General features: G+C 68.0%; 48 protein-coding genes and 2 tRNA genes (1 of these 50 only partly in view). 32 read left to right on the forward strand and 18 right to left on the reverse strand.

Translation table 11 applies throughout. The annotated features are described in order from the left end of the window. On the reverse strand, positions 1–727 hold the 5' portion of the coding sequence (locus tag HWX62_RS13065) for a porin (protein WP_175928952.1). The gene continues 320 nt to the left of window position 1, outside the view; the window shows 727 of its 1,047 coding nt (coding positions 1–727); it begins with the start codon at positions 725–727; its stop codon lies off the left edge, out of view. 302 nt (positions 728–1,029) lie between these two features. Here HWX62_RS13065 and HWX62_RS13070 point away from each other — a divergent pair, with 302 nt between their 5' ends. Both HWX62_RS13070 and HWX62_RS13075 read left to right on the forward strand, forming a co-directional pair. Then, a complete protein-coding gene (locus HWX62_RS13070; protein ID WP_175928953.1) occupies positions 1,030–2,172 on the forward strand; it encodes a helix-turn-helix transcriptional regulator in 1,143 nt (380 codons plus the stop codon). A gap of 109 nt (positions 2,173–2,281) precedes the next feature. Next, on the forward strand, positions 2,282–3,280 hold the full coding sequence (locus HWX62_RS13075; RefSeq protein ID WP_175928955.1) for a 2-dehydropantoate 2-reductase: 999 nt from the start codon (positions 2,282–2,284) through the stop codon (positions 3,278–3,280). A gap of 133 nt (positions 3,281–3,413) precedes the next feature. Here HWX62_RS13075 and HWX62_RS13080 read toward each other — a convergent pair whose 3' ends face one another. Both HWX62_RS13080 and HWX62_RS13085 read right to left on the reverse strand, forming a co-directional pair. After that, complete coding sequence (locus HWX62_RS13080) at positions 3,414–3,863, reverse strand: MarR family transcriptional regulator (protein WP_129512350.1); 450 nt, start codon at positions 3,861–3,863, stop codon at positions 3,414–3,416. A gap of 62 nt (positions 3,864–3,925) precedes the next feature. Then, positions 3,926–5,071, reverse strand: a complete 1,146-nt coding sequence (locus HWX62_RS13085; RefSeq protein WP_175928957.1) for a glycerate kinase — start codon at positions 5,069–5,071, stop codon at positions 3,926–3,928. A 390-nt stretch (positions 5,072–5,461) separates the two neighbouring features. Here HWX62_RS13085 and tig point away from each other — a divergent pair, with 390 nt between their 5' ends. From tig to HWX62_RS13120, 7 genes are all read left to right on the forward strand, one after another. Continuing rightward, positions 5,462–6,808 carry a trigger factor gene (tig, locus tag HWX62_RS13090; protein WP_059585179.1) on the forward strand — a complete coding sequence of 449 codons (1,347 nt, stop codon included), beginning with the start codon at positions 5,462–5,464 and terminating at the stop codon, positions 6,806–6,808. Between the two features lie 140 nt (positions 6,809–6,948). Continuing rightward, complete coding sequence (gene clpP / locus HWX62_RS13095; RefSeq protein WP_006496351.1) at positions 6,949–7,602, forward strand: ATP-dependent Clp endopeptidase proteolytic subunit ClpP; 654 nt, start codon at positions 6,949–6,951, stop codon at positions 7,600–7,602. 163 nt (positions 7,603–7,765) lie between these two features. After that, the gene (clpX, locus tag HWX62_RS13100) at positions 7,766–9,037 is read left to right on the forward strand and encodes an ATP-dependent Clp protease ATP-binding subunit ClpX (RefSeq protein WP_006489345.1); all 1,272 of its coding nucleotides are present in this window, start codon (positions 7,766–7,768) and stop codon (positions 9,035–9,037) included. Positions 9,038–9,234: 197 nt separating this feature from the next. Beyond that, positions 9,235–11,658, forward strand: a complete 2,424-nt coding sequence (gene lon / locus HWX62_RS13105) for an endopeptidase La (protein ID WP_050013282.1) — start codon at positions 9,235–9,237, stop codon at positions 11,656–11,658. 209 nt (positions 11,659–11,867) lie between these two features. Then, positions 11,868–11,943, forward strand: a tRNA-Val gene (locus tag HWX62_RS13110). Between the two features lie 23 nt (positions 11,944–11,966). Then, positions 11,967–12,043: transfer RNA gene (locus HWX62_RS13115), tRNA-Asp, on the forward strand. Between the two features lie 349 nt (positions 12,044–12,392). Continuing rightward, positions 12,393–14,327 (forward strand): SurA N-terminal domain-containing protein, encoded by a 1,935-nt coding sequence (locus tag HWX62_RS13120; RefSeq protein ID WP_175928959.1) that lies wholly within the window; start codon positions 12,393–12,395, stop codon positions 14,325–14,327. Between the two features lie 77 nt (positions 14,328–14,404). Here HWX62_RS13120 and HWX62_RS13125 read toward each other — a convergent pair whose 3' ends face one another. Further along, on the reverse strand, positions 14,405–15,073 hold the full coding sequence (locus HWX62_RS13125) for an arylesterase (protein WP_175928960.1): 669 nt from the start codon (positions 15,071–15,073) through the stop codon (positions 14,405–14,407). On the opposite strand from HWX62_RS13125, the gene HWX62_RS13130 reads away from it, so the two are divergent. After that, complete coding sequence (locus HWX62_RS13130; RefSeq protein ID WP_175928961.1) at positions 15,072–15,785, forward strand: ABC transporter ATP-binding protein; 714 nt, start codon at positions 15,072–15,074, stop codon at positions 15,783–15,785. The two genes, HWX62_RS13125 and HWX62_RS13130, sit on opposite strands and share 2 nt — an antisense overlap. 72 nt (positions 15,786–15,857) lie before the next feature. Here the strand turns inward: HWX62_RS13130 and pgi are convergent, their stop codons facing one another. The 3 genes from pgi to HWX62_RS13145 form a co-directional block, all read right to left on the reverse strand. Continuing rightward, the gene (gene pgi, locus HWX62_RS13135) at positions 15,858–17,480 is read right to left on the reverse strand and encodes a glucose-6-phosphate isomerase (RefSeq protein WP_175928962.1); all 1,623 of its coding nucleotides are present in this window, start codon (positions 17,478–17,480) and stop codon (positions 15,858–15,860) included. A gap of 111 nt (positions 17,481–17,591) precedes the next feature. Beyond that, positions 17,592–19,139, reverse strand: a complete 1,548-nt coding sequence (locus HWX62_RS13140; protein WP_175928963.1) for an NAD(P)H-hydrate dehydratase — start codon at positions 19,137–19,139, stop codon at positions 17,592–17,594. Positions 19,140–19,191: 52 nt separating this feature from the next. Then, positions 19,192–20,493: an FAD-dependent oxidoreductase gene (locus HWX62_RS13145; protein WP_175928964.1), complete on the reverse strand. Its 1,302-nt coding sequence runs from the start codon at positions 20,491–20,493 to the stop codon at positions 19,192–19,194. Between the two features lie 326 nt (positions 20,494–20,819). Here HWX62_RS13145 and purL point away from each other — a divergent pair, with 326 nt between their 5' ends. Together purL and HWX62_RS13155 are read left to right on the forward strand one after the other, a co-directional pair. After that, positions 20,820–24,884, forward strand: a complete 4,065-nt coding sequence (gene purL / locus HWX62_RS13150) for a phosphoribosylformylglycinamidine synthase (protein ID WP_175928965.1) — start codon at positions 20,820–20,822, stop codon at positions 24,882–24,884. A 5-nt stretch (positions 24,885–24,889) separates the two neighbouring features. Further along, positions 24,890–25,435, forward strand: a complete 546-nt coding sequence (locus HWX62_RS13155) for an N-acetyltransferase (protein WP_175929284.1) — start codon at positions 24,890–24,892, stop codon at positions 25,433–25,435. 171 nt (positions 25,436–25,606) lie between these two features. Here the strand turns inward: HWX62_RS13155 and HWX62_RS13160 are convergent, their stop codons facing one another. The 5 genes from HWX62_RS13160 to HWX62_RS13180 form a co-directional block, all read right to left on the reverse strand. Continuing rightward, positions 25,607–26,389 (reverse strand): peptidylprolyl isomerase, encoded by a 783-nt coding sequence (locus HWX62_RS13160; protein ID WP_175928966.1) that lies wholly within the window; start codon positions 26,387–26,389, stop codon positions 25,607–25,609. A gap of 18 nt (positions 26,390–26,407) precedes the next feature. Then, positions 26,408–26,716: a BolA family protein gene (locus HWX62_RS13165; protein ID WP_034207535.1), complete on the reverse strand. Its 309-nt coding sequence runs from the start codon at positions 26,714–26,716 to the stop codon at positions 26,408–26,410. Between the two features lies 1 nt (position 26,717). Continuing rightward, positions 26,718–27,248 (reverse strand): septation protein A, encoded by a 531-nt coding sequence (locus HWX62_RS13170; protein WP_006483893.1) that lies wholly within the window; start codon positions 27,246–27,248, stop codon positions 26,718–26,720. 126 nt (positions 27,249–27,374) lie between these two features. Then, the gene (gene msrB / locus HWX62_RS13175) at positions 27,375–27,806 is read right to left on the reverse strand and encodes a peptide-methionine (R)-S-oxide reductase MsrB (protein WP_059585191.1); all 432 of its coding nucleotides are present in this window, start codon (positions 27,804–27,806) and stop codon (positions 27,375–27,377) included. 43 nt (positions 27,807–27,849) lie between these two features. Then, entirely contained in the window at positions 27,850–29,418 is a 1,569-nt protein-coding gene (locus HWX62_RS13180) for a protein adenylyltransferase SelO (RefSeq protein WP_175928967.1), read from the reverse strand. Between the two features lie 150 nt (positions 29,419–29,568). Between HWX62_RS13180 and HWX62_RS13185 the strand changes: the two genes are divergently transcribed. From HWX62_RS13185 to HWX62_RS13205, 5 genes are all read left to right on the forward strand, one after another. After that, positions 29,569–31,212 (forward strand): 3-(methylthio)propionyl-CoA ligase, encoded by a 1,644-nt coding sequence (locus HWX62_RS13185; RefSeq protein WP_175928969.1) that lies wholly within the window; start codon positions 29,569–29,571, stop codon positions 31,210–31,212. A 188-nt stretch (positions 31,213–31,400) separates the two neighbouring features. Beyond that, the gene (locus HWX62_RS13190) at positions 31,401–33,485 is read left to right on the forward strand and encodes a 3-hydroxyacyl-CoA dehydrogenase NAD-binding domain-containing protein (RefSeq protein ID WP_175928970.1); all 2,085 of its coding nucleotides are present in this window, start codon (positions 31,401–31,403) and stop codon (positions 33,483–33,485) included. Positions 33,486–33,528: 43 nt separating this feature from the next. Next, positions 33,529–34,161 (forward strand): bifunctional nicotinamidase/pyrazinamidase, encoded by a 633-nt coding sequence (gene pncA, locus HWX62_RS13195; RefSeq protein ID WP_006483895.1) that lies wholly within the window; start codon positions 33,529–33,531, stop codon positions 34,159–34,161. A gap of 41 nt (positions 34,162–34,202) precedes the next feature. Then, on the forward strand, positions 34,203–35,381 hold the full coding sequence (locus tag HWX62_RS13200; RefSeq protein WP_175928972.1) for an acetyl-CoA C-acyltransferase: 1,179 nt from the start codon (positions 34,203–34,205) through the stop codon (positions 35,379–35,381). Positions 35,382–35,643: 262 nt separating this feature from the next. Further along, entirely contained in the window at positions 35,644–37,044 is a 1,401-nt protein-coding gene (locus tag HWX62_RS13205; RefSeq protein WP_175928973.1) for a sensor domain-containing diguanylate cyclase, read from the forward strand. 97 nt (positions 37,045–37,141) lie between these two features. On the opposite strand, the gene HWX62_RS13210 is transcribed toward HWX62_RS13205, so the two are convergent. Then, complete coding sequence (locus tag HWX62_RS13210; protein WP_175928975.1) at positions 37,142–39,283, reverse strand: hypothetical protein; 2,142 nt, start codon at positions 39,281–39,283, stop codon at positions 37,142–37,144. Between the two features lie 753 nt (positions 39,284–40,036). On the opposite strand from HWX62_RS13210, the gene HWX62_RS13215 reads away from it, so the two are divergent. The 5 genes from HWX62_RS13215 to HWX62_RS13235 all read left to right on the forward strand — a co-directional run bounded on the left by HWX62_RS13215 (position 40,037) and on the right by HWX62_RS13235 (position 43,304). Then, on the forward strand, positions 40,037–40,651 hold the full coding sequence (locus tag HWX62_RS13215) for a hypothetical protein (protein ID WP_175928976.1): 615 nt from the start codon (positions 40,037–40,039) through the stop codon (positions 40,649–40,651). Positions 40,652–40,899: 248 nt separating this feature from the next. After that, complete coding sequence (locus HWX62_RS13220) at positions 40,900–41,214, forward strand: Dabb family protein (RefSeq protein WP_175928978.1); 315 nt, start codon at positions 40,900–40,902, stop codon at positions 41,212–41,214. After that, positions 41,211–41,690 carry a PaaI family thioesterase gene (locus HWX62_RS13225; protein ID WP_006483907.1) on the forward strand — a complete coding sequence of 160 codons (480 nt, stop codon included), beginning with the start codon at positions 41,211–41,213 and terminating at the stop codon, positions 41,688–41,690. Before HWX62_RS13220 ends, HWX62_RS13225 begins: the two co-directional genes overlap by 4 nt. Before the next feature lie 167 nt (positions 41,691–41,857). Further along, positions 41,858–42,817 (forward strand): alpha/beta hydrolase, encoded by a 960-nt coding sequence (locus tag HWX62_RS13230; RefSeq protein ID WP_175928980.1) that lies wholly within the window; start codon positions 41,858–41,860, stop codon positions 42,815–42,817. A 40-nt stretch (positions 42,818–42,857) separates the two neighbouring features. After that, a complete protein-coding gene (locus HWX62_RS13235; RefSeq protein WP_175928982.1) occupies positions 42,858–43,304 on the forward strand; it encodes a GNAT family N-acetyltransferase in 447 nt (148 codons plus the stop codon). Positions 43,305–43,320: 16 nt separating this feature from the next. Here HWX62_RS13235 and HWX62_RS13240 read toward each other — a convergent pair whose 3' ends face one another. Continuing rightward, entirely contained in the window at positions 43,321–44,166 is an 846-nt protein-coding gene (locus HWX62_RS13240) for an NRDE family protein (RefSeq protein WP_175928984.1), read from the reverse strand. Positions 44,167–44,242: 76 nt separating this feature from the next. After that, positions 44,243–45,277: a folate-binding protein YgfZ gene (locus HWX62_RS13245; RefSeq protein WP_175928985.1), complete on the reverse strand. Its 1,035-nt coding sequence runs from the start codon at positions 45,275–45,277 to the stop codon at positions 44,243–44,245. A 77-nt stretch (positions 45,278–45,354) separates the two neighbouring features. Between HWX62_RS13245 and mltG the strand changes: the two genes are divergently transcribed. The 9 genes from mltG to HWX62_RS13290 all read left to right on the forward strand — a co-directional run bounded on the left by mltG (position 45,355) and on the right by HWX62_RS13290 (position 54,019). After that, positions 45,355–46,374 (forward strand): endolytic transglycosylase MltG, encoded by a 1,020-nt coding sequence (gene mltG, locus HWX62_RS13250; RefSeq protein ID WP_175928986.1) that lies wholly within the window; start codon positions 45,355–45,357, stop codon positions 46,372–46,374. Next, positions 46,374–46,994 (forward strand): dTMP kinase, encoded by a 621-nt coding sequence (tmk, locus tag HWX62_RS13255; protein WP_175928987.1) that lies wholly within the window; start codon positions 46,374–46,376, stop codon positions 46,992–46,994. Before mltG ends, tmk begins: the two co-directional genes overlap by 1 nt. 19 nt (positions 46,995–47,013) lie before the next feature. Next, complete coding sequence (locus tag HWX62_RS13260; protein ID WP_175928988.1) at positions 47,014–48,042, forward strand: DNA polymerase III subunit delta'; 1,029 nt, start codon at positions 47,014–47,016, stop codon at positions 48,040–48,042. A gap of 141 nt (positions 48,043–48,183) precedes the next feature. Beyond that, positions 48,184–48,963: a TatD family hydrolase gene (locus HWX62_RS13265; protein ID WP_175928989.1), complete on the forward strand. Its 780-nt coding sequence runs from the start codon at positions 48,184–48,186 to the stop codon at positions 48,961–48,963. A gap of 43 nt (positions 48,964–49,006) precedes the next feature. After that, positions 49,007–49,717 (forward strand): ankyrin repeat domain-containing protein, encoded by a 711-nt coding sequence (locus HWX62_RS13270; RefSeq protein ID WP_175928990.1) that lies wholly within the window; start codon positions 49,007–49,009, stop codon positions 49,715–49,717. 121 nt (positions 49,718–49,838) lie between these two features. Continuing rightward, positions 49,839–50,195, forward strand: coding sequence for a Rap1a/Tai family immunity protein (locus tag HWX62_RS13275; RefSeq protein WP_011549636.1), 357 nt, complete (start codon positions 49,839–49,841; stop codon positions 50,193–50,195). Positions 50,196–50,283: 88 nt separating this feature from the next. Then, positions 50,284–51,456 carry a mechanosensitive ion channel domain-containing protein gene (locus HWX62_RS13280; protein ID WP_175928991.1) on the forward strand — a complete coding sequence of 391 codons (1,173 nt, stop codon included), beginning with the start codon at positions 50,284–50,286 and terminating at the stop codon, positions 51,454–51,456. Positions 51,457–51,499: 43 nt separating this feature from the next. After that, positions 51,500–52,675 (forward strand): AAA family ATPase, encoded by a 1,176-nt coding sequence (locus HWX62_RS13285; RefSeq protein WP_175928992.1) that lies wholly within the window; start codon positions 51,500–51,502, stop codon positions 52,673–52,675. Between the two features lie 279 nt (positions 52,676–52,954). Beyond that, positions 52,955–54,019, forward strand: coding sequence for a glycosyltransferase family 4 protein (locus HWX62_RS13290; protein ID WP_175928993.1), 1,065 nt, complete (start codon positions 52,955–52,957; stop codon positions 54,017–54,019). Between the two features lie 105 nt (positions 54,020–54,124). Here the strand turns inward: HWX62_RS13290 and HWX62_RS13295 are convergent, their stop codons facing one another. The 3 genes from HWX62_RS13295 to HWX62_RS13305 form a co-directional block, all read right to left on the reverse strand. Further along, a complete protein-coding gene (locus HWX62_RS13295) occupies positions 54,125–54,712 on the reverse strand; it encodes a YSC84-related protein (protein WP_175928994.1) in 588 nt (195 codons plus the stop codon). 248 nt (positions 54,713–54,960) lie between these two features. Continuing rightward, complete coding sequence (locus tag HWX62_RS13300; protein WP_175928995.1) at positions 54,961–55,410, reverse strand: hypothetical protein; 450 nt, start codon at positions 55,408–55,410, stop codon at positions 54,961–54,963. 277 nt (positions 55,411–55,687) lie between these two features. Further along, complete coding sequence (locus HWX62_RS13305) at positions 55,688–55,978, reverse strand: PsiF family protein (protein WP_175928996.1); 291 nt, start codon at positions 55,976–55,978, stop codon at positions 55,688–55,690. A gap of 272 nt (positions 55,979–56,250) precedes the next feature. On the opposite strand from HWX62_RS13305, the gene HWX62_RS13310 reads away from it, so the two are divergent. Continuing rightward, positions 56,251–57,273 (forward strand): asparaginase, encoded by a 1,023-nt coding sequence (locus tag HWX62_RS13310; RefSeq protein ID WP_175928998.1) that lies wholly within the window; start codon positions 56,251–56,253, stop codon positions 57,271–57,273. The last annotated feature ends 32 nt before the right edge of the window (positions 57,274–57,305 follow it).

Genomic DNA, 57,305 nt, shown 5'->3' on the forward strand with positions numbered 1-57,305 from the left:
CGTAGACGGTGAGCGGCAGCGTCGCGAACGCATAGCGTGCGGCGAGCGTGCCGAGTTCGCGGCGCCGCGCGGACGCGTCGTCGGCCGCCGATGCGTCGCCGTGCGCCTGGTGCAGCACCGCGCTGACCGACAGGCCGTTGCTCGTGTACTGGCCACCGAGTTCGAGCACGCGTCCCGCGCGCGTGTTGCCGGCGACGCCGGAAGTCGCGGCGAGCGCCTCGACGTCGAAGCCGGCGAACGTCGGCGACTGGTATTTCACCGAGTGGTCGATGAAGTTCGCGTTCATCGGCACGAGCACGCCCTGGCCGCTGTACGACCCGTACCAGAGCGGGTCGTAGAACAGCGTCTTGTCGAACAGCACGCTGAACTGGCGGCCGAGCGTGACGGTGCCGACCGGCCCCGCGATGCCCACGTATGCGCCGCGGAAGAATGCGTAGCCGGGCACGGTCGCGGTGCCGTCGTTGAGGTTGAGGCCCTGTTCGAGCTTGAACAGCGCACGCCAGCCGCCGCCGAGATCCTCGTGGCCCTTGATGCCGAACTGCGAAGGCAGGATGCCGTAGTTCTGCAACCGCACGGCCGAACGATGCCCGTCGGCGTGCGTCAGGTATTGCACGCCGGCGTCGAGCGCGCCGTACAGCGTGAGGGCGGACTGCGCGTGCGCGGCGGCGCCGCACGCGGCAAGTGTCGCGGCGGCCGCGGCCGTGCGGATGAAGCGGGGTGTCGTCACGTGGGGCTCTCCATACCGTGCTGCATCGGTTTGTCGTTGGTGTTGTCGCGACGCAGTGTCCGCAGCGGGAAAACCGTCGAACAGTCGTCCAGATGAACGGTGCGGAAAACCCGCGGTGCACGGTGAGAACGCCGTGCGACGCCGACGTGCGCCGTGCTGCGCGGCAGCAACGTGCGGCGTACCGTTCAAATGGATGGGGCGGGCGCCCGTTCCGGCACCGTGGCCCGCCAAAAAAGCCGCTCGCTATAATCGGCCGGTGTCGTTGCGAACATCGGCAGCCCGAGCGGGCAGGGGAGCGTAAGGTGAGGATCACGACGGATATCGGGCAGGATCTCGACGCGCTGCGCGACGTGCCGGCCGCCATCGTGCTCGACGAATTCGCGTGGCCGCCGCTGCCGTCCAGGCGCGACGATTTCGACGGCGTCGCGCGCGGCGACGCAGCGCAGCGCGAACTCGGGCTGATGCTGCTCGACCTGTACGCGGTGGCCGCGCAGTCCGGCATCGGCGAATTCGAATGCCGGTTCTTCTCGCTGCTGCAGGCGCTCGTTCCGTTCGATGCCGCGTGGACGGGTGTCGCGACCCATCTGCCGACCGGCCCGGTGATGCACAACAGCTTCCTGTACCGCTTGCCGCATGCGTTCTTCCCCGACTGGAAGCGCGTGCGCGATTGCGATCCGCTCGCGCATCGCACGCTGCACGGCGCGCGCGGCCGCGCGGTGCGGCTGACGGTCGTCGAACCGGGGCTCGATGCGCGGTTTCGCGACTGGTGCGTGAAGTACGGGCTCGCGCAACTGATGTGCGTGTGCACGCTCGATCGCCGTTTCGGCCTGACGACGTTCATGTCGATCTACCGCCAGGGCCTGAATCGACCGTTCAGCGACGACGACGCACGACGTTTCGAGGAAGTGATTCCCCACCTGGCCGCCGCGCTGACGATCAATCGCGCCGCGCAACTCACGCGCGAACGCGCCGACACGGTCGCGCCGGCCGCGCGTGCGCTGTGCGACAGCTTCGGCGTGCTGCATCATGCCGATCACGGTTTCGACGACGTGCTGCGCACCGAATGGCCGGACTGGGCCGGCGCGCGCGTGCCGGCGCCGCTCGTCGCGCATCTGCGGCGCCAGCCGGGCCAGCCGTTCGTCGGCGACGCGCTGCGCATCCAGTGCGTGCCGATCGCGGGGCTGTTCCAGATCGAGGCGCGCCCGCGCTCGCTGCTCGACCGGCTGAGCCCGCGCGAGCTCGCGGCGATCCGCTATTACGGCGCCGGACGTTCGCACAAGGAGGTCGCGCAGCAGATGGCGATCTCGCCGACGACCGTGCGTCACTACCTGCGCTGCGCGTACCGCAAGCTCGGCATGCACGACAAGAGCCAGATCGCCGGCGTGCTGGGCGCGACGGGCGGCGCAACCGACGACGCGGAGGAGGCGGGCGGCATGCCGCGCTGAGGCGCATGGACGAACGGGTGCCACGCGGCGCGCACTGCGATGGTCGAATGGTTGTGTCCGCAACCATTGAGCGTTATGCTCGTCAACTCCCAGGAGACGGAATCCCATCATGAACGACACGAATTCAGGGTCGGTGCGCGCGGCGGTGGTCGGGGTCGGCGCGATCGGCGGATTGCTCGCGGCCGCGTTGTCGAGAGCCGGCATGACCGTGAGCGCATACGCACGCGGCGCGACGCTCGATGCGCTGAATACGCACGGCGTGCGCGTGATCGACGAGGCGGGCGCAACCTCGTCGGTGCCGGTGCGGGCAAGCGACGATGCGGCCGCACTCGGTGTGCAGGACTACGTGGTGATCGCGCTGAAGGCGCAGGCGCTGCCGGCGCTGGCCGCGCGCCTCGCGCCGCTGGTCGGGCCGGATACCGTGATCGTCGCGGCGATGAACGGGCTGCCGTGGTGGTTCACGCACGGGCTCGAAGGGCCGATCGACGGCGTGCCGCTCGATGCGGTCGACCCGGGCGGCGCGGTGTCGGCCGCGTTGCCGCCCGCGCAGGCGATCGGCTGCGTCGTGCACCTGTCGTCGAGTACCGACGCGCCGGGCGTCGTGCGTCGCGGGCGCGGCAACCGGCTGATCGTCGGCACGCCCGATCCGCGGCTCGACGTCGCCACGGCGCGGTTCGCCGCGGCGCTTGCGGCCGGCGGTTTCGACGTCGAGTCGACGCCCGCGATCCGGACCGAGATCTGGACGAAGCTGTGGGGCAACATGAACATGAATCCGCTGAGCGCGCTGACCGGGTCGACGGCCGAGCAGTTGCTCGACGATCCGTTCACGCAGGATCTCGCGTTGCGGATGATGGAAGAGGCGGCCGCGATCGGCGCGAAGCTCGGACTATCCACGGGCATGAGCGGCCCCGAGCGGATCGCGGTCACGCGCAAGCTCGGGGCGTTCAAGACGTCGATGCTGCAGGATTTCGAAGCGGGGCGCCCGCTCGAGGTCGGGCCGATTCTCGGTGTGTTTCCGGAACTCGGCCGCAAACTCGGTGTGCCGACCCCGTACTGCGACGCGGTGCTCGGTTTGTTGCGTCAGCGCGCCGCGAACAGCGGGTTGTAGCGCTTGTGCGGCCGCATGATGCAAACGGGCCGCCCGGATCGCGCGCGACGCGACCCGGGCGGCCTGTCTGATTCGTCGGATCAATGCAGCCTGCCGCCCTTGCCATCCGGCGAAGCCGGGGCCGGCGCGCGGCTCAGTCGTCGCGCTCCGTTGCGTGCGCGACGACCTTGTCGAGCAGCCGCTCGAACGTCTGCCGTTCGCTGTCGGACAGGCACGCGAGCAAGCCGTCGTTCCACTTGCGCACGATCGGCATGATCTTGCGATGCAGCGCGCGGCCGTCTGCGGTCAGTGCGATCAGCACGATCCGGCCGTCCTCGTCGCTCGCGCTGCGCTCGAGCAGCCCCTGGCGCAGCAGCGCTTCGGCCGCGCGGCTCGCCTGGCTCTTGTCGAGATTGGTGTGGCGCGCGAGGTCCATGATCGAGAACGGGCCGAACGCGCCGACGGCGGCGATCACGCGCGCCTCGGGCAGCGAGATGTCGAGCTTGTGCCGGTACACCTCGCCGATCCCGCGGTCGGAGCGCTTCGTAAGCGCATGGAGGCGATAGGTCAGAAACTGATCGAGCCCGGCTTGACGGCCTTTCATGTCGAATCCTGAAGAAAAAGGGCGGGCCCGATTGTTCCTGTATCGCGCGCTCGGGTCAACGGTCAGTGTGCACCGTACTTCAGGCGTGTCAACTGTTCCGCTTCGTTCGCGAGCAGATTGGCCGCATCGCGGATCGCGACGTCGAGCGTGATCGGCCCGGGCGCCGGCGAAAAACAGCCGGAGAAATGCTCGGACAGGCGCGGCAGCGCGGCCGGGTCGACCGCGCCGGACAGCAGCGACGCGCTCACGCCGGCGGCCCGCGCGTGCCGGCACGCGACGAACGGCGCCTTGCCGTGCAGCGTCTGCACGTCGGAGCGGCCTTCGCCGGTGATCAGCCAGTCGGCGCCGGCCAGGGCGGCGTCGAGCCCGACCTGGCGCGCGACCACCTCGGCACCGGCCTCGAACCGTGCACCGAGCATGTGCAGCGCGAAACCGAGGCCGCCCGCGGCGCCCGCGCCCGGCAGGTCGCGGCCGTGACGGTCGAGCGCGGCTTCGAGCAGGTCGGCGAATCGGGCGAGGGCGGCATCGAGGGTCGCAACCTGCGCGGCCGTCACGCCTTTTTGCGGACCGAACACGGCGGTGGCGCCATGCGCGCCCGTCAGCGGGTTGTCGACGTCGGACATGCCGACGAATTCCGTTTCCTTCAGGCGCGGATCGAGCGCCGACACGTCGATGCGCGCGATGTCGGCGAGCCGCGACGGCACGGGCTCGAGCGGCTGGCCGTCGGCGTCGAAGCACTGCAGGCCGAGGCCCGCGAGCAGCCCGGCGCCCGCGTCGTTGGTGCTGCTGCCGCCGAGCGCGACGAAGAAGCGGCGCACGCCCTCGTCGAGCAGCGTGCGGATCGCCTCGCCCATCCCGCGCGTGCTGCGCGCGTCGACCGGCACGCTCATGCCGACCGGGTCGGTAATCCCGACGATCTCGGCCGTCTCGACGATCGCGGTACGCGCATCGATCACGCCGACCGCCGCGTCTCGCGGTGCGAGCGACGCGCCGGCCACCCGCAGCGTGCGCCGCGTGCCGCCGCCCGCCAGCATCGCGTCGAGCGTGCCTTCGCCGCCGTCGGCCATCGGGCAGCAGCGCACGACGGCGTCGGGCCGCGCGCGGCGAATGCCGGTGGCGATCGCGTCCGCGACCTGCTCGGCGGAAAGCGAGCCTTTGAACGAATCGGGCGCGATGACGACGACAGGCGCGGACGGGTGGTGCGGCATGGTGTCTCCGGAGGGTGTGATTGGTGTGAAGAATGCATGGTTGGCCACGGGGGTGGCTCACACGCTATCGGAGCTTACAGGATGGCGGGCGCGGGGTGGATACGTGGCTCGGCATAGCGGCGATCCGTGTGCATGGCCGTGCAACGGGCCGTCGATGGGGCGGGGACACACGCGTGTCGTGCCGATCTGGCGGTACGAGGAAAATTGTTTGCTAGAATAGTCGATTCTTCCGGCCAAAGCCGTGCTCCGAGCCGCTTGCGCTAGCCATCCGGCGCGTGCAGGGATGGCGTGGCGCCCCGGCGCGGCGTGTGAGTGTGCGCACCTCACGCTGCAGGCAGGCACGGCAAGGAAAACCCGATTCGCTCGAATAATTTTAGGACGATTGAAGCCATGGCTAACGTTGTTGAGAACCTCGGCAAGCTTGAACGCCGTGTGACGATTTCCCTGCCGAAAGACACCGTGCAGAAGGAAATCGATGCCCGCATCCAGAAACTCGCGAAGAACGTGCGCATGCCGGGTTTCCGCCCGGGCAAGGTGCCGCTGAAGATGGTCGCGCAACAGTACGCGGGTCAGGTCGAGGCGGAAGTGCTGAGCGACAAGATCGGCCAGGAATTCTTCACGATCAGCCGCGCGGAAAACCTGCGCGTCGCCGGCCAGCCGAGCTTCGAGCCGAAGCAGGAACAGGCTGAAGACGCATACGCGTTCGACGCGACGTTCGAGGTCTACCCGGAAGTGAAGATCGGCGATCTGGCGACGGCTGAAGTCGAGCGCTCGACGACGACGATCGGCGACGCCGAAATCGACCGCACGCTGGACATCCTGCGCAAGCAGCGCGTGCACTACCACGCACGCGGCGAAGCCGGCGAGCACGGCGACGGCGGCGCGGACACCGCAGCGAAGAACGGCGACCGCGTGACGGTCGACTTCGTCGGCAAGATCGACGACGTCGCGTTCCAGGGCGGCACGGCCGAAGATTTCCCGTTCGTGCTCGGCGAAGGCCGCATGCTGCCGGAATTCGAAACGGCGGCGCTCGGCCTGAAGGTCGGCGAACAGCGTACGTTCGACCTCAAGTTCCCGGATGACTACCACGGCAAGGACGTCGCCGGCAAGACGGCGCAGTTCACGGTCACGATGAAGAAGATCGAGTGGCCGCACCTGCCGGAAATCGACGCGGAATTCGCGAAGTCGCTCGGCATCGAAGACGGCGACCTCACGAAGATGCGTGCCGAGATCAAGGAAAACCTCGAGCGCGAAGCGAAGCGTCGCACGCAGTCGATCGTCAAGAACCAGGTGATGGACGCGCTGCTGAAGATTTCCGAGCTCGACGTGCCGAAGGCGCTGATCGAGCAGGACCAGCAGCGTCTCGTCGAAATGGCGCGCCAGGATCTGGCGCAGCGCGGCGTGCCGAACGCGAAGGATGCACCGATCCCGGCCGAGATGTTCGCCGAGCAGGCAGAGCGTCGCGTGAAGCTGGGCCTCGTGCTGGCCGAGCTGGTGAAGGCGAACGGCCTCGAAGCGAAGCCGGAGCAGATCCGCGCGGAAGTCGACGAGTTCGCGAAGAGCTACGAAGACCCGAAGGAAGTGGTCCGCTGGTATTATTCCAACCAGCAGCGCCTCGCCGAGATGGAAGCGTTCGTCGTTGAGAGCAACGTCGTCGACTTCGTGCTGGGCAAGGCAAAGGTGACGGACAAGGAAGTGAGCTTCGAGGCACTCGCGAGCGCATCGGCGCAAGCGTAAGTGTCGCTCTAGCGGCGTGCCGGCTGTCGGAGCGACGGCCCGCACGCCGTTTTTACGTCAAGCGCACGGTTGCCATTAATATGGCGATTGAGCGGGCGGCTTCCTTCCGTTCAATTTTCCATTCGAACAAGGTTCATTGAATGATCACTCGCGCTGAATTGCTGGACATGCTTGCTTCGAACGCGCCGCAGGGTTTCGAGGCGCAAGCGCTGGGGCTGGTGCCGATCGTCGTCGAAACGAGCGGCCGCGGCGAGCGTTCGTACGACATCTATTCGCGTCTCCTGAAGGAGCGCCTGGTGTTCATGGTCGGCGAAGTGAACGACCAGACCGCCAACCTCGTGGTCGCGCAATTGCTGTTCCTCGAGAGCGAGAATCCCGACAAGGACATCAGCCTCTACATCAACAGCCCGGGCGGCTCGGTGTCGGCCGGGATGGCGATCTACGACACGATGCAGTTCATCAAGCCGGACGTGTCGACCCTGTGCATGGGCCTCGCGGCCAGCATGGGTGCGTTCCTGCTCGCGTCGGGTGCGAAGGGCAAGCGCTTCGCGCTGCCGAATTCGCGCGTGATGATTCACCAGCCGCTGGGCGGCGCGCGCGGCCAGGCCTCCGACATCGAGATCCAGGCGCGCGAGATCCTCTACCTGAAGGAACGGTTGAACAACCTGCTCGCGCAGCATACGGGCCAGGACGTCGAGCGCATCGCGCGCGACACCGACCGTGATAACTTCATGTCGAGCGAGGACGCGAAGGCGTACGGGCTGATCGATCAGGTGCTGCTGAAGCGCCCGTGAGCTTAAACGGGGTGCCGCCCCGATTCGCCCGGCGCCCCGCCACGTCCCGAGTGCCCTGAGCATCTGCGGCAAGCGCATCCAGCCGGCTCCGGTCGCGCCCTAGGCGCGGCGTTCGGAGCAATCGGCGTATCATGTCATTTACCTGTCCGGAGGCTCTACATTCATGGCGGACAAAAAAGGTTCGAACAGCGAGAAGCTGTTGTATTGCTCGTTTTGCGGGAAGAGCCAGCATGAGGTGAAAAAACTCATCGCGGGCCCGTCGGTGTTCATCTGCGATGAATGTATCGACCTCTGCAACGAAATCATTCGCGACGAGGCGGCTGCCGCCGGCGTCGAGGCCAGCCTGTCCCGGTCGGATCTGCCGAGCCCGCAGGAAATTCGCGACATCCTCGATCAGTACGTGATCGGCCAGGAGCGCGCGAAGAAAATCCTCGCGGTGGCCGTGTACAACCACTACAAGCGCCTGAAGCATCTCGACAAGAAGGACGACGTCGAGCTGTCGAAGAGCAACATCCTGCTGATCGGCCCGACGGGCTCCGGCAAGACGCTGCTCGCGCAGACGCTCGCACGGTTGCTCAACGTGCCGTTCGTGATCGCCGACGCGACGACGCTGACCGAAGCCGGCTACGTCGGCGAGGACGTCGAGAACATCATCCAGAAGCTGTTGCAGAACTGCAACTACGAGGTCGACAAGGCCCAGCGCGGGATCGTCTACATCGACGAAATCGACAAGATCAGCCGCAAGTCGGACAACCCGTCGATCACGCGCGACGTGTCGGGCGAGGGCGTCCAGCAGGCGCTGCTGAAGCTCGTCGAGGGCACGATGGCGTCGGTGCCGCCGCAGGGCGGCCGCAAGCACCCGAACCAGGATTTCATCCAGGTCGACACGACCAACATCCTGTTCATCTGCGGCGGCGCGTTCGACGGTCTCGAAAAGGTGATCACCGATCGTACCGAGAAAACCGGTATCGGCTTCGGCGCGACGGTCAAGAGCAAGCAGGAGCGCGACGCGGGCGAGGTGCTGCGCGAAACGGAACCGGAAGACCTGATCAAATTCGGTCTGATCCCCGAATTGATCGGCCGGCTGCCGGTGGTCGCGACGCTCGGCAAGCTCGACGAAGCCGCGCTGATGAAGATCCTGGTCGAGCCGAAGAATGCGCTCGTCAAGCAGTATCACAAGCTGTTCGCGATGGAGCGCGTCGAGCTGGAAATCCGGCCGGGCGCGCTGCAGGCAGTCGCCCGCAAGGCGATCCGCCGCAAGACCGGCGCGCGCGGTTTGCGTTCGATCATCGAACAGGCGTTGCTCGACGTGATGTACGAGCTGCCGACGATGAAAGGGGTCAGCAAGGTCATCATCGACGAGAACGTCATCGATGGGGACGGCAAGCCCTTGCTGATCTACGAGGACACGCCGAAGGTGGCGGGTTCGAACTGACCGGCTTGCCGACGATGTTCAGCGAAAAAGGCCGTTCATGAGTCCGTGGGCGGCTTTTTTTCGTTTATCTTGTGGGTAACTCTGACTCGACACGCGGTGGTTACTTTCTTACCGAATATTTCCCGCACTTGAAGGCTTGCAATTCGTTGTGGCGGCCTCAATTACCGAACAATTGATTCCACTCATGGGGAAATGAAATGTCAGGCACCCAACTTCTCCCGCCGGAACGCATCACGCTCCCGCTGCTGCCGCTGCGGGACGTCGTCGTTTTCCCGCACATGGTCATTCCGCTCTTCGTGGGCCGGCCGAAATCGATCAAGGCCCTCGAAGCAGCGATGGAAGGCGGCAAGCACATCATGCTCGTCGCCCAGAAAACCGCGGCCAAGGACGAACCGACCGAAAAGGACATGTACGAGGTCGGTTGTATCGCCAACATCCTGCAGATGCTGAAGCTGCCGGACGGCACCGTGAAGGTGCTCGTCGAGGGCCTGCAGCGCGCGAAGGCGTTGTCGATCGAAGAGCAGGAGACGCAATTCTCCTGCGAAGTGATGCCGCTCGAGCCCGATCACGCAGACAGCGCCGAAACCGAAGCGCTGCGTCGCGCGATCGTGTCGCAGTTCGACCAGTACGTGAAGCTGAACAAGAAGATCCCGCCGGAGATCCTCACGTCGCTGTCGGGCATCGACGAAGCGGGCCGCCTCGCCGACATGATCGCCGAGCGCCTGCCGCTGAAGCTCGACCAGAAGCAGCACATCCTCGAGATGTTCCCGGTCATCGAGCGCCTCGAGCACCTGCTCGCGCAACTCGAAGCCGAGATCGACATCCTGCAGGTCGAAAAGCGCATCCGCGGGCGCGTGAAGCGCCAGATGGAAAAGAGCCAGCGCGAGTACTACCTGAACGAGCAGGTCAAGGCGATCCAGAAGGAACTCGGCGAAGGCGAGGAAGGCGCGGATCTCGAGGAACTCGAGAAGCGCATCAACGCCGCGCGCATGCCGAAGGAAGCCAAGAAGAAGGCCGACGCCGAACTGAAGAAGCTGAAGCTGATGTCGCCGATGTCGGCGGAAGCGACCGTCGTGCGCAACTACATCGACACGCTGATCGGCCTGCCGTGGCGCAAGAAGAGCAAGGTCAACAACGATCTGTCGAACGCCGAGCAGGTGCTCGACGAGGATCACTTCGGCCTCGAGAAGGTCAAGGAACGGATCCTCGAGTACCTCGCGGTGCAACAGCGCGTGGACAAGGTCAAGGCGCCGATCCTGTGCCTCGTCGGGCCTCCGGGCGTCGGCAAGACCTCGCTCGGCCAGTCGATCGCCCGTGCGACGAACCGCAAGTTCGTCCGGATGGCGCTCGGCGGCGTGCGTGACGAAGCCGAGATCCGCGGTCACCGCCGGACGTATATCGGTTCGATGCCGGGCAAGATCCTGCAAAGTCTCGCGAAGGTCGGCGTGCGCAATCCGCTCTTCCTGCTCGACGAAGTCGACAAGATGGGCATGGATTTCCGCGGCGATCCGTCGTCGGCGCTGCTCGAAGTGCTCGATCCGGAACAGAACCACACGTTCGCCGACCACTACATCGAAGTCGACTTCGATCTGTCGGACGTGATGTTCGTCGCGACGTCGAACTCGCTGAACATCCCGCCGCCGCTGCTCGACCGGATGGAAGTGATCCGTCTGTCGGGCTACACGGAAGACGAGAAGGTCAGCATCGCCCAGCGTTACCTGCTGCCGAAGCAGAAGAAGAACAACGGGCTGAAGGAAGGCGAGATCGAGGTCACCGAGCAGGCGATCCGCGACATCATCCGCTACTACACGCGCGAAGCCGGTGTGCGTTCGCTCGAGCGGGAAGTGTCGAAGATCTGCCGCAAGGTCGTGAAGATGCTGCTGCTGAAGAAGGCATCGGGCGCGATCAAGGTCGATGGCGAAAACCTCGACACGTTCCTCGGCGTGCGCAAGTACGACTTCGGCCTCGCCGCGAAGGAAAACCAGGTCGGTCAGGTGACGGGCCTCGCGTGGACGGAAGTCGGCGGCGACCTGCTGACGATCGAAGCCGCGGTGATGCCGGGCAAGGGCAACGTGATCCGCACGGGTTCGCTCGGCGACGTGATGAAGGAGTCGGTCGAGGCCGCACGTTCGGTCGTGCGCTCGCGTTCGCGGCGTCTCGGTATCAAGGACGAAGCGTTCGAGAAGCAGGACATCCACATCCACGTGCCGGAAGGCGCGACGCCGAAGGACGGTCCGTCCGCCGGCGGTGCGATGACGACCGCGCTGGTGTCGGTGCTGACGGGTATTCCCGTGCGGGCCGACGTCGCGATGACGGGCGAAATCACGTTGCGTGGCGAAGTGCTGCCGATCGGCGGGCTGAAGGAGAAGCTGCTGGCGGCGCACCGCGGCGGCATCAAGCTCGTGCTGATCCCGGAAGAGAACGTGAAGGATCTCGCGGACATTCCGGACAACGTGAAGAACGCGATCGAGATCGTGCCGGTCCGCTGGATCGACAAGGTGCTGGAGCTCGCGCTCGAGCGTTCGCCGACGCCGCTGCCGCCGGAAGAAGAGGCGAAGGCTGCGGCGCCGGTCGGCGAGGCGGCGAAGGATGCCGGTTCGACGGAAGTCGTCAAGCACTGAGAACCTGAACGCCGTCGTTGCTGACGGTTGTTCACGAAAACCCGCGGCGGTGTCCGCGGGTTTTTTTATGCGCATCGGAATCGTGCGTGCCCGCGCGTGAAAAAAAATTCGCGTGCGGGCTTGGCAAAATGATCGGGGATGAATTAAACTTGCGGGCTCGCTGATTGTTGATGCGGAAACGCAGATCGCAGTCGGAACGAATCGGAAACGGGTGCTTAGCTCAGCTGGTAGAGCGGCGCCCTTACAAGGCGTAGGTCGGGGGTTCGAACCCCTCAGCACCCACCAGTTTCACGATTCAGCCAGACCAAGGAGCGGTAGTTCAGTCGGTTAGAATACCGGCCTGTCACGCCGGGGGTCGCGGGTTCGAGTCCCGTCCGCTCCGCCAAACAAACAACAATGCCCGCCTTGTGCGGGCATTGTTGTTTGTGCATCCGGCTTGCGTCCGCTTGCGGGCGCGTGACCGCGGAGTGGAGGAAGCCGCCTGCGCGGCTTCCGGCGGGACTCGAAGGGTTGCGCGTGCACGCGCAACCGCGGCCTGCAGGATGTGGGCGAGTCCCGTCCGCTCCGCCAAACAAACAACAATGCCCGCCTTGTGCGGGCATTGTTGTTTGTGCATCCGGTTTGCGCCCGCTTGCGGGTGCGTGACCGCGGAGCGGAGGAAGCCGCCTGCGTTTTATCCCGTCCCACCCCGTATGTTGTAATATCGGACGTTTTGTCCAATTTTCCCGTCACGCATGCTCGATTTCTTCCGTAATCACCAGCGCCTGATGATGGCGCTCCTGCTCCTGATCGTGTTGCCGGGGCTGGGTTTCGTCGGGATCCAAGGCTTCCGCGGCTTCTTCGACGACAGTGCGAACGTCGCGGCAGTCAACGGGCACAAGATCACGCGGGTCGAATTCGACGGCGCGTTCCGCCAGCAGATCGACCAGGCGCGCCAGGCGCTCGGCGGCCAGTTCGACATCAAGATGTTCGATACGCCCGAGCATCGCAAGCAGGTGCTCGACGGCCTGATCCAGCAACGTGTGCTGGCCGACGAGACGCAACGCCTGCACCTGACTGCCTCCGACAACGCCGTGCGCGACGCGCTGATGAGCGACCCGATGATCGCGTCGCTGAAGAAGCCCGACGGGACGATCGACGTCGAGCGCTATGCGCAACTGCTGTCGTTCCAGGGGATGACGCCCGAGCAGTACCAGGAGCGCGTGCGTTACAGCCTCGCGTTGCAGCAGATTCCGGCGAGCATCGTGTCGAGCGCATTCACGCCGAAGAGCCTTGCGCAACGCCTGTCCGAACTCGCCGCGCAGCAGCGTGAAGTGCAGGCGCTCGTGCTGAAGACGAGCGACTTCGCGGCGAAGGTCCAGCCGACCGACGCGCAGCTCACCGCGTACTACGACGCGCACAAGCAGAGCTTCGCGACGCCGGAAACCGCGACGATCCAGTACCTCGTCTATTCGCCGGCGGCCGCGGCCGCGAGCGCGCAGCCGACCGAGGCGGACATCAAGAAGTTCTACGACGACAACCCGACGCACTTCCGCACCGAAGCGCAGGTGCGCGTGAGCCACATCTTCATCGCCGCGCCGGGCAGCGCCAGCGCGGCCGACAAGGCGGCGGCAAAGGCGAAGGCCGAGCAACTGCTCGCCGACGTGAAGACCCATCCGGATCAATTCGCGCAGATCGCGCAGAAGGATTCGCAGGACGCGCCGTCGGCGGCGAAGGGCGGCGACCTCGGCTTCATCACGCGCGGCTCGACCGCGGGCGGCAAGGCGTTCGACGATGCCGCGTTCTCGCTGAAGCAGGGCGACGTCAGCGGCATCGTGCAGTCGGATCTCGGTTTCCACATCCTGAAGGCGACCGAAGTGAAGCCGGCGGTCGTCAAGCCGTTCGCGGAAGTGAAGGACCAGATCGCGGCCGACCTGAAGCAGCAGTACGCGTCGAAGGCGTTCTCGGACAACGCGGAAGGGTTCACGTCGACCGTCTACGAAAAGGCGAAGACGCTGCAGCCGGCCGCGGACAAGTACAAGCTGACGATCCAGACGGCCACCGTCACGCCGACGCCGAATCCGCAACTGCCGCCGACGAGCCCGTTGAACAATCCGAAGTTCCTGGCCGCCGTGTTCGCGAACGACGCGGTGAAGAACCAGAACAACACGCAGGCGATCGACGTCGGCAACAACACGCTGATCTCGGCGCGCGTGACCGACTACAAGCCGGCTGCCGTGCCCGCGCTCGACGCGATCAAGGACGTCGTGCGCCAGAAGGTCATCGCCGAGCAGGCCGCGGAACTCGCGAAAAAGGACGGTGCGGCGAAGCTGGCCGAGCTGCAGAAGTCGAAGTCGACCGACGGGTTCTCGGCCGCGCAGAAGGTGTCGCGCACGCAGTCGCAAGGCCTGACGCCGGCTGCGCTGAGCGCCGTCTACAAGGTCGATGCGAAGACGCTGCCGGCTTACGTCGGCGTCGATCTGGGCGCGGACGGTTATGCGATCTATCGCGTGAACGCGGTGATCCCGGGTTCGGCGGTCGATCCGCAGCAACTGGCGGCCGCGCAGCAGCAGATGGCGCAGGTCGACGCGCAAAGCGAAGGCGAGGCGTACCTCGCCGCGCTGCGCGACCGCTCGAAGGTGAAGCTGTACGGCACGACGGCGAGCCAGCAGCAGGACGGCGACAACTGAGCATCGTTTCGCCCGCAACAACCATCGAAAAGCCCCGCGCGACGCGGGGCTTTTTGTTTTTCGGTGCGCGGCTGCGCTCAGCCGTGCGGCTTGCCGAGCAACGGCTTCAGCGCCGGCCACACGTTGTCGAGCAGGATGCGCTGGGCCGGCTGCGCCGGATGCATCTGGTCGGCCTGGAACATCTCGGGTTTGTTCTCGATGCCGGCCAGCAGGAACGGCACGAGCGGTACGCCGAGATCCTTCGACAGCCGCGTATAGACCGCGTGGAACTTCTGCGTGTAGTCGGGGCCGTAATTGGGCGGCACGTACATGCCGACCAGCACGACCTTCGCCCGCGCCTGCCGCGCGCCGGCGATGATGTCGCGCAGGTTCTGCTCGGTCGTCGCGAGCGGTACGCCGCGCAGCGCATCGTTCGAACCGAGCTCGACGACGACGATCGACGGCTTGAGCCGCTGCAGCACCGCGGGCAGCCGTGCCCGGCCGCCGCTCGTGGTGTCGCCGCTGACGCTCGCGTTCGCGACGCTATAATCGATTCGCTCGGTCGTGAGCCGTTGCCGCAGCAGCGCCACCCAGCCGGTGTCGCGCGGCAATCCGTATTCGGCCGACAGGCTGTCGCCCAGCACGACGATCACGGGCGGGCTCGATGCCGGCGCCGTCGCGGCGCGTGCGGGCACGCCGACGGCCAGCAGGGTGCCCAGCAGCGCGGCGGCCGCCGCGCGTCTTTTCCAGCGAAATGTCGTGTCCATGTTCAAGATTACCGATCCGATCATCGAAGTCCATGACGTGTGCAAGCGGGTCGCCGATGCAACGGGCGAGCTGACGATCCTCGACGGCATCACGCTTGCCGTGCAGGCGGGCAGCAGCCTCGCGATCGTCGGCGCGTCGGGGTCGGGCAAATCGACGCTGCTCGGCCTGCTTGCGGGGTTGGACAGCGCGACGAGCGGCACGGTTCGCCTGCTCGGTCGCGCACTCGACCAGCTCGACGAGGACGAACGCGCGGCGTTGCGCAACGGTGCGGTCGGATTCGTGTTCCAGTCGTTCCAGCTGATGCCGCACCTGACGGCGCTCGAGAACGTGATGCTGCCGCTCGAACTGCAGGGCGGTATCAGTGCGCGCGAGGCGGCCGACCGCGCTCGCGCGCTGCTGGTGCAGGTCGGTCTCGGCGAACGCACCGCGCATTATCCGAAGCTGCTGTCGGGCGGCGAACAGCAGCGCGTCGCGCTCGCGCGCGCATTTGTCACGCGCCCGGCGATCCTGTTCGCCGACGAGCCGACCGGCAGCCTCGACGCGGCCACCGGCCACGCGGTCATCGACCTGATGTTCGAACTGAACCGCACGCATGGCGCGACGCTCGTGCTCGTGACGCACGATATCGAACTCGCGCGCCGCTGCGCCACCACCGTGACGCTCGACGCCGGCCGCATCGTCGCGCCGCACGCGGCTTCCCGCGGCGCGTGAAGGCGCCTGCGGCCGGCCGCGCGGGGCGAATCGGCGCGGCCGGCAACGGCATGACACCGTCGCGTCAGTGCTTCAACGCTTGAGCGCCGCGCGGGCGCGCTCGATCAGCGCCGTGGTCGACGAGTCGTGCTTCGCCGGGTCGACCGATTCGGCCGACAGGTCGGCTTCGACGACCTTGCCGAGAATCTTGCCGAGCTCGACGCCCCACTGGTCGAACGGATTGATGTCCCACACCGTCGCCTGCACGAGCACCTTGTGCTCGTAGAGCGCGATCAGCGCGCCGAGCGCGCGCGGCGTCAGCGCATCGACGAGCAGCGTCGTGGTCGGGCGGTTGCCGGGGAACGTCAGGTGCGGCGCGAGCGCTTCCTTGCCGGGCCCGGCGACCTGGCGCGCTTCTTCGAGCGTGCGGCCGAGCATCAGTGCCTCGCTTTGCGCGAAGCAGTTCGCGAGCAGCTTCGGATGATGGCTCGCGAGCGGATGCTCGGGCGTCAGCACCGCGATGAAGTCGATCGGCACGATCGTGGGCCCCTGGTGCAGCATCTGGAAGAACGCATGCTGGCCGTTGGTGCCCGGCTCGCCCCACGTGACGGCCGACGTTGGATAGTCGACGAAGCGGCCGTCCAGGCGCGCGGATTTGCCGTTGCTCTCCATTTCGAGCTGCTGCAGGTACGACGGCAGGTAGTGCAGCGCTTCCGAATACGGCGCGACGAGATAGCTCTGCGAGCCGAAGAAATTCCGGTACCAGATGCCGATCAGGCCGAGCAGCACCGGCAGGTTGCGCTCGAGCGGCGCTTCGCGGAAGTGACGGTCCATGTCGTTCGCGCCGGCCAGCAGCTCGTCGAACTGTTCGGGGCCGACCGCGATCATGATCGACAGGCCGACCGCCGACCACAGCGAATAGCGGCCGCCGACCCAATCCCACATCTCGAACACGTTGTCCGCGGCGATACCGAACTTCACGACTTCGGCCGGGTTCGCCGACACGCCGACGAAGTGCTTCGCGAGCGCGTCCTCGGGGCAGCCGCGCGCGACGAACCAGTCGCGCAGCGAGCGTGCGTTCGTCATCGTCTCGAGCGTCGTGAAGGTCTTCGACACGATGATCGCGAGCGTTTCCTCGGGGTCGACCTGTTCGAGCACGCGTGCGAGATCGGCGCCGTCGACGTTCGACACGAAATGGGTGGAAATCTCGGGCGTCGCGACGTGGTGCAGTGCATGCACGACCATCTTCGGCCCGAGATCCGAGCCGCCGATGCCGATGTTGATCACGTGGCGGATGCGCTTGCCCGTATAGCCCGTCCACGTGCCGCTGCGCACGGCGCGCGCGAACGTCGCCATCTTCGCGCGCTCGGCGCTCACCTGCGCGTGGAACGGCGCGTGCGGGTCGGTCGCGCGCAGCGCGGTGTGGAGTGCTGCGCGGCCTTCGGTCGGGTTGACGATCTCGCCCGCGAACATCGCGTCGCGGCGCGCTTCGACGCCCGCGTCGCGCGCGAGCTGCACGAGCAGGCGTACCGTTTCGTCATCGATGCGGTTCTTCGAGAAATCGGCCGCGAGACCGCCGCCCGGAATCGTGAAGCGTTCGGCGCGGGTCGGTGCGCGATCGTTTTCCGGCGCGAACCAGTCGCGCAGCCGCGCGTGGCGGATCTGTTCGAAGTGGGATTGAAGGGCAGTCCAGGCGGGGAGCGATTTCAGCGTCATGACGGTTCGAGTGAAGCGTGAATCGGGAGGAATGCCGCGCCGGCTCATCGGGATCGGAAAGCCGGCGGACGAGAACGCCCGCCGTGCGGCGGGGCAGTCAGTATAGCGGCGTTACGTGTCGGCGCGCGGCGACGGATAAAAAAGGCGATTGATCAGCATGCGCACCGTCGGCGCGAGTTCGCCCGCGGTGAGCCCGGCCGGGCCGGTGCCGTTCGCGCTCAGCGTGTCGGCCGCGAGGCCGTGCAGATAGACGCCGGCCAGCGCGGCTTCGTACGGCGCGACCCGTTGCGCGAGCAGCGCGCCGGTCAGGCCGCCGAGCACGTCGCCGGTGCCGCCGGTGGCGAGCGCCGCGTTGCCGGTCGGGTTGATCGTCACGCGGCCGTCGGGCGCGGCAATCACCGTGCCCGAGCCTTTCAGCACGACGATGGCCGCGTAACGAGCGGCGAGCGCCTGTGCAGCCGCGACGCGATCGTCCTGCACGGCGGCCGTGTTGCTGCCGAGCAGGCGTGCGGCTTCGAGCGGATGCGGCGTCAGCACGCACGGACTGCCATGCGCGCCGCGCGCGGCGACGGCGGCGGCGAGATCCGCGTGCGTCGCGACGAGATTCAGCGCGTCGGCATCGAGCAACGTCGCGATGTCGCGCGCGAGCACGTCGCGCACGAGCGTCGCCGCCGCCTCGCGCGTGCCGAGCCCGCAACCGGCCGCGATTGCAGTCATCGCACCGAGGTCGACGGTGTCGGCCGGATGCAGCATCAGCTCGGGGAAGGGCGGGTCGTACGGCGGCGCGCCTGCGCCAAGAAAGCCGACGTGCACCTTGCCGGCGCCCGCGAACAGCGCGGCGCGGGCGGCGAGGATCGGCGCGCCGCACATGCCCGTGTCGCCGCCGAGCACCGCGAGGCTGCCGTAGGTGCCCTTGTGGGACGCGAAGGCGCGCGCGGGCAGCGCCGCGGCGAATCGCGCCGGCGCATTCAGCACGATCGCCGGCGCGGCGGGCGGCGCGACGTCGAGCGACGCGACGTGGATTTCGCCGGCGAGATCGCGGCCGTCGCCCGTGTAGAGGCCGGGCTTCGCGCCGATGAAGGTGAGCGTGTGCGTGGCCGCGACGGCGACGCCCGCGCCGACGATCCGGCCCGTGTCGCTGTCGAGCCCGCTCGGCACGTCGAGCGCGAGCACGCGGCCGCCGCCGCGCGCATGGGCGGCGATGCGTGCGGCCTGCTCGGCGAACGCGCCGTCGAGCGCGCGGCCGAGACCGATGCCGAACATCCCGTCGACCACCCACGCGTAGTCGCCCGGCGACGCGGGCGCGGTGGCCGACAGCGGCACGCCGGCCGAGCGCGCGAGACCGAGTGCCCATTGCGCGTCGTCCGGCTTGACCGGCACCGGCATCCACGCGTGCGTGGCCACGCCGAGCTGCTGGAGATGCGCGGCGGCCACCAGCGCGTCGCCGCCGTTGTTGCCGGGGCCGACCGCGAACCAGACGGGGCGCTCGTCGCCGGCGACGCGCTCGGACAGCCAGCGCGCGGCCGCGGCGCCGGCGCGGCCCATCAGCGTGTGGGGCGGCAGCGCGGCGGTGGCGTCGGCTTCGGCCGCGCGCAGGTCGGCGACGCGCAGCAGTGCGATCGGCTCGGAATCGGGAAGCGGCGGGCGGGTAACGGTCATCGCGGGATCGTGGCGGCTGCCAAGGATGCCGCCACGGGCCGGCCCGCGGCGGTCAGGTCGTGAAGCGGCCGGCGCTCAGCGCGGCGAGCGTATCGGCGGGCCAGTGCTGGACGTTGCCGCCCAGATAGTCGGCCACCACTTTAGCAGACCCGCACGCGAGGCCCCAGCCGGCCGGGCCGTGGCCGAAATTGACGAATACGCGCGGATGCGGGGTCGGACCCACGATGGGCAGGCCGTCCGGCGACAGCAGCTGCATGCCGCGCCACGACAGCGCGGCCGAGATCTTCGCCGCGCCCGGCACCCAGTCATGGACGGCCTGGCCGAGCAGCGCGAGCGCGGCCTCGGACAGCGGCTCGGCGAGCGGTTTCGCGGTGTCGGCGAGGCCCTGCAGCACGGCGCCGCCGCCGACGCGCAGCCGCTGATGGGTGCGCGTGATCGAGATCCGCTTGATCGAATCGACGACGCACAGGTGCGGCGAGTGTTCTTCGTACGCGACCGGCGCGGTGAGCGTATGGATGCGCACCGGGTGCAGCGGCAGGCGCCAGCCGAGCCGTTCGAGCAGCGGGAGGCTGCCGGCGCCGGCGGCGACCACGATCGCGTCGGCGGACATCACGTCGACCTCGTGCGCCTTCGTCGCGCGCCGATCGCCCGGCGGCACGAGTTCGACCGCGGCACGGCCGTTGTCGACGCGGATCGCGGCGACGTCCGCGCCGAAGCGGAACTGCACGCCATGCTCGTCGAGGGTCTGCTTGACCAGTTTCGCGAACAGCGGGCAGTTGCCGGTGCGCTCGGTTTCGAGCAGCACGCCGCCCGCAAAGCCGGGCTCGGCCGGCACCGACGGTTCGAGCGCCGCGCATTCGTCCGCGGTGAGCGTGCGGTGCGGCTGGTCGAGCGTGCGCAGCAGGTCGAGCGCCGGCTGCAGCGCGTCCCAGTCGTGCGGATCGCGCACGACGTGCAGGATGCCGGGCTTCTGCTCGAATTCGAGCGCGAGGCGCGCCTCGATATCGGCGAGCGTGTCGCGCGACACGTCGATCAGCGGGCGCAGCCGCGCGTACTGCGCGGCGAACGCGTCGGGCTCGCGCAGCGTGCCGAGTTGCTTGACGAAGCGGCGCACGCCGCCGTTGAAGCCCGGCTTGTAGACGATGCCGCTGTCGCGCGGCTGGCGCTGGCGCATGAACGTCGGGCCGAACCAGACGTCGAGCGGGCTCGGCAGCAGCGCGCCGCCGTCGCCGTAGGTCGCGCCTTGCGCGACGGTCGCGTGGCGTTCGACCACGCACACGCGATGGCCGGCCGCGCGCAGCTGGTAGGCGGTGGCGACGCCGCTGATTCCGCCGCCGATGACGATGACATCCATGGATTGCTTCGATGACGGGCGGCGCGTACGCCACCCGGTGAGAATTCGCTGAGGGCCGGGCCCGGTGAACCCGGAATGATAGCGCCAAAAGGGCGCGAGCCGGCGCCGGCCGAGCTCGGGCCGTGCGGGCGCGCCGTGGCGGCCGGCGCGCGGGCCGGGCGGGCCGGCCCGGCGGTCGGCCGTGCGCAGCGCGCGCCCGGGCACCGGTGCGGTGCATGGGGACCGCCGATCGGCCGGTCTTGGACGCCCGACTTCCGGGTATAATTACGGCCTTCCTTTCGCCCCACGTCGCCACTTCGCGCGACTCATCGACGTCAGTCCAGCCCATGGCTCACTTCTCGTGTTTTCCCGGCGCTTCGGCCCTCTCCGATTTCCGTCAAACCCGCCTGCTCGACACGCTCAGGCAAATCGACGCCAACATCGTCGCGGTGCGCGGCCAGTTCCTGCACTTCGTCAATGCGGCCGAGCCGCTGTCGGCCGACGACAGCGCCCGCATCGATGCGCTGATGCACTACGGCGAGCCGTTCCAGCCGGCGGGCGAGAAGGGTGCGACCGAAACCTTCGTCGTGCTGCCGCGCTTCGGCACGGTCTCGCCGTGGGCGAGCAAGGCGACCGACATCGCGCAGCACTGCGGCCTCACGCACGTGCGCCGCATCGAGCGCGGCGTCGAATTCACGGTCACGCTGAAGTCGGGCCTGCTCGGCGGCAAGAAGGCGCTGTCGGACGACGCGCGCGCGGCCGTCGCGGCCGCGCTGCATGACCGGATGACCGAAAGCGTGGTCGCGGCGCGCGACGACGCGAAGCACCTGTTCGACGAACTGCCGGCCAAGCCGCTCACGACCGTCGACGTGCTGGGCGTCGGCCGCGGCGCGCTCGAGCGTGCGAACGTCGAGCTGGGCCTCGCGCTCGCCGACGACGAGATCGACTACCTGGTCGACGCGTTCCGCAAGCTCGAACGCAACCCGACCGACGTCGAACTGATGATGTTCGCGCAGGCGAACAGCGAACACTGCCGCCACAAGATCTTCAATGCGCAGTGGACGATCGACGGCGAAGCGCAGGACATGTCGCTGTTCGCGATGATCCGCAACACCGAGAAGCTGAGCCCACAGGGCACGATCGTCGCGTATTCGGACAACTCGTCGATCATGGTCGGCGCCGAAGCCGAGCGCTGGTTCCCGCGCAAGACGGGGGCGGCCGGCGAGCCGGGCGAGCGCTACGGCCGCCACACCGAGCTCACGCATACGCTGATGAAGGTCGAGACGCACAACCACCCGACGGCGATCTCGCCGTTCCCCGGTGCGGCGACCGGCGCAGGCGGCGAGATCCGCGACGAAGGCGCGACGGGCCGCGGCGCGCGTCCGAAGGCCGGCCTCACCGGCTTCACCGTGTCGAACCTCGACCTGCCCGACGCCCGCCGGTCGTGGGAAAACGATCGCGACGCCGCGCAGCCGGTGGCCGAGCGCAACCCGAACGAGCAGCACGGCCCGTACGGGCGTCCGGACCGCATCGCGTCGCCGCTGCAGATCATGATCGACGGCCCGCTCGGCGGCGCCGCGTTCAACAACGAATTCGGCCGCCCGAACCTCGGCGGCTACTTCCGCGTGTACGAGCAGAACGTCGGCGGCACGGTGCACGGCTATCACAAGCCGATCATGATCGCGGGCGGCCTCGGCAACATCGCGGATCAACACACGCACAAGCACGACGTGCCGGCCGGCTCCCTGCTGATCCAGATCGGCGGCCCCGGCATGCGCATCGGCATGGGCGGCGGCGCCGCGAGCTCGATGGCGACCGGCGCGAACACGGCCGAGCTCGACTTCGACTCGGTGCAGCGCGGCAACCCGGAAATCGAGCGTCGCGCGCAGGAAGTGATCAACGGCTGCTGGCAGCTCGGCGCGGAAAACCCGATCCTGAGCATCCACGACGTCGGCGCGGGCGGCCTGTCGAACGCGTTCCCCGAAATCGTCGACGGCGCGGGCAAGGGCGCGCGCTTCGAGCTGCGCAAGGTCGCGCTCGAGGAATCGGGCCTGTCGCCGCGCGAAATCTGGTCGAACGAGGCGCAGGAGCGCTACGTGCTGGCGATCGCGCCGGCCGACCTGCCGCGCTTCGAGGCGATCTGCGCGCGCGAGCGCTGCCCGTTCGCGGTGGTCGGTGTCGCGACCGACGAACGCCAGCTGAAGCTCGTCGACGACGAAGCGACGGGCGCCGACGCATACCCGGTCGACATGCCGATGGAAGTGCTGCTCGGCAAGCCGCCGCGCATGCACCGCGACGTCGTGCGCGTGAAGACCGAGCGTGCGCCGGTCGACGTGACGGGCATCGCGTTGTCGGAAGTCGCGCTCGACGTGCTGAAGCACCCGACGGTCGGCAGCAAGTCGTTCCTGATCACGATCGGCGACCGTTCGGTCGGCGGTACGTCGGTGCGCGACCAGATGGTCGGCCCGTGGCAGGTGCCGGTGGCCGACTGCGCGATCACCGCGCTCGACTACGCAGGCTTCAAGGGCGAGGCGATGACGATGGCCGAGCGCACGCCGCTCGCGGTGATCGACGCGCCGGCGTCGGGCCGCATGGCCGTCGGCGAGGCGATCACGAACATCGCGAGCGCGCCGATCGCGTCGCTCGACAAGCTGAAGCTGTCGGCGAACTGGATGGCCGCGTGCGGCACGGCCGGCGAAGACGCCGCGCTGTTCGACACGGTCAAGGCGATCGGCATGGAGCTGTGCCCGGCGCTCGGGATCGGCATCCCGGTCGGCAAGGATTCGCTGTCGATGAAGACGAAGTGGGACGAGCAGGGCGTCGCGAAGGAAGTGGTGTCGCCGGTGTCGCTGATCATCTCCGCGTTCGCGCCCGTCGAGGACGTGCGCCGCCATCTGACGCCGCAACTGCGCCGGGTGGCCGACGCGGGCGACAGCGTGCTGATCGCGATCGATCTCGGTCGCGGCAAGAACCGGATGGGTGGCAGCATCTTCGCGCAGGTCACGCAGCAGGTCGGCGACACGACGCCGGACGTCGACGACGCGGAAGACCTGAAGCGTTTCTTCAACGCGATCCAGTCGCTCAATGCGCAGGACAAGCTGCTCGCGTACCACGATCGCTCGGACGGCGGCCTGTGGGCGACGGTGTGCGAAATGGCGTTCGCCGGCCACGCGGGCGTGTCGCTGAACGTCGACATGCTGACGCTCGACCCGAACCGCGAATCCGACTACGGCGACGCAAAGGACTGGGCGAAGCAGACGAGCGGCCGTCGCGACGACCGTACGCTGCGCGCGCTGTTCTCCGAAGAGCTCGGCGCCGTCGTGCAGGTGCGCGCGTCCGACCGCGACGCGGTGCTCGGTGCGCTGCGCGAATTCGGCCTGTCGACGTGCTCGCACGTGATCGGCTCGGTCAACGATCGCGACGTGATCGAGGTGTACCGCGATGCGAAGAAGATCTTCGACGCACCGCGCACCGAACTCCATCGCGCATGGAGCGAAGTGAGCTGGCGCATCGCGCGCCTGCGCGACAACCCCGCCTGCGCGGATGCCGAATACGACGCGCTGCTCGATGCGGCCGATCCGGGCATCTCGCCGGTGCTCACGTTCGATCCGGCCGACGACATCGCCGCGCCGTTCATCGCGACGGGCGCACGCCCGCGCGTCGCGATCCTGCGCGAGCAGGGCGTGAATTCGCATCTGGAAACGGCGTATGCGTTCGACCGCGCGGGCTTCGACGCGCACGACGTGCACATGAGCGACCTGCTCGCGGGCCGCGCGACGCTGGCCGATTTCGCGGGCGCGGTCGCGTGCGGCGGCTTCTCGTACGGCGACGTGCTGGGCGCGGGCGAAGGCTGGGCGAAGACGATCCGGTTCAACGCGAACCTCGCCGACATGTTCTCGGCGTTCTTCGCGCGCCCCGATACGTTCGCACTCGGTATCTGCAACGGCTGCCAGATGCTGTCGAGCATCGCGTCGATGATCCCGGGCGCTGAAGCGTGGCCGAAGTTCACGCGCAACAAGTCCGAGCAGTTCGAGGCGCGCTTCTCGTTCGTCGAAGTGGAGAAGTCGCCGTCGATCTTCTTCGCGGGGATGGAAGGTTCGCGGATTCCGGTCGCGGTCGCGCACGGCGAAGGCTATGCGGACTTCTCGCAGCAGGGCGACATCGATCGCGTCGCGGTCGCGATGCGCTACGTCGACCACCGCGGCGAAGCGACCGAGCGTTATCCGTTCAACCCGAACGGGTCGCCGGCCGGCATCACGTCGGTCACGACGGCCGACGGCCGCTTCTCGGTGCTGATGCCGCACATGGAGCGCGTGCATCGCACGGTCACGATGAGCTGGCACCCGGAAGGCTGGGGTGAGGCGAGCCCGTGGATGCGCGTGTTCCGCAACGCACGCCGCTGGATCGGCTGATCCGGATGATGTTCGACCCGAACGCGCCGGTCGAGGTCGTCACGCTGCGTGACGAGCGTGCGAGCGAGGCCGACGCGATCGGCCGCGTGATCCGCGCGGCGTTCGCGGGCGCGCCGCAGGGCGGGGCGTTCGAGCAGCGCATCGTCGAGACGCTGCGTGCCGACGGTGCGCTGAGCGTGTCGCTCGTCGCGGAGCGCGACGGGCGTATCGTCGGGCACGTCGCGTTCTCGCCGGTGGCGATCGGCGATGCGCCGGCCGGCAGCCAGCAGTGGTACGGGCTCGCGCCGCTCGCGGTGCGGCCCGATTGCCAGCGGCAGAGCATCGGTGCGGGGCTCGTGCGCACGGGGCTCGACGCGTTGCGCCGGCTCGGCGCGCGCGGTTGCGTGGTGCTCGGCGAGCCGGCGTACTACGCGCGTTTCGGGTTCGAGCCGCACGGCGACCTCGTGTTTCCAGGCGTGCCGGCCGCGAATTTCCTCGCGCTGCCGTTCGACGAATCGGTCCCGATGCCGTCAGGCGACGTGCGCTACCACCGCGTGTTTTATCCCGCGTAGCGAACGCCGCGAGCGGGAGACGCCCGGTACGGGAAAAGCCGCTCTTCGGAGCGGCTTTTTATTGCGCGTCGGTCGAGCACCGCCGCATCGCAACACCCATGTTCATGCGCGCCAAAAGAAAAAGCCGCTCCGAAGAGCGGCTTGGCGATGCGCATGTGACGCGCGCCGGCGTTACTGGATCTTCGCCTGCTGGCGCAGGCCTTCCTCGAACGCCTGCAGCTTCTGCTGCACGAGCTGCTGCGCGATCTGCGCCTTCACCTGGTCGAACGGTGGCGGCGCGATGTCGCGGATGTCGTCGACGCGGATGATGTGCCAGCCGAACTGCGTCTTCACCGGCGTGTCGGTCATCTGGCCTTTCTGCAGCTTCTGCGCGGCCGCCGCGAATTCCGGCACGTACGCCTTCGGGTCGGACCAGTCGAGATCGCCGCCGTTCTTGCCCGAACCCGGATCCTTCGAGTATTGCTTCGCGAGATCCTCGAACTTCGCGCCGCCCTTGATCTTCGCGATCAGGTCCTTCGCCTGCTGCTCGTTGTCGACGAGGATGTGGTGCAGGTGATACTCGCGGTTGCCGCCCACGCCCTTGACGAGTTCGTCGTAGCGCGCCTTCACTTCGGCGTCGGTCGGCTGGTTCTTCTTCAGGAAGCTCTCGATCATCGAGCGCAGCACGACGGTCTGCTGCGCGACGGCGACTTGCGCCTTCACGTCCGGACGGTTCGGGATGCCTTCGCGGATCGCTTCCTGCATCAGGATTTCGCGGTTCACGAGTTCCTGGCGCACGGCCTGCTGCAGTTGCGGGCCGTCGGTCTGGCCTTGCTGGACGAGCTGCGCGACCATCGCGTCGGCGCGCGACTTCGGAATCGGCGTGCCGTTGACGACGGCGATGTTCTGGGCGAATGCCGGTGCCGCTGCAAAAGCAGCCGCCGCGACCCACAGGCGGGGGGAGGTCAGGATCATCGGGAATTCCTAATGAGACTAGATTGAAGATTCGTTGAATTCTTCGGGCGTGTAAGCCACGATCGCGAGCGCGTGAATGCCGCGCTGCATCGCATCAGCGAGCGCATCATACACCAGCCGGTGCCGCGCGACGCGCGGCTTGCCCGCGAACGCGGACGATACGATCGTGACCGTGAAGTGGCCGCCGGCGGCGGCACCCGCGTGACCCGCATGCTGCGCGCTGTCGTCGCGCACGGTGAGCGACAGCGGCGCGAGCGACGCGGTGAGGCGCGCTTCGATCAGCGCGATGCGTTCGTCGGGGGAGGCGTGGAGAAAGGCGTCGCTCATGTCACTCGTCCTTCAGGTACTTCGTGAGCCACAGGCTCTGCAGGATGATGAACACGACCATTGCGCCCGTCGTACCGAACAGCTTGAAGTTCACCCATTGCGATTCGGTGAAGTTGTGCACGACGTACAGGTTCGCGACGCCGAGCACCGCGAAGAACAGCGCCCACGCGAGGTTCAGCTTGTCCCACACGGGCGACGGCAGCGTGAGCTGCTTGCCCATCATCTTTTCGATCAGGTTCTTGCTGAACGCATAACGCGCGGCGAGCAACCCGATCGCAAACAGCCAGTACAGCACAGTCGGTTTCCATTGAATGAATTTCTCGTCATGCAGGACGAGGGTGGCGCCACCGAACACGACGATCACGCCGAGGCTGACCCACAGCATCGTGTCGACCTTCCGGTGCCGGAAGGCGACCCATGCGACCTGGGCCAGTGTCGCGACGATCGCGACGGCGGTGGCGGTAAAGATGCCCCAGACCTTGAAGGCGACAAAAAACAGGATGATCGGAAACAGATCGAACAGGAATTTCATGGCGCTCGCAGCTGCGTGACAGGCCGCTCGCGCGGCCTGTCATCGTTGTAGGGACCCGCCAGGCATCGCCGTTGCGGAGCGGGGCGGTCTGCCCGGGCTGGCCACCCGGTAGATCGGCCCGGCCGCTCATTCGTTTTCGGGTCGGGACTCGAAGTTTAACGCAGCCGAATTGATGCAGTACCGCAAACCGGTCTTGTCGCGCGGGCCATCCTCGAAGACGTGACCCAGATGCGCGCCGCAGTGGTTGCAGCGCACCTCGACGCGCACCATCCCGTGCGAGTAGTCGACTTTCTCGTCGATCACCTCGCCGTTGAGCGGCTTGAAGTAGCTGGGCCAGCCGCAGCCCGAGTGGAACTTGGCGCCGGATTCGAACAGCGGCGTGCTGCAGACCACGCACTTGTAGATGCCGGCGTCCTCGGTGTCGGTGTATTCGCCGGTGAACGCGCGCTCGGTCGCCGCGTGCTGCGTGACCTCGTACTGCATCGGCGTGAGCCGCCGGCGCAGCTCGGCGTCGTCCTTCTGGTACGGGTAGGTCTTGTCGTCGGAATCGTGGGACATGGGGTTCTCCTGATCGGTCGGTCGAGATGCGCGGGTGGCGGGCTCAGGACGAGCAGCTCACTTCGAGCGAGCCGGCCCAGTCGGGCGGCAACGCCGCGTATGCTTCATGCTCCGGTTGTTCGTCGAACGGGCGGCGCAGGATCCGCGCGAGCCGTTCGACTTCCGAAAAATCCTTTTCCTTCGCGCGCCGGATCGCGACTTCGGCCAGATGGTTGCGAAGCACGTATTTGGGGTTCGCGCGGTTCATTGCAACCGCGCGCGCCGCGTCGTCGCGCGTTTCCTCGGACAGCCGCGCGCGGTAGAGGTTCGCCCATGCGTCGAACGCCTCGCGGTCGATGAAGAGGTCGCGCACGGGCGCGTCGCGGCTCGCGTCGTGCTTCGAGATCTGCGCGAGCCGGCGGAACGTCAACGTGAAATCCGCGTGACTCGCATGCATCGTCTCGAGCAGCCTGTTCGCGAGTTCGGCGTCGTGCTCGCGTTCGAGTTCGAGGCCGAGCTTCGCGCGCATCGCGCGTTCGAGCGCGGGACCGAAGCGCTCCGGAAACTTCGCGAGCACGGCCTGGGCGTCGTCCACCGCGCGCTCGGCGCGCGCGTCGTCGTCGGCGATGCCGTGCTGCAGCCCGATCAGCGGCAGCAGCGCCTGCGCGAGGCAGTAGCAGTTCCAGTGCGCGATGCGCGGCTGCATCCGGTACGCATAGCGGCCGCCGGTATCGGAGTGGTTGCAGATGTGGTTCGCATCGAACGCGTCGACGAAGCCGAACGGGCCGTAGTCGATCGTCACGCCGAGGATCGACATGTTGTCGGTGTTCATCACGCCGTGGCAGAAGCCGACGGCCTGCCATTGCGCGACGAGGTCGGCCGTGCGCAGCGTCGCGGCCTCGAGCAGCGCGAGGTATGGATCGTCCGCGTCGCGGCAGGCCGGATAGAAGCGGTCGATCACGTGATCGGCAAGCTGGCGCAGCAGGTCCGGGCGATCGTTCGAGAAGAAGTGCTCGAAGTGGCCGAAGCGCACGAAGCTTTCCGACACGCGCGTGACGACGGCCGCCGTCTCGATTTCCTCGCGCACCACCGGCTGGTCGGAGCCGATCACCGTCAGCGCGCGCGTGGTCGGGATGCCGAGGTGATGCATCGCTTCCGAGCACAGGAATTCGCGGATCGACGAGCGCAGCACCGCGCGGCCGTCGCCCATCCGCGAATACGGCGTGCGGCCGCCGCCCTTGATCTGCAGTTCGTAGCGCCGGCCGTCGGTGCCGGGCAATTCGCCGATCGTCAGCGCGCGGCCGTCGCCGAGCTGGCCGGCCCATACGCCGAACTGATGGCCGGAATAGACCGACGCGTACGGCATCGCGTGCGCGGGCCAGTCGCGCGTCGGGTTGCCGGCGAACAGCTCGGCGAAGCCGGGCTGCGCGGCGAGCGCGGGCGACAGGTCGAGCAGTCGCGCGACTTCGTCGGAAAAGCCCACGACGTACGGCGCGGCGAGCGGCGCGGCCGGCAGCCGCGTATGAAACGCGTCGCCGAGCGTGACGAACGCGTGTTCGGCGGGCGCGGCGAGCGTCGCGGCGAGGTCGGGCAGGGTGTCAGCCGCATCGGCTGCGCTTCGGGAAAACGACATGTTGAGCGCCTCTGGGTAAGCCGATATTGTAAGGCGGCGCCGCGCCGCCCGCATGGCGGCCCGCGCACCGCGCGCCACGCCCGTCCGGGGCCGCCGGCGGGCGCGCCGCAGAGCCGGTCACCGATTCGCATCCTCGGGGAGAACAAGACGATGGGTAAGCCGTTGCTGGGCCAGATGATGGATGTGCCGCTGCTGGTGTCGTCGCTGATTTCGCATGCCGCGCGGCACGCCGGCGACACGGAGATCGTGTCGAAGCGCGTGGAAGGCGACCTGCATCGCTACACGTACCGCGATTGCGAGCGCCGCGCGAAGCAACTGGCGCAGGCGCTCGCGCGGCTCGGCGTCGAAGCCGGCGATCGCGTCGGCACGCTGGCGTGGAACGGCTACCGGCATCTGGAGGCGTATTACGGGATCGGCGGGATGGGCGCCGTGTGCCACACGATCAACCCGCGCCTGTTTCCCGAACAGATCGCGTACATCGTCAACCACGCGGAAGACCGCTACGTGCTGTTCGACATCAATTTCGCGCCGCTCGTCGATGCGATCGCGCCGCAATGCCCGCACGTGAAGGGCTGGATCGCGATGACGGACGCCGCGCACCTGCCGTCCGGCGCCACGCCGCTCCTCTGCTACGAAACGCTCGTCGAAGCCGAGGACGGCCGCTACGACTGGCCGCGCCTCGACGAACAGCAGGCGTCGGGGCTCTGCTACACGTCCGGCACGACCGGCAACCCGAAGGGCGTGCTGTATTCGCATCGTTCGACCGTGCTGCACGCGTACGGCGCCGCGCTGCCCGACGCGATGAACCTGTCCGCGATGGACGCCGTGCTGCCCGTCGTGCCGATGTTCCACGTCAACGCGTGGGGGCTGCCGTACGCGGTGCCGCTCACGGGCGGCAAGCTGGTGTTGCCCGGCAAGGATCTCGACGGGAAATCGCTGTACGCGCTGATGGAGGCCGAGCGCGTGACGTTTTCCGCGGGCGTGCCGACGGTATGGCTCGGCCTGCTGAACTACATGCGCGAAGCCGGCGTGCGTTTCTCGACGCTGAACCGCACGGTGATCGGCGGCTCCGCATGCCCGCCCGCGATGCTGCGCACGTTCGAGGACGAATACGGCGTGCGCGTGATCCACGCGTGGGGGATGACCGAACTGTCGCCGCTCGGCACGCTCGCGAAGCTCAACTGGGCGCAGTCGCAGCGGCCGCTCGACGCGCAGCGCCGGCTGTTGGAGAAGCAGGGGCGCGTGATCTGCGGCGTCGACATGCGCATCGTCGGCGAAGACGGCCGCGAGCTGCCGTGGGATGGCGTCGCGTTCGGCGAACTGCAGGTGCGCGGGCCGTGGGTGATCGACCACTACTTTCGCGGCGATGCGTCGCCGCTGTCGGACGGCTGGTTCCCGACCGGCGACGTCGCGACGATCGACCCCGACGGCTTCCTGCAGATCACCGACCGCAGCAAGGACGTGATCAAGTCGGGCGGCGAGTGGATCAGCTCGATCGACATCGAGAACGTCGCGATCGCGCACCCGGGCGTGGCCGAAGCCGCCTGCATCGCCTGCGCGCATCCGAAATGGACCGAGCGGCCGCTGCTCGTCGTCGTGCCGCGCGAAGGCGCGGACCTGAGCCGCGACGCGCTGCTCGCGTTCTACGAAGGCAAGGTCGCGAAATGGTGGATTCCCGACGACGTCGTGTTCGTCGAATCGCTGCCGCATACCGCGACCGGCAAGCTGCAGAAGCTGAAGCTGCGCGAGACGTTCCGCGATTACGTGTTGCCGACGGCGGTGTGCGAGCCGTAAGCCCCGTGTTCGGGCCGCCGCCGGCCCGGAACCGGTCACCCGATCCGTCCCCGGATCGGGCATGAAATTCAAATTGAACGACCGTGCTTTTTCGTTGTATGCTGCCTCCGTTCATCCGGACATGCGGCTGTTCGACCGCGCACAATGAAGCGCAGCCAATCCGGCGCGCGATGCATGGAGGCAGGCAGATGGCAGTGGATTACTCGACTCGCGACGGCGTGGCCGTCATCACGCTCAACAATCCGCCCGTCAACGGGCTCGGCCTGTCGACCCGCCAGGGCGTCATGGACGCGCTCGATCGCGCCGCGCAGGACCCGTCGGTCACGGCCATCGTGCTGACCGGCGCGGGCCGCGCGTTCTCGGGCGGGGCCGACATCACCGAATTCAATACGCCGAAGGCCCTGCAGGAGCCGACGCTGCACACCGTGATCCGCGCGGTGGAGGCGAGCGCAAAGCCGGTCGTCGCGGCGCTGCACAGCGTCGTGATGGGCGGCGGCCTCGAGCTCGCGCTCGGCGCGCACTACCGCGTCGCGGCGCCCGGCGCGCAGGTCGCGCTGCCGGAGGTGAAGCTCGGGCTGCTGCCGGGCGCGGGCGGCACGCAGCGCCTGCCGCGCGCGGTGGGGCTCGAAACCGCGCTGAACATGATCGTGTCGGGCGCGCCGGTGCCGTCGGAGCAGCTCGCGAAGAGCGGGCTGTTCGACGACATGGCCGACGGCGACCTGCTCGACGCGGCCGTCGCGTTCGCGCGCAAGGTCGGTGCGCGGAAGGGGCCGCATCCGCGCGTGCGCGATCGCAAGATCGTCCACGAGAACGCGGCGGGCTTCATCCAGTTCGCGCGCAATTCCGCGCGGGCCGCCGCGCCGAATTTCCCCGCGCCGCACAAGTGCATCGACGCGATCGAGGCCGGCGTGCTGAACGGCTTCGACCAGGGCAGCGTCGCCGAGCGCGAGGGCTTCGTCGCGCTGATGATGACCCCGGAAAGCCGCGCGCTGCGCCATGCGTTCTTCGGCGAGCGGGCGGCGAGCAAGATTCCCGACGTGCCGGCCGATACGCCGCTGCGCGAGATCCGCCGGGTCGGCGTGATCGGCGCGGGCACGATGGGCGGCGGGATCGCGATGAACTTCATCAACGCGGGGCTGCCCGTCACGCTGCTCGAGACGAAGCAGGACGCGCTCGAGCGCGGCCTCGCGACGATCCGCAAGAACTACGACGCGCAGGTGAAGAAGGGCAAGCTCACGCAGGAGAAGCTCGACGCGCGCATGGCGCTGATCGCGCCGACGCTGTCCTACGACGACCTGAAGGACGCCGACCTGATCGTCGAAGCCGTGTTCGAGGAACTCGGCGTGAAGGAGCAGGTGTTCAGGAAGCTCGACGAAGTCGCGAAGCCGGGCGCGATCCTCGCGTCCAACACGTCGACGCTCGATGTCGACAAGATCGCGGCGTTCACGAAGCGCCCGCAGGATGTGGTCGGCATGCACTTCTTCAGCCCGGCGAACGTGATGAAGCTGCTCGAGGTCGTGCGCGGCGCGCAGACCGCGAAGGACGTGCTCGCGACCGTGATGGCGGTGGCGAAGAAGATCCGCAAGACGGCGGTCGTGTCGGGCGTGTGCGACGGCTTCATCGGCAACCGGATGATCGAGCAGTACATCCGCCAGGCACTGTTCATGCTCGAGGAAGGCGCGCTGCCCGCGCAGGTCGATCGCGCGATCGAGAAGTTCGGTTTCGCGATGGGGCCGTTCCGGATGAGCGATCTCGCGGGTAACGACATCGGCTGGGCGATCCGCAAGCGGCGCTACGTGGAGAAGCCCGACCTGCAGTATTCGAAGATCGCCGACCGGCTGTGCGAACAGGGCCGCTTCGGCCAGAAGACGGGTGCCGGCTGGTACGACTACGTGCCGGGCGATCGCAAGGCCAAGCCGTCGTCGCTCGTCGACGAGATGGTCGTCGCGTACTCGAAGGAGCGCGGCGTCGAGCGGCGCAAGATCGGCGACGACGAGATCGTCGAGCGGCTGGTGTTCGCGCTCGTCAACGAAGGCGCGAAGATCCTCGAGGAGAAGATCGCGTCGAAGGCGTCCGACATCGACATGGTCTACCTGACCGGCTATGGGTTCCCGCTGTGGCGCGGCGGCCCGATGCTGTACGCGGACATGGTCGGCCTCTACAACGTCGAGCGCGCGATTCGCCGCTATGCGGCCGCGCCGAACGGCGACGCGTGGCAGATCGCGCCGTCGATCGTCGAACTGGCGAAGACTGGCCGCGGGTTCAACGGCTGACGGCCCGCATGACCGCGCGGCCGGGCCAGCAAGGAGAAACGCAATGAAACGCACCGACGACGTCCTGCTCGTGATCGACGTGCAATACGACTTCATGCCGGGCGGCGCGCTCGCGGTGCCCGACGGCGACGCGGTCGTGCCGGTGATCAACGCGCTCGCGCAACGCTTCGACCAGGTCGTGCTCACGCAGGACTGGCACCCGCGCGAGCACGTGTCGTTCGCGGCGAATCACCCGGGTCGCGAGCCGTTTTCCACGCTCGCGCTGCCGTACGGCGAGCAGGTGCTGTGGCCCGTGCACTGCGTGCAGGACACCGACGGCGCGGCGCTGCATCGCGACCTCGACATCCCGCACGCACGGCTCGTGATCCGCAAGGGCGGCGACGCGCAGGTCGACAGCTATTCCGCGTTCGTCGAGGCCGACCGGACGACGCGCACGGGGCTCGCGGGCTATCTGCGCGAACTCGGCGCGAAGCGCGTGTGGTGCTGCGGGCTCGCGACCGACTATTGCGTCGCGTGGTCGGCGCTCGATGCGCGCGCGGCCGGTTTCGAAGCCGCGGTGATCAACGATGCGTGCCGTGCGATCGACCTGAACGGGTCGCTCGCGCACGCATGGCAGCAGATGCAGGCAGCGGGCGTCGCGCATGCGACGTCCGCCGGCGCGCGCCCGGCGGCGTAGCGCATTTCCCATCCGATTCAGCAGGACCGAAGGAGACTCGCATGACCGAAGCCGTAATCGTATCGACCGCACGCACGCCGCTCGCGAAATCCTGGCGCGGCGCATTCAACATGACGCACGGCGCGACGCTCGGCGGCCACGTGGTCGCCGCCGCGCTCGAACGCGCGAAGCTCGACCCGGCGCGCGTCGAGGACGTGATCATGGGCTGCGCGAACCCCGAAGGCGCGACCGGCGCGAACATCGCGCGTCAGATCGCGCTGCGCGCCGGCTTGCCGGTGAGCGTGCCGGGGATGACGGTGAACCGGTTCTGTTCGTCCGGGCTGCAGACCATCGCGCTGGCCGCGCAGCGGATCATCGCCGGCGAAGGCGAGGTCTACGTGGCCGGCGGCGTCGAGTCGATCTCGTGCGTGCAGAACGAGATGAACCGGCACATGATCCAGGAAGGCTGGCTCGTCGAGCACAAGCCCGAGATCTACTGGAACATGCTGCAGACCGCCGAGAACGTCGCGAAGCGCTACGGCATCTCGAAGGAGCGGCAGGACGCGTACGGCGTGCAGTCGCAACTGCGCGCCGCGGCGGCGCAGGAAGCCGGGCGTTTTCGCGACGAGATCGTGCCGATCACCGTGCTCGCGGGTATCGCCGACAAGGCGACGGGCCGCCTGTTCACGCAGGAAGTGACGGTCTCGGCCGACGAAGGCATCCGCCCCGACACGACGCTCGAAGGCGTGTCGAAGATCCGTTCGGCCGTGCCGGGCGGCGTGATCACCGCGGGCAACGCGAGCCAGTTCTCGGACGGCGCGTCGGCATGCGTCGTAATGAGCGCCGAGGCCGCGCAGCGCGAAGGGCTGCAGCCGCTGGGCGCGTTCCGCGGCTTCGCGGTGGCCGGCTGCGAACCGGACGAAATGGGCATCGGCCCGGTGTTCGCGGTGCCCAAGCTGCTGAAGCAGGCCGGGCTGACAGTCGACGACATCGGCCTCTGGGAGCTGAACGAGGCGTTCGCGGTGCAGGTGCTGTATTGCCGCGACACGCTCGGGATTCCTGAGGACCGCCTGAACGTGAACGGCGGCGCGATCGCGGTCGGCCATCCGTACGGCGTGTCGGGCGCGCGCCTGACCGGTCATGCGCTGATCGAAGGCAAGCGGCGCGGCGTGAAGTACGCGGTCGTCACGATGTGCATCGGCGGCGGGCAGGGCGCGGCCGGCCTGTTCGAAATCCTCTGATCTTTGACGGGCGGCGGCCGCGGTCGCGCTTCGGCGTCACCGCCGGCCGCCGCGGCGAATCGGCGCGACCGACGCGCCATTCGCAACGATCGGGATGCAAAAGGCATGCACCCGGCAATGCCGTTTCCCCTGACTTGTCAAACGAATTGCCCCACCTATACTTGCTCTGACATTCGCCTTTCGGCACGATGGGCCAGATCGTGCGTCGCGCGATCCGTGCCGCGAAGATTCGAATCAACGCAGCAGACCGACCGGGGACCGAATGAGTACGACCTATGCAGCCGGGGAACCGCCGCGCGTCGTCAGCGCGGCCGCGAGGCTCTACGCGAAATGCCTGCTGGTCGGATTCGCGTTGCTGCCTGCCTATCTGATTGCCTATCTGTGGTTCTTCAGCGACCGGAGCGTCGTGTTCGAGAACCACGCTTTCCATGAAATCGCGATCGCGGCGGCGACGATCGAGGGCGCGTTCGTCACCTATGTGACGTGGGTGTGCTACCGGTCGTCCGGCGAGCCGCTGCTGCGCTGGCTGACGCTCGGCTTTCTCGGTTTCGCGATGATCTATGCGCTGCACGGTGCGTTCACCGGGATGGCGCACCACAATATCTGGCTGTTCCTGCTGTACGGGCCCGCGTCGCGGTTCGTGATGTCGGCGCTGCTGCTCACGGGCCTGCTATCGTATTCGCGTCCGCCCGACCGGGTCGACAAGCGCACGAGCGTACGGACGTGGCTGCCGTGGATCGTGTTCTTCCTGATCGTCAACGTGGCGGTCGCGTACATCGCGTATTCGCCGGTCGCGGGCGCGCCGGGCACGCGGCTGTCGATGGAAGGCGGCGCGCTGGTGTTCTCGCTGCTGAACGTGTGCCTGCTGCTCGCGCGGCGGATCCGCTCGCCGCTGATGGTGATCTATGGTGTGTCGATCATGGCGTTCGCGCTGTCGTCGCTCGCGTTCATCCTCGGCAAGCCGTGGAATCACATGTGGTGGCTCGCGCATGCGATCTTCGCGGGCGGGTTCTTCCTGCTCAGTTACGGCGTCGTGCAGGCGCTGCAGACGACGCGCTCGTTCTCGGCGATCTACAGCCAGGAAGACCTGATGAGCCGGCTATCGGAGTCGATGGCGCGCACCGAGAGCGCGTTGCAGGAGCTGCGGCGCACGAACCAGAAGCTCGAGTACATGGCCGCGACCGACCCGATGACAGGCGCGTCGAACCGCCGGCAGTTCATCGCGCAGGTCGAGCGCGAGATCGTGCGGGCCGAGCGCGACGGCACGCCGTTCTGCCTGCTCGCGCTCGACCTCGACAATTTCAAGAACATCAACGATGCGTACGGGCACCAGATCGGCGACGAGGTGCTGCGCGGCGTCGTGCGCCAGTGCCTCGAGGCGATCCGGCCGGCGGGCGGGCTCGCGCGGGTCGGCGGCGAGGAATTCATGGCGCTCTTGCCGGAGATGCCGCTCGAAGGCGCGCGGATGACGGCCGAGCGCGTGCGTTCGTCGATCGCGAGCGCGCCGTTCGGGCTCGATTTCAAGCGCGTGCAGGTGACGGTCAGCGTCGGCGTCGCGCAATACGGCGTCGACGGCGGCACGGTCGATGCGCTGCTGCGGGTGGTCGACGAGCGGCTGTACCAGGCGAAGCGGGAAGGGCGCAATCGCGTGGTGTCGCGGTGATCGGGATTGCCCCGACGCCCCGGGGGCGGGAGCGCCGCCGGGGCATCGGGAGGCCGGTGCAGGCGTCGGTGCCGGCCTGTACGCGCGCGGCGACGCGCTAGCGCGACGCGACCGCCGTCGCCCGCTTCGACTGTTCGTCCTGCGCGGGCTGCGACGCCTGCCACCAGTACTTGCCCGCGCGCTGCTGCGGATCGCGGATCGCGAGATACGTCGTACTCCAGAGCTGCGCCGCGTTGGCTTCGGTCGCGTCGGCGCTGCGCGTGCCGAATGCGTCGGTCTGGTACTTGCCGTTCACGTAGGACCACGTCCACATTTCGGATGTGCGCATGTCGCGTCCGTTCGAGATCACCTGCCAGACCGTCTGCCGCGCCTGCGTGAGCAGCGTGCGCGTCGCGGCCGACAGGTCCTGGCGCGCCAACTGGCGATCGAGCCCGGCCACCCACATCGCCTGCTGCCACGACCAGATCACCGTGCCGTGATACGCGGAGCTCGTGAACTTCGGCCACAGCGACGGGTTCGCATACGCGGGGTTCGCGATCAGCATCCCGGCATCGGTCACGAGCCCCGTCGGGAACGGCCGCGTGACGTCAGCGACGATCCGCTGGAGCTGATCGTCCGGCGGGGTGCCGAACAGCAGCGCGAAGCCGCCGTCGGAATTCATCACCGGAATCGGGTTGCCCTGCTGGTCGAGCGACAGCGCATAGAAGGCGAGCGGTGCGCCGGGCGCGGCGCCGGCCGGCACGCCCGCGGACGGCGCATAAGCCGACACGTCGCTGGCCGCCTGATCGGCCGGCACGCTGACCTGGAACAGCGGCGGCGCCTGCGTTTCCCACGTGGCCGCTGCGGTCGCCGTGTTCGCGAGCGTCGCGCGTTGCTGCGCATCGAGGTACGGGTCGAGCAGGCCGCGGGCGAGGAACGCGTTCGCCGCGCGCAGCGCGGCCGGCACGAGCACCGCGTTCACGTCGTACGGGTAGACGCCGCCGCCGAGGCCGTCGGTGCTGTCGCGCCAGTTGCCGACGATTTCGCCGGGGCGCAGGTGGATCAGATTCGCGACCGACGGCTGCTGCGCGAACGGCTGCGCGGTCGTCGCGACGTGCAGCAGATTGACGACGAGGCGGCTGCCGTTGGTCTGCCCGTCGCTGCCGCGCTGCGCCAGGTATGCGGCCGCGCGGGCCTGGCCGCGCGTATCGTCGATCAGCCACGCGGCCGCGATCGGCGCGAGCAGGTAGTCGCTGTCGATCATCTTGTAGTCGTAGGTCGGCGTCGGATCGTTCGGACGCCCGTTCTTCTGGTTGTCGATCAACGCGAATTCGCCGATGCCTTCCTCGTGCGCGACCTTGCCGTCGGCCGACAGACGGCTCAGCACCGACGACAGGCCGGCCTCGATCGCCGCGGGTTCGAGCACGGGCATCAGCATGCGGACCGAGATCAGCGTGTCGCGGCCGAAGTAGGTGTCGTACTGCCACGAACCGGCCAGCAGCTTGTCGTTGAAGCTCAGGAATTCGAGCACGTTCTGGCTGACCGGGTCGGGGTTCACGGACGGCGCGAACAGGTCGGCGTGCGTGATCGGCGACAGCGGCGTCTCGCCCGACAGCGCATCGACGTGCAGCTTCAGCGTGTGCGAGCCGGCCGGCGCGTTCAGCACCAGCTTGCCGCCGGCTGCCGGCGCGATGCTGCCGCCGTCGCGCAGCGTGATGCGCAGCGCATAGCCGGGCGCGCCGTCGATCCGATCGCGTTGCCATTGCGCGGTGTTGCCCTGCACCGTCGGGGCGGTGAGGATCTGCTGCGGAATCGTCGCGCCGCCGTTGAAGTCGCGCAGGAAGCGCACGTTGCTGAGCACGCCCTGGCGGATCGTCAGCGTCGCGGTGTCGACCGACACGTCGGCGCCGATGCCGTACAGCGGACGGCCCCGCGCGTCCGGGGCCGACAGCGCGGACGGCGGCGTCTCGAGGCGCCAGGTCACCGGCTGCGCGGTATCGTCGAACCACAGCCCGGTGCCGCTGTTGCCGGCGGGGAAGACCACGAGCAGGCGCGGCTTCGTCGACGAGCGCACCAGCAGGTGCGCGGCGACCTTGTCCTGCCGGTAGAACGCGTTGATCTGGCCGCCGGTGTCCATGCGGAACGACAACGCGGCGGTGTTCGACGGCGGGTTGTTCGACCGGACGTCGTCGTCGTTGCAGGCCGACAGCAGGCCGGCGCAGACGAGCCCGAGGCACAGCGACTTCGCAAGGCGATGCATGTTGATGTCCCTCCTGATGAATGGCGATTTTTTATCTGGATGTTCCAGGCGGCGGATATTGGGTCCGCTTGATCCCGTTTTGCATCCATTCTGGCGAATGGCTGAAATTAATCGGGGTGTTGCGATGCTGAAAAAGAAAAACTGGTTGGCAAATAACCGAGTGGACGATAAATGTCGAAGGCAGAAATCGGTCGCGGCGTGCGTCGATGCCCGGCGGGAAAGGCGATACGAGCGGCCTTCGCGCAGGTGAGTGGCGAATCCCGGGCGGTGCGGAAAATGATACGTAAGCCGTCGTAGGCGATTCTAAATTTGCAGGAAAGTCGAAGTCAATAATGTTTCGGTTTTGGAATATTGAATTGGAAATTTGCCGCAATTATTGCCAGTTGCTTCGGTAAAATATGCGATTTGACGAATCCCGATTAAAACATGTCCGGATATCCGGTAACGAAACGATCGGCAATACCGTATCGCGCCGGCGATTGATGCCGGACGGGAAACGAATCGCCGTGTTGTGTCGGCCCGTGTCGTGACGGGCCCGCATGCAAGAAACGGCGCGCGAAGCCGAGCAAGCCGCGTTCCTGCCTATGCCTCGCGTGACGAGGGACCGTGGGCGGGCAGGAAGAACTCGCGCCGGGATCTGCCTTTGGCGCCCCACGATGCTGGTTCAAGGTTCACAAGCGCCATGTTTCAACGTTCTTGATAGTCATCCGGCGATTATCAATCGCTTTTTTTCACTCGTTGGTGGAGCCCGTGATGCCTGCAAACAATCTCAAGGTTCGTCCTCTGGTCGGCGGAATCAAAATTGTCACCCGCAGCAAGGGCGGCACTTTAGGTTTGGTCGTGAAATACAACGGCGACATGTGCTTTGTGACCGCGGGCCATGTGTTCGGAAAGGGGGAGGTGGGGGTGGGGCAGCCCGATGACGCAAACCCGGTGGGTGACCTGGTTGCAAACTTCCTGGGGGACGACCAGGATATCGCCATCGTGAAGGTGGCGTCGGGAGTCGACGCAACGCTCCATGAGATATGGACGGACAGTGGTGCAAAACAGGTGGAGTTCGGTTCAAACGTTCGTCCCACCAAGGACCAGCATTTGTGGTTGCAGGGTGCGCTTTCCGGTCTCGTGAATTGCTCGGTTGCCGGGACAGATGTCGATATCACGGTGCCGGGCATCAACGATCAAGTCAAGAATGTCGTCCTGCTCAACCTGGACGGAGAGGCTCAGACCCAACCGGGCGACAGTGGCGCGCCCGTGGTGGGAAGAGCGGATAACAAGGACGTCTGCTACGGTGTGTACGGCGGGAAAGTCGTGGTCGGCGCAAAAACGTATGGATGGTTCACGCCATTCGAAAACCTGTTTTGGGACTAGTCCGGCGTGATCGAATGTGACGCTGTCAAAGCCCTGGGTGCGCGAGCGCTCGGGGCTTTTGCATTTGGCACCGCTCAAGATACAGCCCATTGGCGCCGGCAAGTTTGGTAGGCTTGCCTTTTGCGCGAGCTTGTCGGATCTTGATACCGGACAGGGCGACCACGAGCGAATGGCGCAAAGGTGTAAAGTGCCCGCCTGCCAAGGGTGACAAGCCAATCGCCGAACCAACACGAACAGGAGCGAACGAAGTGATCAGACATATCGTCATGTGGAAGTTGAAGGAATCGGCGGAAGGCGCGACGCGTGCGCAGAACGCGCTGAAGCTGAAGGAAAAACTCGAAGGCTGCCGCGACCTCGTCCCGGGCACCTTGCAGATCGACGTCGGCGTGGCGACGCCGGGCCTCGACGCGACCGCCGACATCGTGCTCGTCTCCGATTTCGCCGACAAGGCCGCGCTCGACGCGTATCAGGTACATCCGGTTCACCAGGAAGTGAAGAAATTCGTCGTCGCGGTGGCCGAATCGCGCGAGTGCGTCGACTACATCGTCGACGTCGCACGATGAGCGACGCGGCAACCCCGACGGAAGGCCCGTCGATCGAAAGCCCGTTCGTCGATCTGCTCGGCGTGCAGCTCGTGTCCGCGAAGGATGGCGCGAGCGAGATCGTGCTGCCGCTCGAGGAGCGCCACATGAATACGTGGAGCATCGCGCACGGCGGCGTGACGATGACGCTGGCCGATATCGCGCTCGCGATGGCGGCGCGCAGCCTGACCGACGACGGCGTCGGCGTCGTCACGGTCGAGATGAAGGTGAACTTCATGCAGCCGGGCCGCGGCGAGCTGCGCGCTTACGGGCGCGTGATGCACCGCTCGACGACGATGGCCTACTGCGAAGGCGAAGTGCGCGACAGCGACGGCAATTTCGTCGCGAAGGCGCTCGGTACGTTCAAGTACATGCGGCGGCTCGCGGTCGGCCGCGACATCAAGCGGCAACGCTCGCGCACGGCGCCGGACGCCCAGCCCGGCCCGAGCGACGCGTAAGCGTCCGGACGCGCGGCCCTGCCTCGTCGATGAGGCAGGGCCGTTGTGTTTCGCGGCACGGGATGGCCGGCACACCGCGCGGCTCACCTGCCCGGCGCGCGCGTGGCATCATGTCACGCTTGTCCGCTTTGTCCGTTCACGGCGCCACGCCAGCGCCGTCCACACCGATGCCGCTGAATCCGAAGATCGCCCAGGTGCTCGACATGATCGAGCGCGCGAAACGTCCGTCGTATCACCATCAGACGCCGCAGCAGGCGCGCGCCGCGTACGAGAAGAGCGCGCCGATCCTCGACGTCGCGCCGGCGCCGATGCACGCGGTGGAGGAATGCGTCGTGCCGACGCGCGACGGCCGCACGATCGGTGCGCGGCTGTATCTGCCGGTCGAGCCGAGCCTGGCGGAGCCGCTGCCGGCGCTCGTGTACTACCACGGCGGCGGTTTCACGGTCGGCAGCGTCGACACGCACGATGCGCTGTGCCGGATGTTCGCGCGCGATGCGCGCTGCGCGGTGCTGTCGGTCGGCTACCGGCTCGCGCCCGAACACAAATTTCCGACCGCGGTGAACGATGCGGACGACGCATTGCAATGGCTGCATCGCGAGGCCGCCGCGTTCGGCATCGACGCCGCGCGGCTGGCGGTCGGCGGCGACAGCGCGGGCGGCACGCTCGCGACGGTCTGCGCGGTGCTCGCGCGCGACGCGGGCATCCGTCTTGCGCTGCAGCTGCTGATCTATCCGGGCGTGACGGGCCACCAGGACACCGAATCGCACGCGCGGCTCGCGAACGGCTACCTGCTGACGCAGGACACGATCCAGTGGTTTTTCGCGCAATACGTACGCGACCGCGCGGATCGCGACGACTGGCGTTTCGCGCCGCTCGACGGCACGCACGGTGCGCCGTCGTTCGCGGGCGTCGCGCCGGCGTGGATCGCGACGGCCGAATACGATCCGCTGAGCGACGAGGGCGCCGCGTACGCGGACAAGTTGCGCGCGGCCGGCAACGCGGTCACGCTGGTCTGCTATCCGGGGATGATCCACGAATTCTTCAAGATGGGCGGCTACGTGCCCGAGGTACGGGCCGCGCATGCCGACGCGGTCGCGGCGCTGAAGGCCGCATTCGACGAGGTTTGACGGCGGGCGCCCGAGGGCGCGCACGCCGCGGAGGACTGCGATGACGAACGGCGTGGGCGTGGTGGAAACGGGCGACTGGACGGTACTGGGCGGCGACGCCGCGCGAATTCGCGACGCGGTGTTCGTGCGCGAGCAACGGATTCCGCCGGAATGGGAACTCGACGACGACGATCCGCTGTCGCTGCATGCGGTCGCGTACCGGATCGATACGGCGACCGGGCAGCGCCGCGCGGTCGCGACGGGGCGGCTGCTGCCGTCCGGCACGATCGGCCGTGTTGCGGTGCTGGCCGACGTGCGCGGGCAGGGTGTCGGATCGGCCGTGCTCGATGCGTTGCTGGATGCCGCGCGGCGCCGCGGCGAAACCGTCGTGCGGCTGTACGCGCAGGATTCGGCGGTGTCGTTCTATCTGCGGCACGGCTTCGCGGCGGTCGGCGAACCGTTCGTCGAAGCCGGCGTGCCGCACGTCGAGATGGCGCGCGCGCCGTAGCGCGCGCTGCGTGCGTTCAGCGCGGCCGCGTCGCGTCGATATCGAACGTGAATGCGCGCTCGAACGCGCCCGGGCGGACGGTACGGTGCGAGCCGTCGTCGTCGCTGCGCTCCTTGACTTCGACCGTCAAGCGCACGCCTTCCTTCATCGTGACGCGCAACGCGGTGGTGCCGCGCGTGCCGTATTCGGGCGTCTCGATGAACGCGGCCGACAGCGCACGCTCGCGCTCGATCGGAATGCCCGTGTGCGGCAGCGCGTCGTCGTCCGCGACGTGCGGGTCGCGCATCAGCTCGATCAGTTCGTCGAGCGACGGCGTCGGATTGTCGGTGAGCAGCGTGCCGAGCTCCGCACGCTTGCGCACGACTTTCGGCCAGGGCGTATCGAGCCGTGCATTCGACAACGCATGCACGCCCGGCTCGATCGCGACGGGCGCGGCGACACGGCTTTCGCCCTCGGGCGCGCGGTTGCAGAACCAGGCGAGCTCGCGCCGGCGCCAGTCGCCGACGAGCAGGTTGAAGCCGTTGTACACGGCCGCATGCTCGGCGAGCTGCGCGAGATAGTCGAGCGGCGCGACGGACGCGCCGCCGAGAAAGTCGGATACCAGCTTGCCGCGGGTCGGCGCACCCGCCCGGATGTCGAACGGCGCGCGGTAGTTGGTCAGCGCGGCGAAGCGGCCGTCGCGCGATACGCCGAGCCACGTGCCGCCTGCCTCGAGATCGCGGCCGGCCAGTACGCCCGGCACGTCTTCCCACCACGAGAGCGGCGCGCTGGTCCGGCGAAAGAATTCGTCGCGATTGGCGGCGAGGGTAAAGACGGGACCGGCGGCGGCATCGGGCTGCCAGTCGAAGGCAATCAGACACATCGGGCGAATCTCTCGCAGGAAACGTCGGGCGCCGGCAGCGACTCGCGAGCCGGCGCGCGAACGGGTTGTCAGTGCATCACGCTTCGGTCGGCCACGCGTAAGGCAGCGCGTCGAACGCGAGCGCCGGGCCGTCGGCCGAACCGAGGTGCACCGTGCCGCCGTCGAGCGCGGCGAGCTTGATCTCGACGAGCGCGTCGACGCCGCCCGCCGGCGCGGCCGCCGCGTTGACGATCATCCCGCACGGCTGGCCCGGGTCGTCGCTGTGGAACAGCTCGACGCCGGCGTGCACGGTATCGGTCTCGCCGGCGACGTGCGCGAGCGCGGTGCGGCGCTTGATCGTGCCGCGGTACTGGCTGCGCGCGACCACTTCCTGGCCCGGGTAGCACCCTTTCCTGAAGTTAACGGCACCGATCACGTCGAAGTTGACCATTTGCGGCACGAACTGTTCGACGGCCGGCTGCGTGATGCGCGGCTCGCCCGCGCGAACGTCGAGCCAGTCCCACACGGCGGGCGACACGACGGGCAGCGTGCCGGCGAGCGCGGCGAGGCGCGCGTCGACTTCGGCGCGCGGGCCGATCCACAGGTAGCGCTTGCGGCCGGCCGCGTCGGGCACGCGGATCAGCGCGCCGGCCGGGCCGTCGACCTTCACGTGCACGCCGTCCGGCAGCGCATCGAAGATGCCCGACAGCGCGTCGCGGACGTCGCCCGCGAAGCCGGCCACCGCGAGCGTGTCGCTCGCGTCCGTCAGCTTCGCCTTCGCGCGCAGCACGAACATCGACAGCCGCTTCTGCACGGCGGCCTGCACGTCCTTCGACACGAGCAGGCGCACGCCGTGGCCGGCCCGCCACGCGACGAACGACGCGAGCAGGCGCCCCTTCGGCGAGCAGTACCCGGACAGCCGGGCGCTGCCGGCATCGAGATGCTCGATGTCGTTGGTGAGCTGGCTGTGCAGGAACGTCGCGGCGTCGTCGCCGGCCACGTCGATCACGCCGAACTGCGGCAGCGGCATGCAGGCGCCCGGCGCGTCGAAATCGGCGGCGCACGGGCGGGGGAAAACGGGAAGCGAGGCAGAGGCGGCCTGGGCAGCCGGTGAAGCGAACGGTGTGCTCATGGAATGAGGGAACAGTCAACCCTGACTTTGACGAAGGCGAGCAAGTATTATATGGGTCTTACCTGAGTCACGTTTCCATGTCCCTACTGAAGAAATGCGCCGCGACGATCGTGGCGCTGGCCGTCGTTGTGGCCGCTGCCGGCGCGGGCGGCGGGTATTACTGGGCGACCCGGCCGCTGTTGCTGGGCTCGGCATCGCTCGACGTCACGATCAAGCCGCGCAGCAGCGTGAAGAGCGTCGCGCTGCAGCTCAAGCGCGGCGGCGTGCCGGTCGAGCCGTTCGCGTTCGTCGCGATGACGCGCGTGCTCGGGCTGTCGAGCCGGCTCAAATCGGGCAACTACGAATTCAAGACCGGCATCACGCCGTACGACGTGCTGCAGAAGATCGCGCGCGGCGACGTGAACGAATACGTCGCGACGGTGATCGAGGGCTGGACCTTCAAGCGGATGCGCGCGGAACTCGACGCGAACCCCGATCTGGCGCACGCGACGGCCGGCATGAGCGACGCCGAGCTGCTGCGCGCGATCGGCGCGCCGGACAGCGCGGTGCAGCGCGGCAGCGGCGAGGGGTTGTTCTTCCCCGATACCTACCTGTTCGACAAGGGCACGAGCGACCTGAACATCTACCGGCGCGCCTACCGCCTGATGCAGACGCGCGTCGACGAGGCATGGGCCGCGCGCACGCCGGGGCTGCCGTACAAGTCGCCTTACGAAATGCTGACGATCGCGTCGATCGTCGAGAAGGAAACCGGTCACGCGGCCGACCGCGCATTCGTCGCGGCCGTGTTCGCGAACCGGCTGCGCATCGGCATGCCGCTGCAGACCGATCCGTCGGTGATCTACGGGCTCGGCGACGCGTACGACGGCCGTCTGCGCAAGCGCGACCTGCAGGCCGACACTCCTTACAATACCTACACCCGACGCGGGCTGCCGCCCACGCCGATCGCGTTGCCGGGCGTCGCCGCGCTGCAGGCGGCGGTCAATCCGGCCCCGACGAGCGCGCTCTATTTCGTCGCGAAGGGCGACGGCACGAGCGTGTTCTCGGACACGCTCGGCGACCACAACAAGGCCGTGGACAAGTACATACGAGGTCAATAATGGCGAGCGGTAAATTCATCACGTTCGAAGGCATCGACGGGGCGGGGAAGACCACCCACCTGCAATGGTTCTGCGAACGCCTCCAGGGCCGGCTGGCCGCGGCCGGCCGGCAGGTCGTCGTCACTCGCGAGCCGGGCGGCACGCAGCTCGGCGAGAAACTGCGCGAGATCCTGCTGAACCAGCCGATGGATCTCGAGACGGAAGCGCTGCTGATGTTCGCCGCGCGCCGCGAGCACCTCGCGCTCGTGATCGAGCCGGCGCTCGCGCGCGGCGACTGGGTCGTGTCCGACCGCTTCACCGACGCGACGTTCGCGTACCAGGGCGGCGGCCGCGGGCTGCCGCGCGACAAGCTCGAGACGCTCGAGCGCTGGGTGCAGGGCGGTTTCCAGCCCGACCTCACGGTATTGTTCGACGTCGCGCCGCAGGTCGCGAGCGAGCGTCGCGGCGCCGCGCGCATGCCCGACAAGTTCGAAAGCGAGTCGGACGCGTTCTTCACCCGCACGCGCGCCGAATACCTGCGGCGCGCGGAAGAGGCGCCGCACCGTTTCGCGATCGTCGACGCGACGCGATCGATTCCCGAGATCCGCCAGCAGCTCGAACGCGTGCTCGCCGCGCTGTAACCCGCAAGGAACGCACCCGATGATCTATCCGTGGCAAACCGACGACTGGAACCGCCTGCAGCAACTGCGTGCGCAATGGCCGCATGCGCTGCTGCTGCACGGTCAGGCCGGGATCGGCAAGCTGCAGTTCGCGCAGCATCTCGCGCAGGGCTTCCTGTGCGAAGCGCCGCGGCCGAACGGCGAGCCGTGCGGCACGTGCGCGGCCTGCAACTGGTTCTCGCAGGGCAACCATCCGGACTACCGGATCGTGCTGCCGGAGGCGCTGGCGGGCGAGGCGCCGGGCGCGGCGGACGACGCGAAGCAGGCCGACGCGGACGAAGGCGGCAAGAAGACGCGGGCGCCGAGCAAGGAAATCAAGATCGAGCAGGTGCGCGCGCTGCTCGACTTCTGCGGGGTCGGCTCGCACCGCGGCGGCGCGCGCGTCGTCGTGCTGTATCCGGCCGAGGCGCTCAATGTCGCCGCGTCGAACGCGCTGCTGAAGACGCTGGAGGAACCGCCGCCCGGCGTCGTGTTCCTGCTCGTATCGGCGCGCATCGACCGCCTGTTGCCGACGATCATCAGCCGCTGCCGCCAGTGGCCGATGACCGTGCCGGCGCCGGAGGCCGCCGCCGCGTGGCTCGCGGCGCAGGGCGTCGACCAGGCCGGCGCGCTGCTCGCCGAAGCCGGCGGCGCGCCGCTCGCCGCGCTCGCGCTCGCGAGCGACGAGAACCGCCCGCTGCGCGACTACACGCTCGGGCAACTGGCCGCCGGTGCGGCCTGCGATCCGTTCGCCTGCGGCGAGACGCTGCAGAAGCTGCCGGTGCCGCTGGTGCTCGGCTGGCTGCAGCGCTGGCTGTACGATCTGCTCGCGCAGCGGATGGCCGGCGCGCCGCGCTACTTCCCGATGCACGCGGCCGCGCTCACGCGCTGCGCGGAAGCGGTCGACGCCAACGCGTTCGCGCGTTTCATGAAAGCCGTGACGCGGCAGCGGACGGTCGAGAACCATCCGCTCAACGCACGGCTCGTATTCGAGGAATTGTTTCTCGGATATCGGGAAATGTTTGTTTGATCCGGCATTGATTCCGATGGGTTGCGAAACGATGAGCGGATCACGCGGGGGTGCGACGGTGGCCGGTGAGGCCGCGGCCGTCGCCCGGTGCCGCATGCCGGCGAGCGCATGAGCGCCCGTCTCACGTATTCAGGAAACACGATGTTCGTCGACTCTCACTGCCACATCAATTTCAAGGGCCTGGCCGACCGCCTGCCGGCCGTTCTCGAGAACATGCGCGAGCACGACGTCACGCACGCGCTGTGCGTGTCGGTCGATTTCGAGACGCTGCCCGACGTGCTCGCGATCGCCGAGGCGCACGACAACGTGTACGCGTCGGTCGGCGTGCATCCCGATCATGAGGACGCACGCGAGCCGACGCTCGCGGAGCTCGTCGAACTGGCCGCGCACCCGAAGGTCGTCGCGATCGGCGAAACCGGCCTCGACTACTACCGCCTCGAAGGCCGCTCGATCGCCGACATGGAATGGCAGCGCGAACGCTTTCGCACGCACATCCGCGCGGCGACCGCGACGATGAAGCCGCTGATCGTCCACACGCGTTCGTCGTCGGAAGACACGCTGCGGATCATGGCCGAGGAGCGCGCGGACGTGCCGGGCGGCGTGATGCACTGCTTCACCGAGCCGTGGCCGGTCGCCGAGCAGGCGCTTGCGCAGAACTTCCATATCTCGCTGTCGGGCATCGTCACGTTCAAGAACGCGACCGACGTGCAGGACGTCGCGCGGCGCGTGCCGCTCGACCGGCTGCTGATCGAGACCGACTCGCCGTACCTCGCGCCGGTGCCGTATCGCGGCAAGCCGAATGAACCTGCGTACGTCAGCCATGTCGGACGCTTTATCGCCGCCGAGCGCGGGATCGCTGTCGAGGCGCTCGCCGATGCGACGACGCAGAACTTTTTCCGGCTGTTCAAGATCGCCCGCTGACGACGCGCGCGCAGCCGACAACCCAGGGAAGGAGCCCACAACAATGACGAAGCCGACCAACCATCTGCCCAAACGCGCCCTCGTTGCCGCCGCATTCGTCGCGAGCGGCCTGTTTGCCGCCGCCGGCGCGCATGCCGAGTCGCTCGACGCGATCGTCAAGGCCGTCAAGTTCGACGACATCGCCGATATCGGCAAGCAGCTCAAGAGCGGCAAGCTCGATCCGAACACGGTCGCGCCGAACGGCGACCCGATCCTCGTGATCGCCGCCCGCGAGAAGTCCGACAAGGTCGCGGCCGCGATCGCCACGACGCCGAACGTCGATCTCGAGAAGGAAGACAAGGCCGGCGAGAACGCGCTGATGCTCGCGTCGCTGAACGGCGACCTCGACCTCGTCAAGCTGCTGATCGACAAGGGCGCGGAAGTCAGCAAGAAGGGCTGGGCGCCGCTGCACTACGCGGCGACCAACGGCCAGGACGCGGTCGTCAAGGTGCTGCTCGACCACGACGCATACATCGACACGGCGTCGCCGAACGGCACGACGCCGCTGATGATGGCCGCGCGCGGCAACCATGCGTCGACGGTCACGCTGCTGCTCGACCAGGGCGCCGATCCGCAGGTGAAGAACCAGCTCGGCATCACCGCGCTCGAGTTCGCGAAGCACTACAACGCGCCGGACGCGATCGAGATCCTGAGCAAGCGGACGACGCGTATCGGTGCAGCGACGCCGGCAGATGCGCAAAAGAGTGCAAAATAACGTTTTTTGGTGCGGCGGCGCCTGTTCGCCCGGCCGGCTTCCGGACGGAGCGGGGCATGCTTCGCCGCACCGGCCAGGACAGCAGGCGGTCTCGGGCCGCATTGACATAAGAAGGAACACCATGTTGCGCGCAATGTTTTGTGCCGCGGCGTTTGCCGTGCCGTTGTCGGCGGCGGCTTTCACGGGCGCGGATCTCGACCGGCTGTGCGCGAAGACGGACGTCAAGTCGCGGGCGTCGTGCGCGGCCTATATCGAAGGCGCCGCCGACGGCGTCTACAACACGATCGATGCGATCGGCGGCACCACGGGGCCGCGCGTCGGCCAGTACTTCTGCCTGCCGCCCGACATCCGGGCGCAACAGATGACGGACGCGGTGCGCAAGTACATCGCGGAAAATCCGAAGCTGGCCGACTACAACGCGAGCACCGCGGTGTCGCTCGGTCTCGGCAAGGCGTTTCCCTGCAGGAACGGCAACTGATCCGACGCCGTGTCCGGGCGGAGACGGGCCCGGACGTCGCCGACGCATCCAGGACGAAGCCTGTGCGCTTCATCACTCGAGGGCGCCGATGATTTCAATCGAGGAACTGCAGCGCATCGCCGATGCGCCGCTGCATTCGTGGCTCGGCACGCTGGGCGTGTCGGTCATCGTCGTACTGGTCGTCACGGTCGTGCACCGCCTCGGCGCACGCATCGTCAAACGCATCGCGCAGCCGTATCCGCTGATGAGCGCGATCCTGCGCTACATCGACAAGCCGTCGCTCGTCGTGCTGGCGTTGCTGGCGCTCGAATTCCTGTGGGTCCAGGCGGACGACGGCATGTCGTTCGTGCGCGGCATGCGCACCGCGGCCGCGGTCGGCTCCATCGTGTCGCTCACGTGGCTGCTGGTGCGGCTCGCGGCCGGCGTCGGCGACGCGATCATCCAGGCCCATCCGATCGATACGGCCGACAACCTCCAGGCGCGGCGCGTCCATACGCAGGCCAAGGTGCTCGTGCGGACCGTGATGGTGCTGATCGTGATCATCGGCACCGGTGCCGCGCTGATGACGTTCCCGAACGTGCGCCAGGTCGGCGCGAGCCTGCTGGCGTCGGCCGGCGTGGCGGGGCTGGTCGCCGGTATCGCCGCGCGGCCGGTGCTCGGCAACCTGATCGCCGGATTGCAGATCGCGCTCACGCAGCCGATCCGGCTCGACGACGTGGTCGTGATCCAGGGCGAGTGGGGGCGCATCGAGGAAATCACCGGCTCGTTCGTGTCGGTGCGGCTGTGGGACCAGCGGCGTCTCGTCGTGCCGCTGCAGTGGATCATCGAGAACCCGTTCACGAACTGGACGCGCAGCAGCGCGGAGATCATCGGCACCGTCTACCTGTCGGTCGATTACCGCACGCCGCTCGCGCCGCTGCGCGAGGAACTCGCGCGGCTCGTCCACGCCGCGCCCGAGTGGGACGGCCGCGTGCAGGTGCTGCAGGTGACCGACGCGACGGAGCGCACGATGCAGTTGCGCGCGCTCGTCAGCGCGGCCGATTCGTCGTCGTGCTGGGATCTGCGCTGCCGCGTGCGGGAGGGGCTGATCGCGTATCTGCAGGACCGCTATCCGCAATGCCTGCCGCGCAGCCGGATGGAGCTGTATCCGCACGAATCCGCGCCCGACGCGCCGAATCCCGAACGGCCGCACGCGCGCGCGCCTGCCGCCAGCACCGCGGCCAACACCGCCGCCGACCCGCAGGCCGCCGAAGGCCGCTGAGCGCGGCCCGGCGCCTGTTTGCGATTCCCCGCTCTCCATTCCCATGACCGCGCTGAAGACGCTCGCCATCGCCAACTACCGCTCGCTGCGCGAGCTGATCGTGCCGCTCGCGGCGCTCAACGTCGTCACGGGGCCGAACGGCAGCGGCAAATCGAGCGTGTACCGCGCGCTGCGGCTGCTCGCCGATACCGCGCAGGGCCGCGTGATCCCGTCGCTCGCGCGCGAGGGCGGCTTGCCGTCGACGTTGTGGGCCGGCCCCGAGCGCTTCTCGCGCGCGATGCTGGCCGGCGAGACGCCGGTGACGGGCACCGTGCGCAAGGGGCCGGTGAGCCTGAAGCTCGGCTTCGCATGCGACGATTTCGGCTATTCGATCGATCTCGGCCTGCCGCTGCCGAGCAACTCGCAGTTCGCGCTCGATCCGGTGGTCAAGCGTGAATGCATCTGGGGCGGCGCGGTGCTGCGCCCGTCCACGCTGCTGGTCGACCGACAGGGTGCGCAGATCCGTGCGCGTACCGCATCCGGCGACTGGCAGACGATTCCGCAGCCGGTCGCGAGCTTCGACAGCATGATGACCGAGTTCGCCGATCCGACCGGCGCGCCCGAGATGATCGCGGTGCGCGAACGGATCCGCTCGTGGCGCTTTTACGACCATTTCCGGACCGATGCGCAGGCACCGGCCCGCCAGTCGAACATCGGCACGCATACGCCGGTGCTCGCGGACGACGGGGCCGACCTGGCCGCCGCGCTGCAGACGATCCGCGAAATCGGCGACGCGGCGGCGCTTGATACGGCGATCGACGACGCGTTTCCCGGCGCGTCGGTCGAGATCGACAATCCGGGCGGGCGCGGCCGCTTCGACGTACTGATGCGTCAGCCGGGGCTGCTGCGGCCGCTCGCGGCGGCCGAGCTGTCCGACGGCACGCTGCGCTACCTGCTGCTCGCGGCCGCGCTGCTGACGCCGCGGCCGCCGGCGCTGATGGTGCTGAACGAACCGGAGACGAGCCTGCATCCCGATCTGCTGCCGGCGCTCGGCCGCCTGATCGCCCGGGCGGCCCGGCGCTCGCAGGTCCTGGTCGTGTCGCATGCGGCGCGGCTCATCGCGACGCTCGAGCGCGAGGCCGGCTGCGAATCGCTGGTGCTCGACAAGCAGCTCGGCGCGACCGCGCTCGTCGATGCCGACTCGCGCGACCTGCCGGCCTGGAAGTGGCCGTCGCGCTGAGCGACCGATTCGCGCGCGTCGTGCCGTGACCGGCGCGCGCAGGCATCGAATCGGCCGGCCTGCGCGCGAGGCGAGGCGACAGGCCCCCAATCGGCCGAGTGTATCCGGTCTGTAACAACCCCCAAAAAATGAAAGACCTGCGGTTCCGCTCATCGGGATCGCGAATAATAATGCGATATCCGGCTGGCGCCATGCCGGCCGGCGCGGCAGGGACGCACGGCGCGCGCAGGCGCCGCCGCCGGCCGTGCCGCAACGGACAGGACACAGGAGACGTGGACCATGAGAATTGCGCAGATCGCCCCGCTGACCGAATCCGTGCCGCCGAAGCTGTACGGCGGCACGGAGCGCGTCGTGTCCTACATCACCGAGGCGCTCGTCGAGCTCGGCCACGACGTGACGCTGTTCGCGAGCGGCGATTCGACGACGCGGGCGAAGCTCGAACCCGTGTGGCCGCGCGCGCTGCGGCTCGATTCGTCGATCCGCGACCGGGTCGCGCCGCACATGCTGCTGATGGAGACGGTCGCGCGCCGCGCGAAGGATTTCGACGTGCTCCATTTCCACATGGACTACTACTCGTTTTCGGTCTTCAACCGGCAGGAGACGCCGTACGTGACGACGCTGCACGGCCGGCTCGACCTGCCCGAGCAGCAACCGGTGTTCGACACGTTCAACACGGCGCCGGTGATCTCGATTTCCAATGCGCAGCGCCAGCCGTTGCCGCAGGCGAAATGGCTGACGACCGTTTATCACGGGCTGCCCGATACGCTGTACATGCCGCAGCCCGTCGAGCCGCGCTATCTCGCGTTCCTCGGCCGCATCTCGCCCGAAAAACGCGTGGACACCGCGATCCGCATCGCCCGCCAGTGCGGGTTGCCGATCCGGATCGCCGCGAAGATCGACGCGGCCGACCAGGAATACTTCGATCGCGAGATCAAGCCGCTCTTCGCGTTGCCGCACGTCGAATACATCGGCGAGATCGCCGATCACGAGAAGGCCGAATTCCTGTCGGGCGCGCATGCGCTGCTGTTTCCGATCGACTGGCCCGAGCCCTTCGGCCTGGTGATGATCGAGGCGATGTCGTGCGGCACGCCGGTGATCGCGTTCAATCGCGGCGCGGTGCCCGAAGTGGTGGACGAGGGCGTGTCGGGTTTCATCGTCGAGGACGAAATCAGCGCGGTGGCCGCCGTGAACCGGCTGCACCTGCTGCCGCGTGCGCGCGTGCGGCAGCGCTTCGAGGAGCGCTTCACGTCGCGCCGGATGGCGCAGCAGTACGTGGATGTGTATCAGTCGGTGATCCGCGCGCAGAAGCGCTCGCGCTTCAAGGTGATCGACTCGACGACCTGACCGACCCGACGCGCGGCGTCGGCGGATAAAAGAACGGCGATGCCCGCAAGGACATCGCCGTTTGCGCATGCCCCGCGCGCAGCGCGCGCGGGCGATGCATCACCGTCAGATCTTGAGCTTCGTGACCTTGGTGCCGTTGATCGACACGTCGCCCATCAGGCCGGCATTGGTCAGCACGACGACCTGGATCGGCGCGGTGGCCGTGTTGGAGTCGACCGCGCCGTTCGCGCCCATCTTCACCAGTGCGACCGATGCGCCGGCGCCGGCTGCCCAGCCGTCCGAGTTGCGGAATTCGTCGAGCGCCTGCTGCGTCATGAACAGGAACACGATCGCCTTCGACTGCGCGCCGGCCTGCAGGCCGACCGACAGCGACGACGTGTTGTAGTAGCCGACGGTGCTGCCGCCGACGCGCAGCGCGCCGTTGCCGGACTGGCCGCCGACGATGAAGCCGGCCTGGATCACGTCGGGGAAGACCAGCACGCCGCGCGATTTCGCGACGAGCTCGCGCGAGCCCTTGACGGTGGAGTACATGCGCGACAGCGTGGCGTCCACGCTTGCGTCGATCGACTGACGCTTCGACGCGTTGGTCGCGGCGTTGTCCGGCTTGTCCGGGGTGGTGGTGCAACCGGTGAGCGCGAGGCTACCGACGATGAGCGCGGCGGCGGCTTTCAGCACGAGATTCCGTTTTTGCATCGTTGTTCTCCATCGGATGACGTTCGGAGTGAGTCTCGCTCAAGGAGCGGATCACGTCGGCAGTTATATCACAGCGGATTACAGCCTCTTTTCGCTGCCGCGTGAAAAAGCGTCAAATCGCGCGGCGGTGTCGCGGCGCGCCAACGGACGAAGCGTCGCGCACGCGTCACGGCGCAACGTGCGTGGTCGACGTACCGGGAACGCGGCGGTCGAGCGGAAGGCGGCGGCGCATGCGCCGCGCGTCGGTGTCAGTGCGTGACGGGGGGAACGGGCGGCTTGATCGGCGGGCGGCGCAGCGCGCGACGGATCAGCGCGATCACGACGCCGCATGCGAACAGGAACGCGGCCGGGACGACCCAGTAGCCGACGAACGCATGCCACAGGTAGCCGGCAAGCGTATTGCGGCGCACCACGTATTCGTCGCGGGCCGCCTGCTGGCGCGGCGCATTGGCGGCGAGCACGTCGGCCGGACAGCCGGCCGCGCGTGCCTCGTCAGGATTCCCGCGGCACTTCGCGGCGGCGCCCGCGGCCTGCTGCGCGTCGGTGAGCTGCCAGGTGGTCAGCGCGAGCTGCAGGTCCGCGTTGTTGTAGGCCATTTCCTCGCGGATCTCGCGCACCGCGACGATCGCGACGGGCACGGCCCAGAACACGATCACGATCAGCCAGCGCCGGAACCATCGGTGTTGTCTCCATGCCATCCATGCCTCCGTTTGACGCGCGTACGCGTCCGTCTCGAGGGCGGCCCGATGGCGCTTCTTGGTCTTGGGTGGGCCGCGTTGCAGCCATCATAGAAGAAAACGCGGCGAATTGCCGCACCCGATTTGCCGCACCATGGGGCGGGGCGGGACGACAGGCCGGGAAAACGGGGTGGGAGAGGCTGGCATGCGCGCGTCGATGCGCGTGCAACGAAAACGAAAACGAAAATGCCGCGCCCGCCGAAGCGGGGCGCGGCATTCGAGACGGGAGCGCCGGAACTCAGGCGGCCGGCTGGTTGCTCAGGCAGCTCTTCATGAACGCCTTGCGGTCGTCGCCCTTCTTGCCGGTGGCCTGCGTGTTGCACGCCTTCATCTTTTCCTGCTGCGTCATCGCCTTCGCGGGCTTCGCCGACAGGCAGTCCTTCATGAACGCCTTGCGGTCGTCGCCCGTCTTGCCGGCTGCCTGGGTGTTACAGGCTTTCATCTTGTCCTGCTGGCTGTTCGCCGCGAATGCGGGGGAAGCCAGCATGCCGCCGAGAAGCAGGGCGGCTACGAGCGATTGGATTTTCATTTCGACACTCCCATGGGGTGAATTGCGCGTGATCGACGCCGTCACGAAGTACGACGCGACGAGGACAGGGCCACATCGCACCACGCGTTCCGATTATGGCAAATCAATGTGAAAACACCAAAACGGCACTTCCTATAACGTTGCGGACGTCACGGCCGTTGACGGCGCGCACGCCGCGCAGATCGGGACAAACCATGACGTGCGGCGGCCGGCACCCGGCCGCCGTGCCGGAACCTGCCGACTTGCGGCCGCGAGCCATTACAATCGCGGCCATGAATACACCGAACACCGCATCCCCTTCGTCCGCGGCGGCGCTGCCGCGCATCGCCGTCCTCGCCACCGGCGGCACGATCGCCGGCGCCGCGCCCGACGCGGCCAGCACGGCCGGCTACCAGGCCGGCGCGCTCGGCGTCAATTTCCTGGTCGACGCCGTGCCGGCGCTCGCGTCGATCGCGCGCATCGACGCGGAGCAGGTCGCCAGCATCGACAGCAAGGATCTCGCGCTGCCGCTATGGAACACGCTCGCCGCGCGGATCGACGCGCTGATGGCCGACCCGGCGATCGACGGCATCGTGATCACCCACGGCACCGATACGCTCGAGGAAACCGCGTATGCGCTGCATCTGGTCGTCCGGGGCGACAAGCCGGTCGTGCTGACGGCCGCGATGCGGCCGGCGACCGCGCTGTCGTCGGACGGCCCGCTGAACCTGCTGAACGCGGTGACGGTGGCTGCGCATCCGGCCGCGCGCGGGCAGGGCGTGCTGGTTGCGTTCAACAACCGGATCCATGGCGCGCGCGATGTCGTGAAGACGAGCACCTATGCGGTCGACGCGTTCCAGTCGCCGGAGCTCGGCGCGCTCGGCTGGGTGCAGGACGGCCGCGTCGAATTCGCACGTCGCATCACGCGCACGCGCGACACGCAACTGACGATCGCGGCGACCTGGCCGCCGGTCGAAGTCGTCGCGAGCTATGCGGGCGCGACGCGCACGGCCGTCGACGCGCTCGTCGCGGCCGGCGTGCGCGGTCTCGTCGTCGCGGGCACCGGCAACGGATCGATCCATGCGACGCTGCAGGCGGCGCTCGCCGATGCGGTGAACGCGGGTGTGGCGGTGGTCCGGGCGTCGCGCGTCGGGTCGGGCCACGTGATGCGCAACGGCGCCGCGAGCGACGATGCGCTCGGTTTCGTGAGCGCGGGCTCGCTGCACCCGTTCAAGGCGCGCGTGCTGCTGATGCTCGCGCTCGCGAACGGCATTCGCGAGCGCGACGCCCTGCAGCGCGCGTTCGATACGCTGTGATTCGATGACGGGGCGATCGACGAGCGTCGATC

It is taken from the genome of Burkholderia sp. BCC0506, from assembly GCF_902833145.1.
In the GTDB taxonomy this organism is placed as follows: domain Bacteria; phylum Pseudomonadota; class Gammaproteobacteria; order Burkholderiales; family Burkholderiaceae; genus Burkholderia.

Excerpts from the sequence above, each read along its gene's own strand:
- HWX62_RS13075 (WP_175928955.1), top strand. The coding sequence starts at position 2,282 with ATGAACGACACGAATTCAGGGTCGGTGCGCGCGGCGGTGGTCGGGGTC.
- HWX62_RS13080 (WP_129512350.1), bottom strand. The coding sequence starts at position 3,863 with ATGAAAGGCCGTCAAGCCGGGCTCGATCAGTTTCTGACCTATCGCCTC.
- HWX62_RS13085 (WP_175928957.1), bottom strand. The coding sequence starts at position 5,071 with ATGCCGCACCACCCGTCCGCGCCTGTCGTCGTCATCGCGCCCGATTCG.
- tig (WP_059585179.1), top strand. The coding sequence starts at position 5,462 with ATGGCTAACGTTGTTGAGAACCTCGGCAAGCTTGAACGCCGTGTGACG.
- clpP (WP_006496351.1), top strand. The coding sequence starts at position 6,949 with ATGATCACTCGCGCTGAATTGCTGGACATGCTTGCTTCGAACGCGCCG.
- clpX (WP_006489345.1), top strand. The coding sequence starts at position 7,766 with ATGGCGGACAAAAAAGGTTCGAACAGCGAGAAGCTGTTGTATTGCTCG.
- lon (WP_050013282.1), top strand. The coding sequence starts at position 9,235 with ATGTCAGGCACCCAACTTCTCCCGCCGGAACGCATCACGCTCCCGCTG.
- HWX62_RS13120 (WP_175928959.1), top strand. The coding sequence starts at position 12,393 with ATGCTCGATTTCTTCCGTAATCACCAGCGCCTGATGATGGCGCTCCTG.
- HWX62_RS13130 (WP_175928961.1), top strand. The coding sequence starts at position 15,072 with ATGTTCAAGATTACCGATCCGATCATCGAAGTCCATGACGTGTGCAAG.
- HWX62_RS13125 (WP_175928960.1), bottom strand. The coding sequence starts at position 15,073 with ATGGACACGACATTTCGCTGGAAAAGACGCGCGGCGGCCGCCGCGCTG.
- pgi (WP_175928962.1), bottom strand. The coding sequence starts at position 17,480 with ATGACGCTGAAATCGCTCCCCGCCTGGACTGCCCTTCAATCCCACTTC.
- HWX62_RS13140 (WP_175928963.1), bottom strand. The coding sequence starts at position 19,139 with ATGACCGTTACCCGCCCGCCGCTTCCCGATTCCGAGCCGATCGCACTG.
- HWX62_RS13145 (WP_175928964.1), bottom strand. The coding sequence starts at position 20,493 with ATGGATGTCATCGTCATCGGCGGCGGAATCAGCGGCGTCGCCACCGCC.
- purL (WP_175928965.1), top strand. The coding sequence starts at position 20,820 with ATGGCTCACTTCTCGTGTTTTCCCGGCGCTTCGGCCCTCTCCGATTTC.
- HWX62_RS13155 (WP_175929284.1), top strand. The coding sequence starts at position 24,890 with ATGATGTTCGACCCGAACGCGCCGGTCGAGGTCGTCACGCTGCGTGAC.
- HWX62_RS13160 (WP_175928966.1), bottom strand. The coding sequence starts at position 26,389 with ATGATCCTGACCTCCCCCCGCCTGTGGGTCGCGGCGGCTGCTTTTGCA.
- HWX62_RS13165 (WP_034207535.1), bottom strand. The coding sequence starts at position 26,716 with ATGAGCGACGCCTTTCTCCACGCCTCCCCCGACGAACGCATCGCGCTG.
- HWX62_RS13170 (WP_006483893.1), bottom strand. The coding sequence starts at position 27,248 with ATGAAATTCCTGTTCGATCTGTTTCCGATCATCCTGTTTTTTGTCGCC.
- msrB (WP_059585191.1), bottom strand. The coding sequence starts at position 27,806 with ATGTCCCACGATTCCGACGACAAGACCTACCCGTACCAGAAGGACGAC.
- HWX62_RS13180 (WP_175928967.1), bottom strand. The coding sequence starts at position 29,418 with ATGTCGTTTTCCCGAAGCGCAGCCGATGCGGCTGACACCCTGCCCGAC.
- HWX62_RS13185 (WP_175928969.1), top strand. The coding sequence starts at position 29,569 with ATGGGTAAGCCGTTGCTGGGCCAGATGATGGATGTGCCGCTGCTGGTG.
- HWX62_RS13190 (WP_175928970.1), top strand. The coding sequence starts at position 31,401 with ATGGCAGTGGATTACTCGACTCGCGACGGCGTGGCCGTCATCACGCTC.
- pncA (WP_006483895.1), top strand. The coding sequence starts at position 33,529 with ATGAAACGCACCGACGACGTCCTGCTCGTGATCGACGTGCAATACGAC.
- HWX62_RS13200 (WP_175928972.1), top strand. The coding sequence starts at position 34,203 with ATGACCGAAGCCGTAATCGTATCGACCGCACGCACGCCGCTCGCGAAA.
- HWX62_RS13205 (WP_175928973.1), top strand. The coding sequence starts at position 35,644 with ATGAGTACGACCTATGCAGCCGGGGAACCGCCGCGCGTCGTCAGCGCG.
- HWX62_RS13210 (WP_175928975.1), bottom strand. The coding sequence starts at position 39,283 with ATGCATCGCCTTGCGAAGTCGCTGTGCCTCGGGCTCGTCTGCGCCGGC.
- HWX62_RS13215 (WP_175928976.1), top strand. The coding sequence starts at position 40,037 with ATGCCTGCAAACAATCTCAAGGTTCGTCCTCTGGTCGGCGGAATCAAA.
- HWX62_RS13225 (WP_006483907.1), top strand. The coding sequence starts at position 41,211 with ATGAGCGACGCGGCAACCCCGACGGAAGGCCCGTCGATCGAAAGCCCG.
- HWX62_RS13230 (WP_175928980.1), top strand. The coding sequence starts at position 41,858 with ATGCCGCTGAATCCGAAGATCGCCCAGGTGCTCGACATGATCGAGCGC.
- HWX62_RS13235 (WP_175928982.1), top strand. The coding sequence starts at position 42,858 with ATGACGAACGGCGTGGGCGTGGTGGAAACGGGCGACTGGACGGTACTG.
- HWX62_RS13240 (WP_175928984.1), bottom strand. The coding sequence starts at position 44,166 with ATGTGTCTGATTGCCTTCGACTGGCAGCCCGATGCCGCCGCCGGTCCC.
- HWX62_RS13245 (WP_175928985.1), bottom strand. The coding sequence starts at position 45,277 with ATGAGCACACCGTTCGCTTCACCGGCTGCCCAGGCCGCCTCTGCCTCG.
- mltG (WP_175928986.1), top strand. The coding sequence starts at position 45,355 with ATGTCCCTACTGAAGAAATGCGCCGCGACGATCGTGGCGCTGGCCGTC.
- tmk (WP_175928987.1), top strand. The coding sequence starts at position 46,374 with ATGGCGAGCGGTAAATTCATCACGTTCGAAGGCATCGACGGGGCGGGG.
- HWX62_RS13260 (WP_175928988.1), top strand. The coding sequence starts at position 47,014 with ATGATCTATCCGTGGCAAACCGACGACTGGAACCGCCTGCAGCAACTG.
- HWX62_RS13265 (WP_175928989.1), top strand. The coding sequence starts at position 48,184 with ATGTTCGTCGACTCTCACTGCCACATCAATTTCAAGGGCCTGGCCGAC.
- HWX62_RS13270 (WP_175928990.1), top strand. The coding sequence starts at position 49,007 with ATGACGAAGCCGACCAACCATCTGCCCAAACGCGCCCTCGTTGCCGCC.
- HWX62_RS13275 (WP_011549636.1), top strand. The coding sequence starts at position 49,839 with ATGTTGCGCGCAATGTTTTGTGCCGCGGCGTTTGCCGTGCCGTTGTCG.
- HWX62_RS13280 (WP_175928991.1), top strand. The coding sequence starts at position 50,284 with ATGATTTCAATCGAGGAACTGCAGCGCATCGCCGATGCGCCGCTGCAT.
- HWX62_RS13285 (WP_175928992.1), top strand. The coding sequence starts at position 51,500 with ATGACCGCGCTGAAGACGCTCGCCATCGCCAACTACCGCTCGCTGCGC.
- HWX62_RS13290 (WP_175928993.1), top strand. The coding sequence starts at position 52,955 with ATGAGAATTGCGCAGATCGCCCCGCTGACCGAATCCGTGCCGCCGAAG.
- HWX62_RS13295 (WP_175928994.1), bottom strand. The coding sequence starts at position 54,712 with ATGCAAAAACGGAATCTCGTGCTGAAAGCCGCCGCCGCGCTCATCGTC.
- HWX62_RS13300 (WP_175928995.1), bottom strand. The coding sequence starts at position 55,410 with ATGGCATGGAGACAACACCGATGGTTCCGGCGCTGGCTGATCGTGATC.
- HWX62_RS13305 (WP_175928996.1), bottom strand. The coding sequence starts at position 55,978 with ATGAAAATCCAATCGCTCGTAGCCGCCCTGCTTCTCGGCGGCATGCTG.
- HWX62_RS13310 (WP_175928998.1), top strand. The coding sequence starts at position 56,251 with ATGAATACACCGAACACCGCATCCCCTTCGTCCGCGGCGGCGCTGCCG.